This window comes from Candidatus Hydrogenedentota bacterium, assembly GCA_013359265.1.
GTDB lineage: Bacteria > Hydrogenedentota > Hydrogenedentia > Hydrogenedentales > SLHB01 > JABWCD01.
Genome location: JABWCD010000035.1, coordinates 57672 through 113695 on the forward strand (window position 1 = coordinate 57672; position 56024 = coordinate 113695).

The 56024-nt window shown below is 59.5% G+C and carries 40 protein-coding genes, 4 tRNA genes and 1 pseudogene (1 of these 45 only partly in view); 27 read left to right on the forward strand and 18 right to left on the reverse strand.

The annotated features are described in order from the left end of the window. Window positions 1-773, reverse strand: partial view of an MFS transporter gene (locus tag HUU46_23395; protein ID NUM56587.1) — the 5' portion only. Its footprint begins 709 nt before the window's first position; only the first 773 of its 1482 coding nucleotides appear in the window; its start codon is at window positions 771-773; the stop codon falls past the left edge of the window. A 63-nt stretch (window positions 774-836) separates the two neighbouring features. On the opposite strand from HUU46_23395, the gene HUU46_23400 reads away from it, so the two are divergent. Further along, window positions 837-2753 (forward strand): hypothetical protein, encoded by a 1917-nt coding sequence (locus HUU46_23400; protein NUM56588.1) that lies wholly within the window; start codon window positions 837-839, stop codon window positions 2751-2753. Window positions 2754-2886: 133 nt separating this feature from the next. On the opposite strand, the gene HUU46_23405 is transcribed toward HUU46_23400, so the two are convergent. Then, window positions 2887-3039 (reverse strand): hypothetical protein, encoded by a 153-nt coding sequence (locus HUU46_23405; protein NUM56589.1) that lies wholly within the window; start codon window positions 3037-3039, stop codon window positions 2887-2889. A 12-nt stretch (window positions 3040-3051) separates the two neighbouring features. Here HUU46_23405 and HUU46_23410 point away from each other — a divergent pair, with 12 nt between their 5' ends. After that, window positions 3052-3957 (forward strand): IS1595 family transposase, encoded by a 906-nt coding sequence (locus HUU46_23410; protein ID NUM56590.1) that lies wholly within the window; start codon window positions 3052-3054, stop codon window positions 3955-3957. 3 nt (window positions 3958-3960) lie between these two features. Here HUU46_23410 and HUU46_23415 read toward each other — a convergent pair whose 3' ends face one another. Together HUU46_23415 and HUU46_23420 are read right to left on the reverse strand one after the other, a co-directional pair. Then, complete coding sequence (locus HUU46_23415; GenBank protein ID NUM56591.1) at window positions 3961-4623, reverse strand: hypothetical protein; 663 nt, start codon at window positions 4621-4623, stop codon at window positions 3961-3963. Window positions 4624-5100: 477 nt separating this feature from the next. Continuing rightward, a complete protein-coding gene (locus HUU46_23420; protein ID NUM56592.1) occupies window positions 5101-6393 on the reverse strand; it encodes a DegT/DnrJ/EryC1/StrS family aminotransferase in 1293 nt (430 codons plus the stop codon). 207 nt (window positions 6394-6600) lie between these two features. Here HUU46_23420 and HUU46_23425 point away from each other — a divergent pair, with 207 nt between their 5' ends. The 4 genes and pseudogenes from HUU46_23425 (at window position 6601) to HUU46_23440 (ending at window position 16765) form a co-directional block, all read left to right on the forward strand. After that, window positions 6601-10173, forward strand: coding sequence for a DUF1553 domain-containing protein (locus HUU46_23425; GenBank protein NUM56593.1), 3573 nt, complete (start codon window positions 6601-6603; stop codon window positions 10171-10173). Between the two features lie 4 nt (window positions 10174-10177). Continuing rightward, window positions 10178-11629: a DUF1501 domain-containing protein gene (locus tag HUU46_23430; protein ID NUM56594.1), complete on the forward strand. Its 1452-nt coding sequence runs from the start codon at window positions 10178-10180 to the stop codon at window positions 11627-11629. Window positions 11630-12305: 676 nt separating this feature from the next. Beyond that, window positions 12306-12740, forward strand: a pseudogene (locus HUU46_23435) (hypothetical protein). Window positions 12741-16171: 3431 nt separating this feature from the next. Further along, the gene (locus HUU46_23440; protein ID NUM56595.1) at window positions 16172-16765 is read left to right on the forward strand and encodes a hypothetical protein; all 594 of its coding nucleotides are present in this window, start codon (window positions 16172-16174) and stop codon (window positions 16763-16765) included. Window positions 16766-16846: 81 nt separating this feature from the next. Here HUU46_23440 and HUU46_23445 read toward each other — a convergent pair whose 3' ends face one another. Next, window positions 16847-17458 carry a response regulator gene (locus HUU46_23445; protein NUM56596.1) on the reverse strand — a complete coding sequence of 204 codons (612 nt, stop codon included), beginning with the start codon at window positions 17456-17458 and terminating at the stop codon, window positions 16847-16849. A gap of 178 nt (window positions 17459-17636) precedes the next feature. Here HUU46_23445 and pckA point away from each other — a divergent pair, with 178 nt between their 5' ends. The 3 genes from pckA (at window position 17637) to HUU46_23460 (ending at window position 20101) form a co-directional block, all read left to right on the forward strand. Continuing rightward, entirely contained in the window at window positions 17637-19271 is a 1635-nt protein-coding gene (gene pckA, locus HUU46_23450) for a phosphoenolpyruvate carboxykinase (ATP) (GenBank protein ID NUM56597.1), read from the forward strand. Window positions 19272-19581: 310 nt separating this feature from the next. Next, window positions 19582-19803, forward strand: coding sequence for a hypothetical protein (locus HUU46_23455; protein NUM56598.1), 222 nt, complete (start codon window positions 19582-19584; stop codon window positions 19801-19803). A 61-nt stretch (window positions 19804-19864) separates the two neighbouring features. After that, entirely contained in the window at window positions 19865-20101 is a 237-nt protein-coding gene (locus tag HUU46_23460; GenBank protein NUM56599.1) for a hypothetical protein, read from the forward strand. Window positions 20102-20361: 260 nt separating this feature from the next. Here HUU46_23460 and HUU46_23465 read toward each other — a convergent pair whose 3' ends face one another. From HUU46_23465 to gatC, 5 genes are all read right to left on the reverse strand, one after another. Beyond that, the gene (locus HUU46_23465) at window positions 20362-21201 is read right to left on the reverse strand and encodes a serine/threonine protein kinase (protein NUM56600.1); all 840 of its coding nucleotides are present in this window, start codon (window positions 21199-21201) and stop codon (window positions 20362-20364) included. 33 nt (window positions 21202-21234) lie between these two features. Further along, on the reverse strand, window positions 21235-21615 hold the full coding sequence (gene rsfS, locus HUU46_23470; protein ID NUM56601.1) for a ribosome silencing factor: 381 nt from the start codon (window positions 21613-21615) through the stop codon (window positions 21235-21237). Between the two features lie 108 nt (window positions 21616-21723). Beyond that, the gene (gatB, locus tag HUU46_23475; GenBank protein ID NUM56602.1) at window positions 21724-23160 is read right to left on the reverse strand and encodes an Asp-tRNA(Asn)/Glu-tRNA(Gln) amidotransferase subunit GatB; all 1437 of its coding nucleotides are present in this window, start codon (window positions 23158-23160) and stop codon (window positions 21724-21726) included. Between the two features lie 397 nt (window positions 23161-23557). After that, window positions 23558-25030 (reverse strand): Asp-tRNA(Asn)/Glu-tRNA(Gln) amidotransferase subunit GatA, encoded by a 1473-nt coding sequence (gatA, locus tag HUU46_23480; GenBank protein NUM56603.1) that lies wholly within the window; start codon window positions 25028-25030, stop codon window positions 23558-23560. A 140-nt stretch (window positions 25031-25170) separates the two neighbouring features. Further along, window positions 25171-25473 (reverse strand): Asp-tRNA(Asn)/Glu-tRNA(Gln) amidotransferase subunit GatC, encoded by a 303-nt coding sequence (gene gatC / locus HUU46_23485; GenBank protein ID NUM56604.1) that lies wholly within the window; start codon window positions 25471-25473, stop codon window positions 25171-25173. 250 nt (window positions 25474-25723) lie between these two features. Between gatC and HUU46_23490 the strand changes: the two genes are divergently transcribed. The 4 genes from HUU46_23490 to HUU46_23505 all read left to right on the forward strand — a co-directional run bounded on the left by HUU46_23490 (window position 25724) and on the right by HUU46_23505 (window position 31592). Next, window positions 25724-27043 (forward strand): DegT/DnrJ/EryC1/StrS family aminotransferase, encoded by a 1320-nt coding sequence (locus HUU46_23490; protein NUM56605.1) that lies wholly within the window; start codon window positions 25724-25726, stop codon window positions 27041-27043. Between the two features lie 128 nt (window positions 27044-27171). Next, window positions 27172-29013 carry a hypothetical protein gene (locus HUU46_23495; GenBank protein ID NUM56606.1) on the forward strand — a complete coding sequence of 614 codons (1842 nt, stop codon included), beginning with the start codon at window positions 27172-27174 and terminating at the stop codon, window positions 29011-29013. Window positions 29014-29110: 97 nt separating this feature from the next. Further along, window positions 29111-30853 carry a methionine--tRNA ligase gene (gene metG, locus HUU46_23500; protein ID NUM56607.1) on the forward strand — a complete coding sequence of 581 codons (1743 nt, stop codon included), beginning with the start codon at window positions 29111-29113 and terminating at the stop codon, window positions 30851-30853. Window positions 30854-30926: 73 nt separating this feature from the next. Continuing rightward, window positions 30927-31592, forward strand: coding sequence for a DedA family protein (locus tag HUU46_23505; protein NUM56608.1), 666 nt, complete (start codon window positions 30927-30929; stop codon window positions 31590-31592). A gap of 8 nt (window positions 31593-31600) precedes the next feature. Here the strand turns inward: HUU46_23505 and HUU46_23510 are convergent, their stop codons facing one another. Beyond that, on the reverse strand, window positions 31601-32614 hold the full coding sequence (locus HUU46_23510) for an NADP-dependent oxidoreductase (GenBank protein ID NUM56609.1): 1014 nt from the start codon (window positions 32612-32614) through the stop codon (window positions 31601-31603). An 885-nt stretch (window positions 32615-33499) separates the two neighbouring features. Here HUU46_23510 and HUU46_23515 point away from each other — a divergent pair. Together HUU46_23515 and HUU46_23520 are read left to right on the forward strand one after the other, a co-directional pair. Continuing rightward, window positions 33500-34813, forward strand: a complete 1314-nt coding sequence (locus tag HUU46_23515; GenBank protein ID NUM56610.1) for an HDOD domain-containing protein — start codon at window positions 33500-33502, stop codon at window positions 34811-34813. Window positions 34814-35034: 221 nt separating this feature from the next. Further along, the gene (locus HUU46_23520; protein ID NUM56611.1) at window positions 35035-35295 is read left to right on the forward strand and encodes a hypothetical protein; all 261 of its coding nucleotides are present in this window, start codon (window positions 35035-35037) and stop codon (window positions 35293-35295) included. Between the two features lie 16 nt (window positions 35296-35311). Here the strand turns inward: HUU46_23520 and HUU46_23525 are convergent, their stop codons facing one another. The 5 genes from HUU46_23525 to HUU46_23545 all read right to left on the reverse strand — a co-directional run bounded on the left by HUU46_23525 (window position 35312) and on the right by HUU46_23545 (window position 44361). Beyond that, on the reverse strand, window positions 35312-35854 hold the full coding sequence (locus HUU46_23525) for a DUF1697 domain-containing protein (GenBank protein ID NUM56612.1): 543 nt from the start codon (window positions 35852-35854) through the stop codon (window positions 35312-35314). 24 nt (window positions 35855-35878) lie between these two features. After that, window positions 35879-37801 (reverse strand): hypothetical protein, encoded by a 1923-nt coding sequence (locus HUU46_23530; GenBank protein NUM56613.1) that lies wholly within the window; start codon window positions 37799-37801, stop codon window positions 35879-35881. A 153-nt stretch (window positions 37802-37954) separates the two neighbouring features. Continuing rightward, window positions 37955-38260: an RNA-binding protein gene (locus tag HUU46_23535; protein ID NUM56614.1), complete on the reverse strand. Its 306-nt coding sequence runs from the start codon at window positions 38258-38260 to the stop codon at window positions 37955-37957. A 249-nt stretch (window positions 38261-38509) separates the two neighbouring features. Further along, on the reverse strand, window positions 38510-40492 hold the full coding sequence (locus tag HUU46_23540) for a hypothetical protein (protein NUM56615.1): 1983 nt from the start codon (window positions 40490-40492) through the stop codon (window positions 38510-38512). Beyond that, window positions 40489-44361, reverse strand: coding sequence for a protein kinase (locus HUU46_23545; GenBank protein NUM56616.1), 3873 nt, complete (start codon window positions 44359-44361; stop codon window positions 40489-40491). The genes HUU46_23540 and HUU46_23545 overlap by 4 nt, the downstream gene beginning before the upstream one ends. 99 nt (window positions 44362-44460) lie before the next feature. Here HUU46_23545 and udk point away from each other — a divergent pair, with 99 nt between their 5' ends. Next, window positions 44461-45087 (forward strand): uridine kinase, encoded by a 627-nt coding sequence (udk, locus tag HUU46_23550; protein ID NUM56617.1) that lies wholly within the window; start codon window positions 44461-44463, stop codon window positions 45085-45087. Here udk and HUU46_23555 read toward each other — a convergent pair. Both HUU46_23555 and HUU46_23560 read right to left on the reverse strand, forming a co-directional pair. After that, on the reverse strand, window positions 45079-45975 hold the full coding sequence (locus HUU46_23555; GenBank protein NUM56618.1) for an alkaline phosphatase: 897 nt from the start codon (window positions 45973-45975) through the stop codon (window positions 45079-45081). The two genes, udk and HUU46_23555, sit on opposite strands and share 9 nt — an antisense overlap. Before the next feature lie 42 nt (window positions 45976-46017). Further along, a complete protein-coding gene (locus HUU46_23560; protein NUM56619.1) occupies window positions 46018-47292 on the reverse strand; it encodes a tyrosine--tRNA ligase in 1275 nt (424 codons plus the stop codon). A 217-nt stretch (window positions 47293-47509) separates the two neighbouring features. On the opposite strand from HUU46_23560, the gene HUU46_23565 reads away from it, so the two are divergent. From HUU46_23565 to tuf, 11 genes are all read left to right on the forward strand, one after another. Continuing rightward, entirely contained in the window at window positions 47510-47902 is a 393-nt protein-coding gene (locus tag HUU46_23565) for a hypothetical protein (GenBank protein ID NUM56620.1), read from the forward strand. A 65-nt stretch (window positions 47903-47967) separates the two neighbouring features. Beyond that, window positions 47968-48924, forward strand: coding sequence for a hypothetical protein (locus tag HUU46_23570; protein ID NUM56621.1), 957 nt, complete (start codon window positions 47968-47970; stop codon window positions 48922-48924). Then, window positions 48921-50252 carry an anaerobic sulfatase-maturation protein gene (locus tag HUU46_23575; GenBank protein NUM56622.1) on the forward strand — a complete coding sequence of 444 codons (1332 nt, stop codon included), beginning with the start codon at window positions 48921-48923 and terminating at the stop codon, window positions 50250-50252. Before HUU46_23570 ends, HUU46_23575 begins: the two co-directional genes overlap by 4 nt. A 156-nt stretch (window positions 50253-50408) precedes the next feature. Continuing rightward, window positions 50409-54428, forward strand: a complete 4020-nt coding sequence (locus HUU46_23580; protein NUM56623.1) for a S8 family serine peptidase — start codon at window positions 50409-50411, stop codon at window positions 54426-54428. 21 nt (window positions 54429-54449) lie between these two features. Then, a complete protein-coding gene (locus tag HUU46_23585) occupies window positions 54450-54905 on the forward strand; it encodes an MGMT family protein (protein ID NUM56624.1) in 456 nt (151 codons plus the stop codon). Between the two features lie 140 nt (window positions 54906-55045). Continuing rightward, window positions 55046-55121 (forward strand) — tRNA-Thr (locus HUU46_23590). Window positions 55122-55151: 30 nt separating this feature from the next. Then, a complete protein-coding gene (locus HUU46_23595) occupies window positions 55152-55412 on the forward strand; it encodes a hypothetical protein (protein ID NUM56625.1) in 261 nt (86 codons plus the stop codon). Between the two features lie 54 nt (window positions 55413-55466). Further along, window positions 55467-55552, forward strand: a tRNA-Tyr gene (locus tag HUU46_23600). 46 nt (window positions 55553-55598) lie between these two features. Next, a tRNA-Gly gene (locus HUU46_23605) sits at window positions 55599-55675 on the forward strand. Between the two features lie 86 nt (window positions 55676-55761). Further along, window positions 55762-55837: transfer RNA gene (locus HUU46_23610), tRNA-Thr, on the forward strand. Between the two features lie 22 nt (window positions 55838-55859). Beyond that, window positions 55860-56024 (forward strand): elongation factor Tu (gene tuf / locus HUU46_23615; protein NUM56626.1); only part of this gene is annotated, 165 nt, incomplete at its 3' end.

Sequence of the window (56024 nt, forward strand, 5' to 3'; positions counted from 1 at the left end):
ACGAAATTGGCGAGGAACAGCACGACGAATTGCCGGTCGCGCAAAGTGAACGAGAGGGAACGGGCAAGCCCCGCGACGTGCGTCGCCAGAAACGAACCTGCCGCCGCGCGGCGCGCGCGCATGCGCGCGATTTGTTCCGGCGAGAGCGCGGGTTCCTTGAGAAAGAGAACGAATACCCAGAGGCACGCCATCATGAGCACGCTGGCGAACACAGCGAATTCCTGAAAACCGCGAATGTCGTCGCCGCGCCACGTGGCGTAGGCGCGAATGAGTCCGCCCCAACTCGTGCCCACATACGTGCCGGCCTGCCGCCACGAGACGATTCGCGTCCGCGCCTCGTAATCCGTCGCCAACTCGGGAATGAGCGCGGCGTAGGGAATCGTAGTCATCGTGAAGCCGACCGTGTAGATCACCTGCATCGCGACGAGGTACGCGTAGAATTGCACGGGGGTCAGGCCCTTGGGGGCGTACCACATTCCGATAACGCCGACCGCGAAAAACAGTGACCCAATCGCGATGTACGGCATGCGCCTGCCGAACCGGCTGACGGTCCGGTCCGAAATATAGCCCATGAGCGGATCGGTGAGCGCATCGAGGATGATCGAAAATCCGCGCACGTTGCTGAGTATCGACGCGGGATAGCCGAGGTACTTCGTGAAGTACAACTGCAATTGGACGATAATGGTCTGCGGCGCCTCGATCCCCAAGGTTCCGAGGCCGAAGAGAATTTGTTGCGAAGTCGAGAGTCCGTCGCGTTTGTTGGTCAGCGGCATGCGTGTCTCCGGCGCGCGCCATGGTACTGAGTCTGACAGGTGGAAGGAAACGCAATTCCAACAATGAAGCTTCACATCGACGTCCAGAACTTGCCGGGAGTACTGGCGAGAAAAGTTGTCGTAGCCTTCGCGTTCCTATTCGTGGCATCGGCGTTTGCCAGCCCGAGCGGATGGATTGTCGAAGAAGTGGCGCGCGGTGACTCGTGGGTCAGCCCGTATTGGGGATACTGCGCGCCGAAGATCGCGTTCGATGGGAGCGCGTACTACACGGTGGGCCTCTGGGGCGACTCGCCGGAGACGAGCCATGGCGTCGTGTACAAGCGGCGAGACGGTGGTTGGGTGAAGGGCGCGGAGTTAGCGGGCGTGTACCAACCGCCCCTGGTGCTGCTCGATGCTTCCGGCCGCGTGATCGTCGTGTACAACCAATGGGAAAAGCCGATCATTATCTTGCGCGGGAAAACGCCGGGCGCGATCGACGACTTCGAGACGCTGCCGCCACACCCGGACATGACGAACGCGTTCTATCCCGGAGTCGCGATTCGCGGCGATACGCTGTACTTCGCATTCTGCAGCACGCCGAGCTACACGATGTACATCAGCAGTCTCGATCTCGCGACGCTCACGTGGTCGCCATTGGCAACGATGCAGGAAGGCCAGGTGGAGACGAAGCCGAAGACGGCGTGGACGTATCCAATCCTCGTGCCCGATGAACAGGGCGTACACGTCATCGCGACGAACTGTCCCGACGGCGGCGACGAAAACTCGTACAACATCGTTTGGTACTTGTACTACAGGATCGGAGAGGTTGCGCCTGCCCTTCGCGAGCGCGTTGCGGAATCGCCGGTCGGCAATATTGCGTACGCAACGGACATGACCGTGGATGCGTCCGGCCAGGTACACGTCATGCACATGTATAACGTGCACAAGTACGGCGACCCCTTGCCGGCGGATTCGGAACCGGCCGGGACCTACCATTCGTGGCGCGACGCGAACGGCGCGTGGAAACGCGAGTTCATCGCGCCATCGACGATCGCAGCGTTGTACCGGGGAGAAAATGAAGTCGGCACGGTGCTTACGATTGGCGGCGTGCTGTCAAAGCGATCGGTTACGCAGACAGCCAAACCAGGGGCGCTGATCGCGCCGGAGCAGTTGCCCGGCGCGCCGGGCTTCTTCGATGTGATTTCACCGTGCAGCGGGTCGAATCTGTCGAAAGGACTCGCCGTCGTGTTGGACTCGCTGCCGTCACCAACGGACAAGCCAACGTCGCGCGTATTGCTCGCGGCGTTGCCGCTGCGTCGCGTTGGCAGTAACGCAATGATCAACGGCGATTTCGCGCAGTGGGATTCGTACACGGGCGAGAGTGTCACGACAACGACGGTGGGCGTGCCGGCGGACTCGATTCCGAAGCACTGGTATGGCGGGCCGGGAGTAGGCGCGACTGCGACCTATGATGTGATTAAGCGCGGCACGAACGACGCAGATTCGCCCGAGCGGTTTCTTCGCGTGTCGTGGAGCGTCGCACCCGAGAACTGGGGCGAGGAACACCACAAGGGCGCCGTGCGCTATACATTTCTCGAATACTTCGGAATCCAGGACGTACATCGGTTCGCGGGCAAGACAGTCCTGCTGCGGTTCCGCGCGCGGTGCAGCGAGGCGGGAATCGATCTCGTGCCGATCATGTGGCACAGTTACGACGCGAAGACGCCGGGCATCGTCGCAGTAAAGGGTAAGGGATACGAGTTGTTCGAATCGTCCGGCGCGCCGGGGAAGGCCGCTGTCGCCGAGGGCGCGCCCAACCCGAATGCGGTCTGCAAACTCGAAACAGATTGGCAGACTTTCGAAAAGGTGCTGACGCTGCCTTCGACCGGTGGAAAGTCCATCACTGACGGACACTACACGGGTGTAGGCTTCGATCTCACTGTCGGGAAGCCGATCGCAGTCGACCTCGCGAACGTCGAACTATACGAACTCGCGCCCTAGAGTCCCGAGTTTGAAATCAGTTCTACAAGATCCGTTGGGGCACAATCACACATCCCCCTAAATCCCCCTTCAAAGGGGGATTATCTACTTGACACAAGGTGGGCAATCCTGTATGATGTGCGCATGGCAACGATTACTTATTGGAATGGTTACTCTTTCGCTTATCTGATTGCGCGTCATTCTCATGCGCAACGCGCTTTAGTTCCATGCGTACTTCTTTCGGAAACAGGCGCTTCATCACTTCGTCGGTCGTCAACTCGCGTGCCTTCTTTGGCTTGCGTGGCATAAGGATTACTCCATGTCTGACAATCGCTCAATCGACCTAATCACGATGATGGATACTTTCGGCTCCGAGGACAAGTGCCGTGATTATCTCACGGAACTACGCTGGCCGGACGGCGTTGTATGCCCGCGTTGCGGTTGCACTAACATATCCAAAATCATCAAACGTGACCAGTACGATTGCGACGGTTGCCGCTATCAGTTTTCGGCTACTGCCGGAACAATCTTTCACGATTCGCATCTTCCCTTGCGGAAGTGGTTCGCCGCAGTATACCTCATGTGCGAATCGCGCAAAGGCATTTCCGCGAATCAACTCAAGCGCACGCTGAAAGTGGCGTACAAAACCGCGTGGTATCTTTGCCATCGCATCCGCGCTGCCGTGAAGGACGTAAACGAAGCGCAATTGAGCGGGACGGTTGAGTGCGACGAAACGTATCTTGGTGGCCGTGCTCGCGGTCGAGGACGCGGTTTCACGGGCCATAAACAGATGGTGCTTGGCGCAATCGAACGCGGCGGCGATGTGCGCTTGAAAGTGGACAAACGCGCGGATCGCAAAACGCTTCATAAGTTTGTATTCGATACCGCGCATCCCGACACGGAAGCAATCTTCACGGACGGCCACGCGGGGTACAAAGGCATTACAGACGCCAACACGCGGCACGAGACGGTCAACCACGAAGCGGACGAATGGGTGCGCGGCGATGTGCATACGAATACGATTGAAGGCGTGTTCTCGCTTTTCAAGCGGTCTGTGGTTGGTTCGTATCATCAGATTAGCGCCAAACATCTACCGGCGTACTTGGATGAATTTGAGTTCCGGTTTAACAACCGAAAGAACCCGTACTTGTTTCGGGATACGTTGCTCAAGCTGATTGAGGCGGAAAAGTTGGGATATAGGACGTTGGTTGCAAGCGGTTCGTAAGAGTTAATTACGTGATCGCCGCACTGCGCCTTTGCGTGGCGCGCTCTTTCGCGGTGGCGTCAACTTTGGCTGTTGAGCCGGTTTAGAAAGTTCCGGCAATTCAATTGCCAATATCGCCCAAATGCTGCTGTAGCCAGCCTCAACATCGTATATTGCGTCGTGTAAAAGCTCGTCAAAATTTCTGACTAATTGTACGTCGCGCCATACGTGAAAGCCGGGTTTATTTTCTGGGTGCGTCGGGTCTAGTTCTGTCTTTATGACGTGGCGCAGTTTTCCCCTCGCTACCTCCAAGCGTATATGGGCAAAGAGCCTGAGTAATTGAGCGTTTGTTTGTTTTGCGAAAGCCCCTATCTCGAAGTCAGAAAATGCCCAACCGCAGCTTATCCGAACATAACTATCGTCGGCCTTGTAGCAATTTATGTAGTAATCAGTTTGAGAGTTAGAGGCATACTTAATTGTGTACTTGAACGTAAACTCGGTGTCAGAATATTCAGGCATTGACGAATCGAACAGGTGTTTGTCGAGAATTTGCCGGATGATTCGTTTTGCTTTACTCAAACTCAGACTGCGCCGTTGTATCTTTTCGATAAAATACGGCCCAACAATGAACGCAATCGCAATGGCACCAAAGAAGATTCGCCACTCAGTCGATGTGATGCTTGCCATTATATTTCCCCAAGGCTCCCAAGAGCCGGGGGCGCTAAAAATGGCGAAGCCAACCGCAAGAATCCAAGCGATTGGATGATCCTGTAGGTAGAATCGTATCCGCTTAATTGTATCGAGCATGGGCGAATGATACGCCGATTATTGCCTTGCTTCAAGTATATAATCCCCCTTCAAAGGGGGACTTTGAGCGCGATGCCCGTACGGGCAGTCTTCTGCAAAGAATTTCAAACTCATGACACGAGTGGTCTGCGTCATTTTAATTTGGCGGTCCCAGTCACGCGGAATACCGCCCGGCACGGAGACCGGGCGCTACAAACATCAACAAAATCGATTGACGGGAACCGCTAGCGTTATGAATCCCAAATTCGTTCGAAAAGTCGAATGCCCATAGAAGTTACGCGGGAGTTCGAAAGCTCGATTACGATTACGAGCACGAGCACGAGCACGACAAATGCTGCGCATTTTAAACTCACGACATTAGAGTGAGTCGATGTTGCCCATGACTTTCGTGAACGAGTCTGCCAATTCGCGCAGGTACGATTCCTCTACGTCGACGAACGCATACGTGCTCAGGAGGCGCGAGCAGACATCCTCCGTGACGGGCAACGCCACCGCCGATTGAGGGCCACGATACGATATCGGGTCGTAGAAGCAACCGCCAAGTGTCCTGCGATCGAACGTAGTGAACAGCGGCGCCTGGTGCAGCAGACCGTAGGTAAAATTCATGCTGCTGTAGCGGTCCTTTTGAAACGGTGCGCCTTCGGCAACGAGCGCGGCCTCGATTCGTTCGAGGGGTACCCGCTTCAACACGTCCCGCGCCACCTTGAACTTGAATTCGAGATACCCCGCGCGTACGCAGCCGCGGGCGGGATCCACAACTTCAATCCCTTCGACATTGCGCAGCAGATCGTTAAGGATTGCGTAGTTGTGCGTTCGCCGGCGATTGAGTTCCGGAAGCCGCTCCAATTGCGACGACGCCAGGGCGATTGCGAAGACGTGCGGGCGGTACTTCGCGCCCAGACTCATATCGCCGATGGAATCAAAAGTATGTTTTCCTTCGCCCTTGGGGCCACGTCCGAAATGCGCGAGCAACACCATTCGATCGAACAACTCGGGGCTGTTTGTTGTCGCGACGCCCGCCTCTCCCCCGCTCACGGCCTTCACGCCCTGCATACTGAAACACCCGATGTCGCCGATACTGCCAACGGGCCGTCCCTTGTACGACGCGCCGTGGGCGTGGGAGGCGTCCTCGATCACGGCGATGCCCCGCGCACGCGCGATGGACATAATGCGATCCATGTCGGCGACGTTACCCCACGTGTGCACCACACAGATGGCGCGGGTCCGATCGGTAATTTTGCGTTCGATATCCGCGGGGTCGATGACGAGCGTGGCCGGGTCGATATCGGCGAAGACGGGTGTGGCGGCGCAGTGCAGGATGGGCGTCACAGATGCGTGCCAGGTGTAACTCGGCACGATGACTTCGGTGCCGGGTCCTACCCCCGCGGCGAAGTACGCGCTGTGCAGCGTCGCCGTCCCGCTGTTCATGGTGAGGGCGTACTTCGTCCCCACCAGTTGCCTGTAGGCTGCCTCAAACTCCGCGACGATGCCGGTCCCGTCCGCAATCGTGATGATGCCGGCGTCGAGCAACGCACCAATGCGCCGGCTCACGTCTTCCTTTTCGATAAGCGGCCAGCGGTCCGTTCCGTCCGAACCTACCGCCTTCGGACCCCCGTGAATGGCCAGTATCGCACCTTGTTTCGTGCCCACGATTCGCCCCTATTTACTCGACGGCCGCGCGAAAACTCGTTCGTCGGTATGGTACGCGTGACTCGTGGGCACTTTCATCCGCAACACAGGCCCCGCTACGGACAATTGGCGGTTCCGGGTCCAAATTGATTCCTGACACGGTCTACGGTTATCGTTTTGGCCGCTGACGAGGGATTGATTGCTGCGGGGGAGCAGGAGTCTAGAGTGTTGCTCACGACCAGAAGTATGGTTCGGCTCGGGCGAATCGCAGTAGCCCTGGTCGCCACAGTCGCCGCGTCGCGGATGGCTGTTCGCGCGGAGGGAACGGTCCAATTCAGCCGCGACGTCGTCCCCATCTTATCTGTTAATTGTTACCCCTGCCACGGCCCGGACGCCAATACGCGCAAACGGGACATTCGGTTCGATACGAAGGAAGGTCTGTTCGGCAAGACCAAGGACGGTTTGGACCTCATTGTGCCGGGCAACCCGGATTCGAGCGAGATCATGAAGCGCCTGGGCCATCCCGATCTCGCGGAGGTGATGCCGCCGCCGGAATCGAAGCTGCATGTCAGCGAACGGGAGCTCGGGATCGTCAAGATGTGGATTTCGCAGGGCGCCGTGTGGCAGGGGCATTGGGCCTTTATTACGCCACAGAAGCCCGCGCTACCGAAGGTGTCGAATGAGGCGTGGTGCCGTAACGAGATAGACCGGTTCATCCTCGAACGCATCGAACGCGCCGGTTTGACCCCCGCGGAAGAAGCCGACAAGGAGACCTTGCTCCGCCGCGTTTCGCTTGATTTGACGGGGCTTCCGCCGTCACCGGCCGAGGTGGACGCGTTCCTGGCGGACACGAGCGACAGCGCGTACGAGAAGGTCGTCGATCGCTTGTTGGCGTCGCCGCATTACGGCGAGCGGATGTCGTTTATCTGGCTCGACGTATCCCGATACGCGGACACGAATGGCTACCAGCGCGACACCAAGCGCATTATGTGGCCGTGGCGCGATTGGGTGATCAAGGCGTACAACGACAACATGCCTTTCGATCAGTTTGCGACCGAGCAGCTTGCGGGCGATTTGCTGCCCGACGCGACACTCGAACAGCGCATCGCCACGGGTTTCAATCGCAACCACCGGATTAACGGCGAGGGCGGCATCATTCCGGAGGAATACGCCGTCGAGTATGTGGCCGATCGCGTGGTGACCACGAGCACTGCGTTCATGGGTCTGTCGATGGTTTGTGCGCGCTGCCACGATCACAAATTCGATCCGTTCAGCATGCGCGAGTTCTACCAACTCTACGCGTTCTTCAGCAACGTGCCCGAGGAAGGCAAGGGCCGCGAGCAGGGCAACGACAAACCGTTCGTCGAAGTGCCCACGCCGGAGCAGGCGGCAAAGAAGACCAGCCTTACCGCGAGCCTGGCGGCGCTCGAGGACCAACTGTCCGGGCCGGACACGCGCCTGGATTCGCTGCAATCAACGTGGGAAGAGGAACTCGGGCGTAAATTTGCCGAGTTGGATTGGCAGGCGGTGGACATCGCGAACGCCGTATCGCAAAGCGGCGCGGAGCTTGCCCCGCAGCAGGATAAGTCGTTTCTCGCCGGCGGAGCGGTCGCAGAAAAAGACGTGTACACCATAACATTCGTCGCGACGCGTCCGATTGGCGCGATCAAACTCGACGTCTTGACGGACCCGTCGCTTCCCCAAAACGGCCCTGGCCGCGGGGAAGACGGCAACGTCGTGTTGAGCGGTTTTGAAGTCGGGCGTTCGAGCGCGGACTCCCCCGACAAGATCGAACCGGTGCGGGTATCCGCCGCGTTCGCGGACTACGCGCAAACCGGCGGCGACTACTCCGTGCGCAACGCAATAGACGCGGACCCGGCCACCGGCTGGGCGACCGGGTCACCGCAGCAACGCGAAGACAGGGTGGCAGTGTTCGTGCTCGAAGACGCCACCGCCATAAAGCCGGGCGATCGCGTCACGGTCACCCTGCGCCACGAGTCGCCGCACGCGGGTCATAGCATCGGCAAGTTCCGACTCTCGCAATCGCCGTCACAGGCGATCGTTCGCTGGACGCAGCAGGAACTCGGTCCATGGCATTTTGTCGGCCCACTGAAGGCCGATGTTCCGACCAACACGTTGCTCGAGACGGCGTTCCCGCCGGAGGAAGGGTATGACCCGGCGCGCACGTATGGCGACGGCTCGCTGCGTTGGACTGAGAGACCCGACTGGACCGACGGCCAAGTGAATCGTTTCGACACGCGCGACCCGTCGGTCCATTACCTGCACCGCACCATCAAGGTCGACGTGTCGACGGCGATCACATTTGCGTTGGGCAGTAACGACGCCATCAAAGTATGGGTCGACGGCCAGGTGCGGCTGGCGAACAATGTCGGCCGTATCGCCGCGCCGGACCAGGAAAAGCTGACGCTGTTCCTGGAGGAGGGAACACACGACGTCCTTCTTAAGATTGCCAACTACGGCGGCGAAACCGGCTATTACTTCCGCCTTGTTCCCGATGATGGACAGGGTGTGCTCGCGATGATGGACCTGCTGGCGACGCCGACGGAAGAGCGCAACGCCGAGGACCAGCGGCGGCTCACGACGCTGTTTCGCGAACGCGACGAGGTTTGGCGGGCAAAACGCGCCGAAGCGGCAGGCGTGCGGTCGCAGCTCGATGTCTTGAACAAGTCCATCATTACGACGATGGTGATGGAAGAGATGGAGACGCCGCGCGAGGTGTACAAGTTGGCTCGCGGCGTCTACGACAAGCCCGACAAATCCGAGCGGCTGTACCCGGGCGTGCCCGCGTCGTTGGGCGCCATGGACGAGTCGTTGCCCAAGAACCGCCTCGGATTCGCGAAGTGGCTCGTCGATCCGAAACATCCGCTTACGGCGCGCGTTCGCGTAAACCACTATTGGCAGATGTACTTCGGCCACGGTATCGTGAAAACAAGCGAGGATTTTGGCACGCAGGGCACGCTTCCGACACATCCCGAACTGCTCGATTGGCTTGCGGTAACGTTCGTCGATTCGGGCTGGGACGTGAAGGCTATGCAGAAGCGGATCGTCATGAGCGCGACGTATCGTCAGAGCTCGAAGACAACCCAGGAGAAGCAGGAGAAGGACCCGGTAAACGTCCTGTTGAGTCACGCGCCGCGCACGCGTCTGCCGGCCGAGATCATTCGCGATCAGGCGCTCGCGGTCAGCGGGCTGCTCAATCCGGAAATTGGAGGGCCGCCCGTGAAGCCGTACCAGCCCGCAGACCTGTGGTCGGCGCTGACGTTCCAGAATATGGACGAGTACGACACAAACTTCTACGTACAGGACACGGGCGGCAAGTTGTACCGTCGCGGCTTGTACACGTATTGGAAGCGGACGATCCTTCCGCCGCACATGCAGATATTCAACGCGGCGGGCCGCGAGATGTGTTCAATGCGGCAGGAAAACACCAACACGCCGATGCAGGCGCTCGCGATTATGAACGACCCCACCTTCGTCGAGGCCGCGCGTTTCCTCGGGCAGCGCATGATCCTCGAGGGCGGCGAACGGTCGGGCGATCGGGTGCGTTTCGGGTTCAGGCTGCTCATGGCGCACGCACCGAACGCGAAGAAGGAACAAGTCCTGCTGGCGGCGCTGAACGACTACCAGTCCCACTTCATCCACGATCAAGAATCCGCGGCCAAATTGCTGGAGGTCGGCGACTCGAAGCCTAGCGTCGGCATTCCGGCCCCGGAATTGGCCGCGTACACGATGCTCGCTTCCGTCATGCTGAACATGGACGAAGCGATAACACGGGAATAACGACATGGACCCGATTCTCGAACACCGACTCCACATCAATCGCCGGCAGTTCTTTGGCCGCTGCGCAACGGGCATCGGCACCGCGGCGCTCGCATCGCTGTTGAACCCCGAACTCTTCGCGTTGGAGCGCGAAGACCCAATGGCGCCGAGAGCGCCGCACTTCGCGCCGAAGGCCAAGCGCGTGATCTACCTGCACCAGTCGGGCGCGCCATCGCAGTTGGACCTGTTCGACTACAAGCCGGTGATGAAGGACATGTTCGACAAGGACCTGCCCGATTCCGTCCGCATGGGGCAGCGCCTTACGGGGATGACCTCGGGGCAGGCGCGATTCCCGATCGCGCCGTCGATCTTCAAGTTCCAACAGTATGGCCAGGGCGGCGCGTGGATTTCGGAACTGCTTCCGCATATCGCGAATATTGCGGACGATATCTGCATCGTAAAGACCATTCATACCGATGCGATCAACCACGATCCGGCGATGACGTTCTTCCAGACCGGGTTTCAAATCGCGGGCCGTCCGAGCATGGGCGCGTGGGTGAGCTACGGACTCGGCTCCTCGAACCGCGACCTTCCCGCGTTCGTAGCGCTCAGTTCGCGCGGCAGCGGGCGCCCCAGTTGCCAGCCGCTGTACGACAGACTTTGGGGCAGCGGGTTTCTGCCGTCGGTGTATCAGGGCGTGAAGTTCCGCGGCACCGGAGACCCAGTGTTGTACCTGTCCGATCCGTCCGGTGTCGATCCGGTGTTACGCCGCAAAATGCTCGACGACGTCGCGGCGTTGAACCACGACACCCACGCGGAGTATCAGGACCCGGAAATCGTAACGCGCATCGAGCAATACGAACTTGCGTACCGCATGCAGACGTCGGTGCCCGAATTGACCGACCTGTCGCAAGAACCGGAGAGCACGTTCGAGATGTACGGCCCCGAATCGAAGACGCGCGGCACTTATGCGGCAAACTGCCTGCTTGCGCGGCGTCTGGCCGAACGCGGCGTGCGTTTCATCCAGCTTTACCACATGGGCTGGGACCAGCACACGACCTTGCCGAAGGAACTCCCCGGCCAGTGCAAGGACACGGACCAACCCACTGCCGCGCTCATTTCGGACCTGAAACAACGCGGCATGCTCGACGATACGCTCGTCATTTGGGGCGGGGAATTCGGCCGCACAATTTACAGCCAGGGAACCTTGACGGCCACGGACTATGGCCGTGATCACCACCCGAAGAATTTCGCGATATTCATGGCCGGTGGCGGCATCAAGCCCGGAATGGTCTACGGCGAGACCGACGACTTCTCGTACAACATCGTCGAGAACCCCGTGAACGTCCACGACCTCCACGCGACAATCCTGAACCAGCTCGGCCTCGATCACGAGAAACTGACGTACCCGTACCAAGGCAGGCGATTCCGACTCACGGACGTGGCGGGAATCGTTGTGAAAGATATCCTCGCCTAACCGCGAATTACTGCAGCCCCGTGATGACACTCGCAAGGCAAAATGCGAGGCAATTACTGCCGAAGCAGTCCAGTCGCGGCAGGGCCATAAGATTCCCATAGCCGCGACTTGTCCGTGACCTTCTTGATGATTCGTCTGTATTATTTGTATGCGTGAAAAGCATGTATGGCTCGCGTGGCACGCCCACATTTACCACTTGACAGATTGATGCATGCGTGCTAGTTTCTTCCCAAGTTCCGGAGAGGGCTTGCAACATTCCGCGGGGGTGGAGACGGTGTTGTGGGGGATGGGGCCGGAATGAATCTCGCCACAAGTTTAACTCGTAGCGCCATGCGCGAGAGCAGGGGGCAAAGCCTAAGTGGTGCCTTCTCTTGTCTGCACTCGCCTTCATGGTCGTTCGCACTTCTTCCGTTTTTCCGAGTAGTCAGCTATCAAATCGATTTTGCGGAATTGCAGTTGGATTGGATCCATCGCGAGTACTCGTCTCTGCAATTCCGGTAGCTCAAAACGTGATGTCGTGGGGTTAGTAGTACTGCAAGCACTGCAATTTCGCGGGCCGACCACGCGGCAGCACACGTTTCAACTATAGAAGTGCCGTTTCGTTCGACGGGGTTTGGGGAAGTGGTGAGGGGTGCAGTAAGGCAACGAGGCCGACTTGGCCGAGAGGGGAGGCTGTATGTCCGGACAATCTAGAAGGCAACCTCTAAATCGACGTGCATCGAGTATGCTGCATGTCGGAAGGTGCAGAACGATGTGCGGTCTTCGCTTCATCACCTTGGGTGTCCTGCTGTCTTGCGCGCTGATTCACGCGCTCCCCGCTAACGCGCAAGCCGGATCTGAATGGACTCAAGCCACAGCGGCAGCAGGCTGGTCAGCGAGATGGGGCCACACGATGGTTTCCCACAACGGAAAGCTCTGGGTAATGGGGGGTGTAAGTGGTAGTACCCACTACAATGATGTTTGGTCGTCTTCCGACGGTGCAACGTGGACACAAGTCACTGCAAGCGCGCCGTGGGGGGCGCGCCGGTCGCACGCGAGTGTCGTGTTTAGCGGCGCAATATGGGTAATCGGGGGCTACAATGGCGGAAGCTCCCTCAATGACGTGTGGTACTCGACGGACGGCCTTTCATGGACTGTGGCAACTGGCGCTGCGGCGTGGTCCGTACGCAGTGCTTTCGCAAGTTTTGTTTGCAGCGACAAGATATGGCTAGCTGGAGGAATTGGCAATGCAGGGAGTCTACCCTTAAATGACGTTTGGTACTCGTCAGATGGGACCAATTGGATTCAGGCGACTGCGGCGGCAAATTGGGCGGTTCGATACAACTTGGCGGGTGTGGCGTTCGATTCCAGGATGTGGATACTTGGCGGGACGCAATCGAATGCAGTCCCGAACCCGCAGAATTTCTTTGATGTCTGGTACTCGACGGACGGTGCGAACTGGACTCAAGCGGCTGCCACCGCGCCATATTTGGGATCTCATTCGCTTTCAGTCGTTGGTTACGCTGGTCACATGTATGTCATGGGTGGCGACGCCGATGTACTTGGGCGCAATAACGAAGTATGGAGATCGGTTGACGGTACTAATTGGACTGAGCTTCCACCCGCCGGTTCTCGCTGGGCAGCTCGTAGTCTACATGCTGCATCCATTCTCAATGGTCGAATTTGGCTAAGCGGAGGCACGATACCATCTGTCGTGAATGACGTGTGGTATACGCCTTCCACAGGTTGCGGATCCGCGATCATCTACGTGAATAAGGCAAACATCTCCTGCAACGAGGACGGTCTTTCGTGGGCAACAGCGTTCACGTCGATACAGGAAGGTATAGCTGCAGCAGAGGCTTGCGGGGCACAGGAAGTGTGGATTGCCGCGGGCGAGTACGATGTTAGCGGCACCGGCCTCATCCTTGCCGATAATGTGCATGTTTACGGCGGGTTCGCCGGAACGGAGTCGACGCGCGCAGCCCGCGACTTGACCGCGAACCACACTGTAACAATCAGCGGCGGATGCGAGGAGTGTGGCAATCCGCCCCCGCAAGATGACCCAGGCTACGCGGAGTATATCGCGTGCACGTCATCAGCAGCCGACCACGTGATAATAGCGGCGAGCAACGCCCTGCTCGACAGCTTGACGATATCGGGCGGCGTCGCAAATGGATCAGGTTCGGATTCCTTTGGTGGGGGTATCTTTGCCGACCATGTCACGGACTTTGTCGTAAGCAATTGCATAATTGAGAACAACTGCGCGCTCCAACGAGGTGCGGGCGCCTACTGCATGTATTCGGAAGTTACCTTTGTCAAGTGTGAGTTTGAGCGCAATCATGCGGGGGACGATGGAGGTGGAGCGTCAGTTAACTTCTGCCCCAGCGTCAAGTTTTACAATTGCATCTTGAATGGAAATACCGGTAAATCTGGTGCAGCGATTGATGTTTCGAATCTCACGAATGCATGGATTTGGAATTGTCTAATCTACGGCAACACCGCCAGACAAAAAGCAGGCGGGATTCATACGGATAATCTTCCTTCTCCTTATGTTTTCCAAATCGTCAACTGCACGATTGCGGACAATTTGATTGATGAGAGCTCGCCTGATGCCCAGCTTGTTGGCGTGGGTCTGTTTCACGAGATTTCGGGGCCGGGCACGGTGGCTAACACTATCTTCTTGGACAATGGTCCCGACAACATCGAACCGCGAAGCACAATACATATCACGGATTCCATCACGAAGGATGATGACTTCACGATGGGACCGCCGCATCATCGGGATGACACCCCGACTCTTATACCGGGGTCATATCGCCTCGATATTTCTTCGCCGGTGGGCGTTGACATGGGTGACGATATCGCCGTTCCGACTGATTTGGTCGACCTAGATGACGATGGGGACGTTGTCGAACAACTGCCGATAGACATTTACGGCCATCCCCGCTTCGTGGATATTGTGCCTTGTCCCCCGATAGAGCCTTGCCGGATAGTCGACATTGGTGCAAGCGAGGCGCAGGAGCCCGACTGCCCTGTGGAGATTACATGTCCTGGCAATCAGAACATTTCGGTCGGTTCCAATTGCGACGTGGCATTGCCCGATTATCGTGACTCGGCAACAGTGGTCGATCCATGCGGTATTGCGACCGTAACGCAGAACCCTGCTCCTGGCACTCTGGTGGGTCCGGGAGACTACACGATCACATTGACCGCGGATGACGGTGCGGGAAACAGCGTCAGCTGTAGTTTCACGGTGAGTATCGCCGATACTACTGATCCAACCATAACGTGCCCCGCCGATCAGAACCTTTCGGTGGGCGCTGACTGTCAGGCCTCACTGCCGGACTTCACGTCGCTGGCGAATGCATCGGATAACTGCGGCGTGGCGTCGGTGAGCCAGAGCCCGGCACCGGGTACTACCGTGGGCAAGGGAGACATACCGGTGACGCTTACCGCCACCGATACCTCCGGCAACACGAGCAGTTGCGGCTTCATGGTGCACGTGCTGGACACGACGGCACCGGAGATTAACTGTCCAGGTAACCAGGTCGTCGTCGCGGAATGCTTGGGACATGTATCGTTTGTTGAAGCTACGGCCACGGACAACTGCGACCCCGTCGTTGGCGTGACCTGCACACCGGCATCCGGTAGCGTGCTTGGGCCGGGCATACATTCGGTAACGTGCACAGCGGTGGACTCGAGCGGCAACACGAGCACATGCTCCTTCACCGTAACCGTGCTCTCGCCGTTGCGAATTGCCTTCCAGTCTCCCCTGGAGGATGACAACGCCGCCAACGACATAGAAACCGACCTCGACGCCATCAACAAATTCAAGGTGGGCCAGACGATTCCGGTGAAGGTTAAACTGTTCGACTGTGCCGGCAACGATGTGACAGGCGCGGTCGGCCCAGCTTTGACACTGCGAATTGATGTGACAGAGCGTGCCCAAGCCGGGTCGACATCAACACTGGTGAACGACCTTCCCGAGGACTTCAACGGTGTTGGCGACACGGAAAGCACGATGGCGTTGGTGGGTGGACATTTCCAGTTCAATCTGAAGACGAACGGGTTTGAGGCTGGCACAATAAACAATGCGACGCGTTTCTTCCGGATCGACGTGACTGCGGAGAACAACACCGAGCCGGGCGTTATCGTGGGACGGGAAGACGCCACGCTCGAAAGCAAGTAATTTTAGGTGGCAGGCACGACACGGACGGGCGCGACAACGGGTCGCGCCCGTCCCTAGGAAAGGAGGTGTGACCGGTGAGTGGGACATTCGCTGTGAATCGCGGGCGTCTTGCCATAGCTCTGGTTGTGCTGATAGGCGCTGCGGTTGTACTCCTGGCGTATCGCTCAGGCCCTCAGGGTCCAACGGATCAGGCGAAAGGGAGTTCCATATCCCAAGTTCAACAGGCCCGAGTGCGCGCGAGTGAAGGGGATGCGACCATAAGACCCGCGTCCGTTGGGTCAGCGACCGATCGTTTTGAGGTGGATTCGGGAAACCAGTCCGCTCGGCGTGACACAGAGAACACCTCTGCGGTCGGCGACGCCTCAGAATCCGGCGTGACCTTGTGCAAAACGCAGGTGCTCGCGCGGGTCAACGGCGTCGAGATTACTGCTACCGACGCCGCCCCCTCGTCATTCGGCTCTGAAACGACCGAGATATCGATTTCGCGGGAACAATTCCAATTCCTCCTCAATCGAGCTATTGAACAGCACCTCGTGATTTCCGAGGCGCGGCGGGCGGGTATCACACTATCTTCCGAGGATATGGCGAAGTTGGCGAAACTCCGCGAATCCCGCCGACACGACGACGACGTTGTAGACCCCATCGGGAATCAGCAGGCCATTATCGAAGCCGAAGCGGTCGAGGCCGAGACACAACTGATTGAAAAGCAACTGCTTCAGAGGAACGGGGTGCCATTGCCGTACGTTACCGAGGAGATGGTTCGCGAGTACTACGAGCAGCATACCGACGATTTTCCGGATCTGCCTCAGGACCCCGCGCAACACGGCGCCGTCTGGCAGCAGATCGATCTCGCAATACGCGAGGAATTGGCCCCGCAGGTAAGGCGAGACTACCTGAACGGCCGGAGTGCCTACATGGCCGAGTTGCGAGAGGCAGCGGGCGTGGAGATTCTCGCCGCTGAAGGATAGAGATAAAGCGCGATCGCAGGCCGAACCCGTTGATTAAGACGAGAAGGCCTGAAGAACTCGCCGTGGTCTTGGGGCCGAACGTCAGACTTGACTCTTTGGCCGCGCGATGCGCGAGGCGGGGAGCGCGAGCAGTTTTTCCACGCGATCGCCTAGTTCCGCCAGGCTGAAAGGCTTCTTCACGTAGTCGTCGAAGCCATAGTCCGTCAGCATCTTCGCTTCGTCGTCATCGATATACCCTGAAATCGCTAAGATGCGCGTATTGCGGGTTTCCGGACGGGACTTCACGCGCTCGCAGACCATGCGTCCGTCCATGTCGGAAAGGTGGATGTCGAGGATGATGAGGTGCGGGTTGTGCTCGGCGACCAGCGCGCCGCAGTCGAACCCAGTGGACGCCACAAATACTTGATAGTCGGACGCCTTGGTGAGCGCCGCGGGTATCACGTCCAAATAGTACGGGTCGTCGTCCACCACGAGGATTCGGCGTTCGCCTTCCTCGAGCCGGTCGAGCGGAATGCCGTGGTTCAGCATAAACTGGCGCAGGCTGTCGAACGGGATGCGCCGGTCCCCGCCGGGACCGAGCCGGTAGCCTTCGATCTGTCCCATATCGAACCAGCGCGAAACGGTGTCGGGCGAGACACCGCAAATCTGGGCTACTTCGCCGCTCGTGAAAACACGACTCTTGTTGTCGGCCATGATGCTCCTTCGCTTGCGCAGGTTGCGCCGTATGCGGGGTATCCAGCGCGAATGGTAATCGTTAACCTTCTACATTGCAAATGCCGATTCAAACGTTGGATGATCGCGGGCGAACTTGGTAGAATCATCTACCTTTGGCCGCAATTCCATCCGGGGGGACGAGGAAATCATGAGCGGAATGACTACCGCCAATCATCGCAATCTCGACATGTCCTCGACCGGCATATCGTCCTGGATGGAGATATTTCGCAACCCCACGTACGACGAGCTGTACGAACACGAGATTGACCCCGCGCTTGAAGGGCTGGAGCGCTGTTTCCAGACACGGTTCGGCGCCGTCTCGGTGGACACCGGCCGGTTTACGGGCCGCTCGCCGCAGGATAAATACGTCGTCGAAGAAGAGACGTCGCGCGATCACATCTGGTGGTCGGGGCCGGAAAATCCGGGCTCCAACAACCGGCGCTTGAGCGAGGAAGCGTGGGCGCACCTCAAGGAAATCGCCATTGACCAACTGAACGGGAAACGCCTCTACATCATCGACGGCTACTGTGGCGCGAACCCGGAGACACGCCTGTCTGTCCGCATTGTGACGGAGGTGGCGTGGCAGGCGCACTTCTGCAAGAACATGTTCATCCGCCCGGACGAGCACGAACTCGAAACGTTCGTACCGGATTGGACCATCCTGAACGCGTCGAAGGCCACGTGCCCGGACCCGGGAAAATGGGGCCTTCGTACCGAGGTGTTCGCGGCGTTCAACATTAAGGAGCGCATGACCGTTATCGGCGGGACGTGGTACGGCGGGGAGATGAAGAAAGGCATCTTCACGATTATGAATTACTTCCTGCCGCTGCGCGGCATCGGCGCGTTCCATTGTTCGGCGAACATGGGCAAGGCCGGCGATACCGCGCTGTTTTTCGGGCTCTCGGGTACGGGCAAGACGACGCTTTCGGCGGACCCGCACCGGCTGCTCATCGGCGACGACGAGCACGGCTGGGACGACCACGGGGTCTTCAACTTTGAAGGCGGATGCTACGCCAAGACGATAAACCTGAAAGAATCGAGCGAACCCGAAATCTACCACGCGATCAAGCGTGACGCGCTGCTCGAGAACGTCCGCGTGTTGGCGGATGGCACGGTGGATTTCGCCGACACCAGCAAGACGGAGAACGGCCGGGTATCCTATCCGCTCTACCACATCGACAAGATCGTCAAGCCCGTCTCCAAGGGCGGCCACCCGAACAAGATTATCTTCCTCGCGTGCGACGCGTTCGGCGTGCTCCCCCCCGTCGCCAAGCTGTCGCCGGACCAGGCCATGTACCAATACCTCAGCGGATACACCGCGAAAGTGGCCGGCACCGAACTCGGTGTCACCGAACCCAAGGCCACGTTCTCGACATGCTACGGCGCGGCGTTCCTCGCGCTGCATCCAACGGCGTACGCAAGCATCCTCGGCCGGAAGATGCACGATCACCACGCCGAAGCGTACCTCGTGAACACCGGCTGGACGGCGGGCGTATACGGAGTGGGACATCGCATGGGCCTGGTCGAGACGCGGCACATCATCGACGCGATTCTGGATGGGACCTTGTCCCGCGCGGAGTACACGGACATGCCGATCTTCGGGTTCCATGTGCCGAAGTTCGTCCACGACGTCGATTCGCACCTCTTGAACCCGCGCGAGACGTGGCACGACCGCGCCGCGTACGATGCGACCGCGCGAAAGCTGGCGCAGATGTTCATCGACAATTTCCGGCGCTTTGAAAACACGGCCGAGGGCGTTCGGCTGGCGCGCGAAGCGGGACCCCGGCTGTGATTCATGGGACCCATACGGCGCTGGCGTCGAAATGTGCAATCGGATAATTCTGCGGTTGACATAAATCGCCAGTTCCGGTGTATAGTATGTGGACTATCGGGCGAAGCGGCCTGCGCCCGAATGCGGTAGGGTCAATGATCCAACTGGCTTAGTGTGGGTTTGAGGGTCAGGGGCCACCGAACTCGTCATGTCGAGATCGAGTGACAACGGTTGACACCGGTGCGGCTTGTCTGCGTCCCGCTATTCGGGACCGCGCAGCGGAGCACCACGAAGGTACGGCCCAACCGGCCGTGTGGGAGGCAACACCAGAATGAAGCACACCAAGGCAGTTACGCGCAAGCCCGCACAGGCCCAGTCTGCGTACGCGTCGAAGCTGCTGTTCAAGCAGGAAGCCAGCACACTGCTGACGACAGGGATAGTCGGTACATTCGATTGGATTACCCTGCTCAGTAGTGCTGTCTTCGTCAATTCTCTCGGGCTCGGCGCGTGGATCGAGATCGTCTTCGAGGATATCGACGAAACGAATTCCTAGAACGTAACGCAAGCTTGGACACAACTAACAGATCGCGCGTTGGCGAAGGGTGGAGGAATTGATGCGAACCAACAGGCACATTTACGAAGTGACAAAATCGCCGCGGATGGCCCAGACCGTTCAACAGCTTAAGTACGATACGCTGCTAGTATATCTCACCAACGGTATAAATCTCGTATTCGGATCGTTCGCCAGCCTTGGCGAAGTTTCGAACTCGCTCCAAGGACTTATTACCGTACTGCCGTACAAGAACTTCTACGGCGGTGGCACCACATCCGGCGGCGGTGGAACTTCGTAAGTATTGGCGTTAGATGATGGCTGGGGCTTCCGCAGAGGCGGGTTAACTTAGAAGGAACTACAAATGCTGACGTTGTTCGTGCTGGCATATGTCCTACAGATTTCCGCGTTCCAGAGCTTCCTGTTTCTAGATTTGATCCCATCCGAATTCTTCCTCATCGATTTGTACTCGCAGTGGTGGCGCTAACCGCCCTTCGACATTCGATCATCGCCGCGCGCGCCGTATCGGTGTCGCGCGGCGACGCTTTTTTTTGGAAAGGCTTATATGCGCGGTTTGCAGACGTCGGAGAGGATGATGCGGAGCTGGTCGCAGCTCTCGTAGCGTTTTGCGGGGTCCTTATCGATCATCTTCATGATCACGTCGCCAAGCGCTTGAGGGCAGCGGCGGTTGATTTGGTGCGGATGGAACGGAATTTGGCGCAGGTGCATTTGATATAGGCGCTGCAGGCTGTCCACCTCGAAGGGCAACTTCCCGCTGAACATCAAGTACAGCGCGATGCCCAGCGAATAGATGTCGCTCCGGTGCGTGGCCCTCTTCCCCTCGATGATTTCCGGCGCGACGTACATGGGCGTGATCTGCTCGACCAATCCCGAATCGAGAAACGGCAAGGACCTCGCGCGGCAGAGCGAGTAGTCCGACAGCTTCGCGATTCCCTTTCGCGTAAATAGAATGTTGCCCGGTTTCAGGTCGTGGTGCGTGAACCCCTGATCGTGGATGTACTGCAACCCGTTGCAAATCTGCGCGACGATGACCAGGCGTTCTTCGAGGTTCCAGGGGCGGTTTTCGATGTACCACTTCAAGTCGGGCCCGTCGCAGTATTCCATCGTGAGGCAGAGGCCTTCCTCGCCCTCGATGAACTCCATGACGCGAACGACGTTGGTGTGATTGAATTTCTTGAAGGACTGGACGCTCTTTGCGAAGTCCTTCACTTGGCTGGCGTTGCGGAAAAAGTTGGCGTGAAACACCTTGATGGCGACGACCTCGCCCTTCTCGGTGTCAATTGCCCGGTACACGGTCCCGGTGCCGCCCCTCCCGAGGAGCCGGTCGCACTTGAACCGGTATATCCTTAGTCGATCGGGTAATTCTTCTTTTGTCGCCATGCCGGAGCTTTTATAGGGCGTATCGGCCCACGATTACAAGTCAAGCTTGATGCGCGGCGCGTCGCCCCACAGTCCGTCCAAATCGTAAAACTCCCGCTGTTCCTTGCGGAAGATATGGACAATGATGTTCCCGTAGTCCAGCACGAGCCATCCGTTGCGGTAGTTGCCCTCGGAGTGGCGGGCCTTCACGCCGATCTCGCGCATGCCCGAGAGAATTGCGCTCGACACCGCCTTCACGTGCGGTTCGCTGTTCGCAGTGCAAATAACGAAGCTGTCGGCAATGACGGTCAGCCCTCGCAGGTCGTAGGCGCGGATGTCGATGGCCTTGTGTTCGTCCGCCAGCGTGGCGATGCGCCGCGTGTCCGGCATGAAATCCGGCTCGGGGGCCGGCGCTTTTTTAACTACGTTCTTCAATAGTATCTTGTTTTCCGGCGTGTTTACTTCTCATAGCCTTCTTACATAGGACCTATACGACCTGTACGTCCCATAAGGGCCTTTCGTCCTTTGGGCCCAATTCCAAGCCTACTCCGTTTCCTTCAGCACGCGCCGCAACACCTCGTTCGCCAACTGCGGGTTGGCCTTGCCTTTCGTCGCCTTCATCAATTGGCCGACGAGGAAGCCAAATGTCTTTTCCTTGCCGCCGCGGAATTCCGCGACGGGACCGGGGTTCGCCGCGATGACCTCGCGCGCGGCGGCCTCGATCGCGGAGGTATCACTGATCTGGACTAGGCCCTTTTCTTCGACAATTGCCTTCGGGTCCTTGCCCGTCTCGAACATGTCGAGCAGCACGTCCTTCGCAATCTTACCACTGATGGTGCCGTCGTCGATCAGTTTCAGCATCGCCGCAAGGCGGCCGGCAGTGACTTTGCTCGCGGTCAGCTCCTGCTTGTGTTCGGTAAGGAGCGCCTGCAACTCGACCGATATCCAGTTCGCGGCCTGCTTCGGCGCGCAGCCCTGCTTCACCACAGCTTCGTAGTAGTCCGCCATCTCTTTCTCTGCCGTGAGCACACCGGCGTCGTACGCGGACAGGCCGTACTCCGACTCGAACCGCGCCCGCCGCGCCTGCGGCAACTCCGGCAGCGACGCGCGGATGCGCCCCTCCCACGCCTCGTCAACCACAATGGGCACGAGATCGGGATCGGGGAAGTAGCGGTAGTCGTGCGCGGATTCCTTCGCGCGCTGGGAGAACGTGATGCCGCGGTCCGCGTCCCAGCCGCGGGTCTCCTGTACGACCTTGCCGCCTTCGTCGAGCAACTTGGCCTGGCGGGCAATCTCGAATTCAATCGCTTTCTGAATGCCGCTGAACGACGCGACGTTTTTCACCTCGGTCTTGGTGCCAAACGCGTCCGTGCCCGCCGGTCGAATGCTAATGTTCGCCTCCGCGCGGAGCGACCCCTCTTCCATGTTGCAGTCGCTGACATCGAGATAGCGCAGGAGTTGCTTCAATTCGGTTAGATAGGCGAACGCTTCGTCCGCGCTGCGAATGTCGGGTTCCGTCACGATTTCGAGCAGCGTGACGCCGCAGCGGTTGAAGTCTACGCCGCTGTCGCCCCCGCCGATCGTGTGCGTGTTGCGCGCCGTGTCTTCTTCGAGGTGCGCGCGCGTAATGCCGATGCGCTTCGTGGAACCGTTCGACTTGATGCTGATGAATCCGTCATGGCACAACGGCAGGTCGTACTGGCTGATCTGGTAGTTCTTCGCAAGATCGGGATAGAAATAGTTCTTCCTGTCCATCTTCGACCAGCGCGAGATCGTGCAGTTCAGCGCGAGGCCGACCATCACGCTCATCTCGACGGCGCGTTTGTTAATCACCGGCAACACGCCGGGCATCCCCAAACACACTGGACACACGTTCGTGTTCGCGGGCGCATGAAAATTCGTGCTGCACCCGCAGAAGACCTTCGATTTTGTGCTCAACTCGACATGCACTTCCATGCCGATGACCGGTTCGTATTTCATTGCAACCTTCTAATTAGGGCCAACGAGTAATTCTCAACGTCTTGCGGCTAACATCATGTTGGCGCGCCCATGCCGTGCTGCAAAGTTGCCATCGGACAACACACCGCACTGCGAGCGCTTCAAATATGAGTAGGCTAATTAGCACGCACAGTAACCCCAAGGTTTCGAGAAAACTGCTTCTCACGGCCAATGGTTCTATTATCCAATGGAAAAAGAGAGCCATGGTCGTGCCAAACAACAATCCTGCAGCAGCACCCAATACCTGCATCTGCAAGATCTCGAATTTCGTAGCGTGCGACACAATCTCCTTCACTTCGGGCGTGTTCAATGGATTCCACGTCAGGGCTTCTCGCAATCGCATAAGCCTGTCCTCCGCTCTAATGCTTTGAGCAAAGACTTACCGCACGGCAGTTGGCGCACCCATTGTAAACCCACGCTTCTGCTCATAGGTATACGCAACGCGCAAAATTGTTTCCTCGTCGAAAGGCTTTGCCATGATCTGCAATCCCGCCGGCAATCCCGAACCGACCAAACCGCACGGCATACTCAACCCGGGGATTCCGGCAAGGTTTACGCTGATCGTGTAGATATCGCTCAAATACATTTCCAGCGGGTTCGCCGACTTCTCGCCGATCTTGAACGCGGGCGTCGGAGAAGTCGGTGTAAGCACGACATCGCACTGTTCGAACGCGTCCATGAAATCCTTGCGAATGAGCGAACGCACCTTCTGCGCTTTGAGGTAGTACGCGTCGTAGTATCCGCTCGACAACACATACGTGCCGAGCATGATGCGGCGCCGCACTTCCGGGCCGTACCCGTCGGTTTTTGTACGCGCGTACAGCTCCTGTGTAGAAGAGACACCTGGCGCGCGGTAGCCGTAACGGACGCCGTCGAACCGCGCGAGGTTTGCGCTGGCCTCCGCCGTGCAGATGATGTAGTAGACCGCGATCGCGTAGTCGGTGTGCGGCAGGGAAACTTCGACGACCTTCGCCCCTTCCTTCTCGAGAACGGCGACCGCCGCCATGATCTTCTCGCGCATCTCAGCGTTGAGCGCGTCGGTGTAGTATTCTTTCGGCAGTCCAATTCGCATGCCGGAAACATCGGCCTTCAGCGCCTTCGTAAAATCGGGGACTGGTATATCCGCCGATGTCGAGTCTTTCGGATCGCGTCCGCACATCACATTGAGCGCGATCGCCGCGTCTTCGACGTCCTTCGTGAACGGCCCAATCTGATCAAGTGACGAAGCAAACGCGACGAGTCCGTAGCGCGAGATGCGCCCGTACGTCGGCTTAATTCCCACGCACCCCACGCACGCCGCGGGCTGCCGAATCGACCCGCCGGTATCGCTGCCGAGGGTAATCGCGCATTCGTCCGCTGCGATCGCCGCCGCCGACCCGCCGCTTGACCCGCCCGGCACGCAATCAAGGTTCCACGGATTGCGCGTGATCTGTATCGACGAGTTCTCCGTCGACGACCCCATCGCAAACTCGTCCATGTTGAGCTTGCCGAGAAAGACCGCGCCAGCGTTCTGCAATCGTTCAACCGCAGTTGCGTCAAAGGGGCTACGATAGCCTTTTAAGATTTTCGAGCAGCAGGTCGTTGTCCCCAGTTTGGTGCAGAGCACGTCCTTCAGACCCACGGGAACGCCCGCGAGCGGACCGACGTCTTCGCCTTTCCTGATTCGCGCGTCGACGGATTGCGCCATCGCGCGCGCTGCGTCCGCCCAGACGTCGATGAACGCTTTCACCCTGCCGTCGACGGCGTCGATCCGCGCGAGATGGCTCTCGGTCACTTCGAGCGCCGACACCTTCCCGCCCCGCACTGCGTCGCGAATCTCATGCGCCGTCTTTTTGTACCAGTCGTTGCTCATTCCTATTCCTGTTTACATCCCCCTGAATCCCCCTTCAAAGGGGGACTTTAAGAACTGCAATGTGACGTCGTTGGCGTTGTATTAAGTCCCCCTTTGAAGGGGGATTTAGGGGGATGTGCCCCTCGCATATTCTCCGAAGGTTACTCGTCCCCTACATCCAAAATCTTCGGCACGAGAAAATACTCGCCGTCCGTCTTGGGCGCGTTGGCGAGCGCCGCGTCGCGGTCGAGCGAGGGCCGGACCTCGTCCTCACGAAACACGTTGCTCATCTGGAGCACGTGCATCGTCGGCTCGATGCCGTCGGTATTCAGCTCATTCAACTTGTCCATGTATGCGAGGATGTCGCCCATCTCGCCCACGAGCTTTTCCTTGGTCGCCTCGTCGAGCGTGAGTTGGGCCAGCCCAGCCACGTATTCCACGTCTGCCTTGGTGATCTTTGCCATTGTTAACCCCGGCAATCGAACACCCCCAAGCATACTCGGGGGTGGATTGCGCCGATTAGCCTCTACGCCGCGAAAGAACCGAGTTTACCACAGAAAAACGCCGTACTTCCAAAGGAGTATGCGCATTCATGTACCGGCGGTGGGGCGCAGCCCTACGGGAATTCCCGGTGCTCTGACCGATCGGGCGCGTCAGACGAATGCGCCCCGCCGTCAATTGCCCAGCGCCGAGCCTCTCTAGTATTCTCAGCCCATGCAAAACCCACACGAAATTCTACGACGCGATTTTCTGGCGGCGTCCGCGGCGGGCATGGCGCTCGCCGGCGGAGCGGCGCAGGCCGCCGAACAACCTGCCGCAAAACTGGCAGCCGAAGGCGGCGAGAAAGCAGTTAAGACCGCATTCACGCAGCCGCCGCGTTTCGGCGAACCCGAGCGCGAGCGCCTCGATCAAATGCTCGGCCAGGACACGCTGTTCTATTGGAAGGGCCCGCAGACGGGCATCTTTATCGAGCGGTTTCAACAGATATGCCCCGCGAAGTACGTGATGACCTGCACGTCAGGCACGGCCGCACTGCACATTGCCGTTGCGGCGGCGGGAATCGGACCGGGAGATGAAGTCATTACCGCGCCGGTGACCGATATCGGCACGGTGATCGGCGTCATTTACCAGATGGGCGTGCCCGTCTTCGCGGACTTGAATCCGTCTACCCTGAACCTCGATCCGGCGGATGTCGAGAAGCGCATCACGCCGAAGACGAAGGCGATTATCGCCGTCCACCTTGCCGGAAACCCGTGCGAGATGGACGCGCTGAAGGCGATCGCGGACAAACACAACCTCGTACTGATCGAAGACTGCGCGCAGGCCTGGGGCGCGAAGTACCGCGGCAAACCTATTGGCTCGATCGGACACATCGCGTGTTGGTCGCTCCAGAATTCAAAGCACATTACCACCGGCGATGGCGGGGTCGTCGCGTCCAACGACGAAACGTTTGGCCCGAAGTTGCAGCGGTACGGCGACAAGGGGTTCGACCGCATCAAGGGCGGTCAGTTCGAGTTTTTCTCAACGAACTACCGCATGAGCGAGCCTCAGGCCGCAGTGGGCGCAGGGCAGTTCACGCGGCTTGAAGCCATCATCGCGTCACGCTCGAAGCTCGGCAATCTTTTGAGCGAGAGAATAGCCGGCATCAACGGAATTACGCCGCACAACGTTCATCCCGAGGACCGGTGCTCGTATTGGTTCTACATGTTTCGCATGGACCCGAAAGCGTTCACCTGCGACCGCGCGACTTTCGTGAAGGCACTGGGCGCGGAGGGCGTGCAGTGCTCGGCGGGCTACATTCCGGTGACAATGCACCACAACCCGGTCTTCCTGCAGCACGGCTTTTTCGCGGGGAAATGGCCGGTGAAGGACCTCGGCCTGACGACCATGGACTACTCGAAACACGAAACGCCCGAAGCGGAAGCTATCCTGCAAACCGGCGTTCGAGTCACCATTCACGAGGCCATGCCCGAGCAGTACATCGAGGAGTCTGCCGCCGCAATTCGTAAAGTCGCCCAGCATTACGCGGCCTAGTGTCAATCTGATTGCCACGATCAGGACCGTCCTCCCGTCGGTCTGCGACCAAGCATCCGTCTACTTTCTTCCATCAGTGAAATCCGTGTAATCTGTGGTCTGCATTTGCCTTTCTATTGGGGGAATTTATGAAGCCGATCTACGTTTCACGCATCGCCGCGCTTGTACTGCTCGGTCTGTGCGCCGCAGACGCCGACCTTCTCGATAGCCCGTATAAGCCTGGGCCCGGTCTCTACCCGCGTTGGACGGCGAAGGACGCCGAGCCCGGACTTACGTACGGCCCGGACACCAGCGGCCAGTTGCCCAAGACGTTGCTCTACAGTGTGACCGTCGATGAACTTGCCGCGGAGGTCGAAGACTGGGTCGAGCACGGTTACGGTGGATTCTTCCTCACCGGCATTGCGGGCGAATGGTCAACCGATATCTGGGGCGTCGACGGCGCGCCGTGGACAATCGGGGAATCCGACGCGACGTTTCAGAAGGCGAGCGGCGCCGTCGCGAAGGCGCGCGCCCTTGGGGCCGACGTGTTCTTGACGACCGCATTCTCGCATCCCTTCGAGTGGTTTAACGACACGGCGTGGCAGCGCATCGAGCACCAGTTCCGCCAACTCGCGATCTTCGCGCGCGATTTGGGCTGCACGGGACTTGCCATCGACATCGAGTATGTCTGGCAGCAGTATCATTTCGTGTGGGAGGGCTACGACTACAACGGCTATACGCGCGCCGGCCTCGTGAAAAAAATTCGCGATCGCATGACGAACGTCGCGACAGCCATGTACGACGAGTTTCCCGGCATGGTGTTGCTCACGTTGCCGGAGAGTTCCATGTCGCTCGGCTCCCACATCCAGGCGGCTTGGATCGAAGTGGCGGCGCGGCGCGACGCGCCCGGCGGCGTACACCTTTGCACCGAGTACACCTATCGCCGCCCCAATGCCCGCTTCATGTTGGGACACGCCTGGATGAACACGGAACTTATGCACCGCCAACTCTCGGAGTCCGCGTTCGCGTACTGGCAACGCACGGGAAGCATTGCGGAAGGCATCTGGGTGTTCGGCGATGACCCCGAAGATTATCACGGCACGCCGCCCAGCTTGGCGGAATTCAGGCAGGCGTTTGCCGCATCGTTGATGGTGGGACGCAAGTACAACTGGATTTACAGCCACAATGTTCGTCCGTGGTTTCTTGGACGCGACAGGGAGAAGTACTCGAGTGCGGAGCCGTTGGATGGATATATCGACGTCGTCCGCAAACGCGAAGTAATCTCCGGCGCACAGTACACCGCCACCGCCGCATCGCTACGCACGCTGCAATTGCGCGATTACGGCCCAGACCTCGGCCTGGCCATCGTTCCCACGTTCGCGGGACCGCGGGAGGAGCTGGAAGTGAACCTTATGCCCGCGGACGTGTACCAACGCAGCCCGATTCACCGAAACCGCGACACACTGTTCGCGCTCGGGTTCGAGATTTACCAGGGCAAGGAAGTCGACGCGCGCGACGCGCTCCACACGCAGATGGACTGGCTCTTCGCGGGTCCGTTCCCTAACGCCGACGGTGAAGGACACGAAAAAGCGTACGCGCCGGAGGTTGACCCGGCCAAGGTCGAATGGCAGCGATTCGATGCACCCACCTCCCAAGCTACAGTGAATCTCGCCGGTATGTACCAGCCTTCCGACGACGTCTGCGCGTATGCCCTGTGTTATCTACGTTCCGACGCCAAGCGCGACATTCAGATTCGCCTGGGCGCGAATGACACGTGGAAACTGTGGCTCGGCAGTAAGCTCGTCGCGGACTGCCACGACGTAGGCCGCATCGTCTATGACCGCGAAATTCTCCCCCTCGGCATCGATCAGGGCGTCACCCCGCTGTTGCTGAAGGTCTGCAACCAGAAGAAGGATTGGGGGTTTGTCCTGAGAATCTGCGATACAGAGGGCAAGCCAATCGAGGGCCTTACCGTGTCCACACAGCCCTGATCCCTACGCTTCCCAGCTACGTCATGGACACGCCCCGCCGCCGTCCAATACAATCTTGCGCTCGTATGCATTTTGTTGGACGTATTGAGAGGATTTCATGACGGCCGAAAACTCGTTCGCTCGAACGCTCGTCACGAGCGCTCTGCCCTATGCCAACGGGCATATCCACCTGGGGCATATCGCGGGAGCGTATCTGCCCGCGGACATCTACGTACGGTTCAAGCGGCTGGCCGGCGCGCCCGTGCTTTACGTTGGCGGATCGGACGAATATGGCGTGCCGATTACGCTGACGGCATTGAAGGAAGGAATCTCGCCGAAGGAAGTGATCGACCGGTATCACGCGGCGAATGCCGAGGCGTTTGCGAGTCTTGGTATTTCGTACGACATCTACGGCCGTACGTCATGGGACCTGCACACCGACACGACGCAGGCCTTTTTCACGAAGTTGCTGGAAGGCGGACACATCGACCAGCAGTCGATGGAGCTGTGGTACTCCGAGCAATCCCAAAAGTTCCTGCCGGACCGGTATGTGAAGGGCGCCTGTCCAAAGTGCGGGTATGAGGACGCCACCGGCGACGAATGCGAGAACTGCGGCGCGCAGTACGCCGCCCACGACCTGATTAAACCGCGCGTGAACATTCCGGGCGATTCCTCGACACCGGTGCTGCGCGATTCGACCCATTGGTTCCTCCGGCTGCAGGACTTCTCCGGCGTACTGAAGGATTGGCTCGATAGCCATCCTGAGTGGCGCACGAACGTGAAGGGCATTGCGTACGGCTGGGTAAATGAACTGCGCGCGCGGTGCATCACGCGCGACACCGACTGGGGCGTCCCAATTCCGCTCGACGCGCAGGGCATCGAGGGGAAACGCATTTACGTCTGGTTCGACGCGCCTATCGGGTACGTGACGAATACGCGCCAGTGGGGCATAGACGCCAATGGGGACCCACGCGCGTGGGAATTGTGGTGGAAGGACAAGTCCACCCGGCTGGTCCACTTCATTGGCAAGGACAACGTGCCGTTCCACGCGGTCATCTTCCCGGCGATGCTCATGGGCCAGGGCGACTACGTCCTCCCCGACAACGTGATCGGCAACGAATATCTCAACGTCTACAACCGCGCGACCGGCAAAGCGGAGAAGGGATCGAAATCGAAAGGCAACATGATCAGCGTGCGCTGGTTCGTCGAGCGGTTCAGCCGCGACGCGATCCGTTACTACCTCTGCGCGATCATGCCGGAAGGGAAAGACGCCGCGTTCGACTGGGACGAATTCCTGAACCGGTACAATGGCGAATTATGCGATGTTGTCGGCAACTTCGTTCATCGCTCATTGACGATGACGGTGAAGAACTTCGACGGCAAGGTGCCGGCGCCGGGCGAACTGGATGTCGACGACCGCACACTGCTCGATTCCTTGCCGGCGCAACTCGACGGTATCGCGGATTCCATAGAGAACTTTCGGTTCCGGCAGGCATCGGAACGGCTCATCGACATGGGCCGCAGGGCGAACGTCTACTTCGATGCCAAGGCGCCGTGGACCACACGCAAGACCGACATCGAGCGCACGGCGACTACGCTGTACGTCTGCTGCCAGGTAGTGCGCGCGCTGTGCGCCGCGCTCGTTCCATTCGTGCCGGACGGCGCGGAGAAGCTCGCGGGCATACTCGGCGTCGCTTTGCCGTCGGGCGGACCCGGCGGCGGCCTCGACGGATGGAATGCCGCAAAGGCCGGCCTGCCCGCGGGCGCGGCGCTGCGGCAACCGGAAGTGCTGTTTCCGAAACTCGACCCTGATTTCGTGGAACGCCTCGCGATCGAACACGCCGAAGGCAAGGCGACCTGACCGATTAAGACCACGTATCGCGCGGACGCAAATTCACCGGCTACACCGCTGTAACGCGAAGTGAGGATATCTCGTGACCGACCTGATTAAGTACGCTTTCGATCTCTTCCTGCATTTGGACAAGCACCTGAACGAGATTATCTCGCAGTACGGCGCGTTCACTCACGTCATCCTGTTTGTAATCATCTTCTGCGAAACGGGACTCGTAGTCACTCCCTTTCTGCCGGGCGACTCGCTCCTTTTCGCGGCGGGCGTCTTCGCGGCGTCCGGGTCGTTGAACATCTGGGTGTTGCTCGTGTCTTTGTCTGTAGCCGCGATACTGGGTGACAGCGTGAACTACAAGCTGGGCCAGATTTTCGGTGAGAACGCGCGATTCATTAACCCGAAACACATCCAACGGACTCACGAGTTCTACGAACGGTACGGCCCGTCGACAATTATCATCGCACGGTTTGTTCCCATCGTGCGTACGTTTGCGCCGTTTGTCGCGGGCGTGGGCAGCATGAGCTACGCGAAGTTCCTCACATACAACGTCTTTGGCGGTCTGCTCTGGGTGTTTCTGTTGACCTTGGGCGGATACTTCTTCGCGAATGTACCCGTCGTGAAGGAGAATTTTTCGTTCGTCGTCGTCGCGATTATCGTCATATCGGTAATGCCCGCGGTCGTCGAATTTGCGCGGGCATGGTTGGGACGGCGCGCGGCCCCCCAGGGCGAAGGGCCCGGCAACAGGCAGGCGTGATTACCCCGCTATGCAATTTTGACGATTAACTTCCCCGTATTTGAACCATTGAACAACCGTAGGATCGCCGTTGGCGCGTGCTCCAGTCCGTCAACGATGTCTTCGCGGTAGCGCAGCCTACCCTCGGCAAGCCACTGCCCGAGTTGCATGATTCCTTCCATCGCGCGGTCCATGTAATCGATCACAACGAATCCCTCCATTCGCGATCGTTTGGTAAGGAGCGTAATGTAGTTCGACGGGCCAGGCGTTGGTTGTGTGGCGTTGTATTGCGTAATCGCGCCGCAGACGACAACGCGGGCATGAACATTGATCATGCCGAGGACCGTGTTGAGTATCTCGCCGCCCACGTTGTCGAAATACACGTCGATCTTCTTCGGGCAAGCCGTGCGCAACTCCGTGGCGACGTCCTGCGTCTTGTAGTTGATCGCTGCTTCAACGCCGAGCTCGTTCTTGATCCAAGCACATTTCTCGTCTGACCCCGCGATGCCTACAACGCGACAGCCTTGGATCTTCGCAATCTGGCAGACGATCGAGCCAACCGCCCCCGCCGCTGTCGAGACGACGACGGTCTCCCCCGCTTTCGGTTTGCCCACATCGAGCAATCCGAAATAGGCGGTCAGGCCCGTGATGCCGAGCACGCTGAGAAAGCTGGTGAGCGGAAACGGAACATCCGCGGGAAGCACGCGCGCCCCGCTCTTCGCGTGCACGAGATAGTAGTCCTGCCAACCGCCCATTCCGAATACTTTGTCGCCAACCGCAAAGGCCGGAGAGTTCGATGCCACAACTTCACCGATAGTGCCGCCGCGCATGACATCGCCGAGTTTCACCGGCTCGATGTATGAATCGCCTTCACGCATCCAGCCGCGCATCGCGGGATCGAGCGACAGGTACAGATTTCGGACCAATGCCTGATCGGGTCCGGGCACGGGAGGCGCCGATTCCACGTATTTGAAGTCGCTTGCCTTGATCGTTCCGGTCGGCCGGGCGGCCAGCAGGATTTGACGGTTCACCGGAGTGCTCATGAATAGGCCCCTTGTTGTCTTAAATCGTTGAAGTGGTCTGTGCCACGTAAGTTTACGAGTGAAGTGCTCCATGTCTCCACTAAGCACAGGACGGCCTCGCCCTCCGAAGCTCCATGCGAAGGAGGGACCCGTCCCCCGAACCTTGAAGCGCAGGAGTATGCAACACGTTGGGCTAATGAATAGGACAACACTGCATGAAAGTACGTCGCCCCGACTGGCCAACCACGGACTTCGCAAGTCACCCTCTTGCCGTGCAGCTTCCTCGCTTCCTCGCGACGTGTGCCGCCCCTGGCAATCCACACCCCAGCACACCTCCAAGGGGGTATCAGGCGGGCGGGCGACCATGAAATCAGGACTTACGACGATTTTGCCCCCGCGCCCCCCTTGAACCGTCAAAAAGCCATACGACACCCCCCTCTTATTACGTCAAAGAATTCATCGCCACCCCACCGGAGCGGCGCAAACAACTCCGCCCACGCCCCCCTCGATTCGACAAAAAAACTTCGCCACACCCCCTTCTGTCGCCCGCCAAGGCTTCGGAAGGTGCAACGCTCTGGGCTAATGAGTAGGAGCAGACACGGGCGCGCCGTAATGGTAGGCGCAATGAATTAAGGTGTCGGACGCATCTGCACGATGCCAGCCATGCCGCGCACTATATGTTCAGGGCTGACAAACTCTTTGCCATACTCGATACATTTCGGCGTCCTCTCGACGATAGAAGCATTGCGTGCAAATGGAATTGACTTGGCAAATCCTTGACATTACAGCAATTTGTGAGGTTCGCCAGCCAGGCCACATAGTTGGCCCGGTTGTTGCACTTCGCGCACCGAAGGCGCTCCACTGGGGAGGCGGTAAGAAGGGCCAATGGGCTTTGGGAGCCAGAGCATGCGAGGCACTCGAGTAGGTGCGCTGCTGTTGGAGGAGAATCTCATCGATTCCATCCAATTGCAGCGGGCGTTGGAGCACCAGCAACATCGCGGCGGCCGGACCGTCAGCATATTGGTCGAGCTTGGCATGCTCGAGCAGGACCAGATGTACAAGTTTCTGGCGCGGCGCGGGCTCCCGGCAATCAACCCCGTCCACTGCAACGTGCAACCGCACGTAGTGGGACTCTTGCCGCGCAGTTTTGTATTCCAGCACGAACTGATCCCGGTGGACAGGCTGGGGCGGTTACTAACCGTCGCGATGGTATACCCGTTCGATGTGGACGCTATCGCGCAGGCCGAACAGTCGACAGGACTTCGCGTAAAGCCGATGTTGTGCCGCGCAAAGGAATTCCACGAAGCCGCGCGGCGGCTGTATCCCGGTGACTACGAAACCTGCGGCGCAAGACACACGTCCGAATCCACCGCCTGGGTTTCCGCGAAGCACGTTCGCCGCACAAACGAACAACAGGCCCGGCACACCGTTGCGCGCATTCGCGAGATGCACAGCCTGCCGATGACAAAGCACACCCAGCGCCGGTTTACGATGCTCGACGCGGCCCGAGGGCTGAACGTCGAACGCGCTGCAAACATTCTCTCGCGCGATCCCATCGCGCTGGCGCGGGTGCTGTCCGAGGCGAACGCGCGCGAATGGACGCGGCGGCGCCCGATTCTCGACCGGCACGAGGCCATTCGCAGCCTGGGCATGCGCGGTGTACTTCACGCGCTCGAATCGCTGACCGTTTGGGAGGAACAACTGGGCCACGTAGACGCCGCGTTCACGCAGTGGCGGTCGACCGCCGTGGCCGTTGCGGAAACGGCGGCAAGCATCGCAAAGAACTATGCGAACGTGGCCACACCCGGGATTTACGAGGCTGCGCTACTGCACAATCTTGGCAGCCTCGCCCTGTTGCTGCTCGACACGGCGAACTATCCAGGCGTGTTCGCATTGAGGCCTATCGAGCGGCGGCACGAGCACGAGGCAAAGTTGTACGGCGTCACCGAATGCGAGGCGGGGGCGGAGCTGGCGCGCGTGTGGAACCTGCCGGAACCGATCGTCGTTACCATCCAACACCTGATGAACCCCGAAAGCGCGCCGTCGTCGCACGATACCGTGGCCGTCACTTCGCTGGCGCACCACATTGTGCAGATGGAGCGCAGTCTCGAATTGGATTGCACCGAGGCGCTGCGAATCCTGGGGCTCACCCAAACCACATTACGAACAACTATCCTCCGCCTGCACGCTTCCAGCCACGCCAGCGCGGTGGAAATTTGAGTTCGGGCCAGAAAGGTATCACTGCCTGCTCTCGCGCTTGCACGACTTGCCGGGAGCATACCCGGACTCAAATCAAGTTCGCTGCTCCCATTTAACGCAGCTTTCACAATTTAATGACTAAGCGAAGAGACCTGCCTGCGTTATCGAGACCGTTGGCGGACGCTGGGATTCCAAACGGAGCGGATTTGAGGTATCCTTTAAGGGAATGGAGCCAGTTCCCGATGCAGAAGTCGAACCATGAGTTGCCGATTTCCGACCGTGTGCGGTACATGGTAGAGCGTGCGGCATGGGACGCAGTCACACGCCTCGAACCGGGAGAGCCGCTGCGCCTGCCGGTCGAGTGGTGGCCGGTGTTTTACGACAAACAGAAGTCCACCGGAAAGCTTCCGCAGTGGGTCGTGCGCAACCTGCCGCCAGAGGGGCAAGTGTTCGCAGGTCACCCCATTGTCTGGGTGCCGCGCAGCGAAAACGGCAAAGCATAGGTCCGATCGCTTGAAGTCACCTCTTCTCCAATTTTGCGGCCAGTCTCTCGATCGTTTTCATCCCGCGGAATGTCGTGGACACTCCCACCTTCTTCTCAAACACGGCATTCGAGAATTTGGATTCGCTCTGCTTTACCCTACATAGCCAGTAGACTTCACGGGCGTTCGCGTGAAAGTCGTCGACATCGGACTTCAGGGCCGACAGCGCGCGCGAAGCCTGCGCTGCAAGGGGTAATTTTAAGAACCCAACGCAGAACGCGCCTGCCGACTTTATTGCTCTATCTGCGAATGTCTTGTACGATGCGATGGAAGCAACCTCGGCAGGTGTGCGCAGAAAGGTTTCGACATCGTAGCCGAGGGAAGCGGCGAGCCGATTTTCTATTTTGGCCTCGAGCGCGGATGCATTCGTCGACGTTGTCGAGAAGATGACGTTTCCGCTCGCGATGAAGGTCTCGACGTTCGAGAAACCAAGCGACTCGAACTCCCGCTGCAGCGCGTCCATTTTGACGGTGTGTCCGCCCACATTGATGGCGCGGAGGAATGCAATGTATTGGGGCACGATTGAAATGACCTCGAATTTGCGTCAGGGACCGGCGATCGCCGTCGCTTGCAGGACAAGCAACCCCAGCGAGCCGCCGAGTGCGACGATATTGTCCGGGAGGACCGCCACCCCGTGCGCGAATTCGCCCCGCAACACGTACTTGCCTTGCCTGCGCGGATTGCTCGGATCGGAGACGTCGAGTACGCGCAGTCCGCCCCCTGGAACGGTGGGGACCGTGAAATAGAGCGAATTCGCTGCAAGTGTCATATCGCTTATATTCGCATATTGGATATCGAACGTGCTCACAAATTGCGGATCGGTCGGATCGGACACGTCAGCCACCTCGATTCGCTTGTCCGCGTCGCCGGCGGCCAGGTACAGGTACGTTCCATCGATGTCGATATGGTGAATGGTTTCGCCCGTGAAGTAATAGCCAAGGACCATCGGCATTGCCGGGTCCGCGATATCGTAGATAATCAGCGACGCGCCGGGATACGGCGCCACATAAAGCACGTCGCCGGCGACTTTCATGTCGCTCACCGAGAAATTGCCCGCGATGGTTCCGACGACGCTTGGCAACATCGCGTCGCCCGCATCGACGATACTCAGGCCTCCAAACAATTCGCTCGCGAAGACGCGATCCCCATCGGACAACACGTCGTACGCTTCTATGTTGACGGTCGTCGTGCGTTCTGGTTGGTCTGGATTCGAAAGATCAACGATGTGAAGGCCGGCCGTCCCGCCTCCGACGAATGCGCGTTGACCCGCTACCGCAAGGCCGGTTAGCCGTCCTCGAAAGTAGGTATCGCGCGGAAGAGCAAGACTCCATGCAAAATGCGGATGCGCAGGATCGTTCAAGTCGAAGCGGCGCAAATGCGTGTCGATGGTATACACATCCGTGCCGTTCGCAACCATTGGCGGCTTGATTTCCGGCGGAACGGTAAACGCCCCCATTCGCGACGGATTGGCGGGATCGGTTACATCGACAATGTCGAGCGAACCGGTGTTCCGGTGTCGGCCGCGCGTGTAATCCGCGAGAATCGCACGATCGCCGCTGACCGCCACAGACCATATATCGCCCGTAACGCTCCCGAGTTCGGTTGGTTCTGCCGGGTCCGAAATGTCCACGATGCGCATACCGCCGCGCCGGTAGAGTTCGTCGCCGTCGGACACGGTGCGGTCGGAGACAAACGCGAGATCGCCGGAGAGCGTCACATCGAAGGCGTCTTCCGGGCCGGGTTTCTTGGAGAAACCGATTTCGTGCATATCGTTGATTTGCGAAACGTCCCACGCGCGCAGGCCCGCACTCCCACCCGCGATGAACGCGTAGCCGTCGCGAACGACAACTGAATTCCATACTTCGCCGGCTCGCTTCGACGGGTGGCCGATTGTGGGTCTTGTCCCCCCTCCAGCACTGCGCACAAACCCAGTTGGATAGAATGTCGCAATGAACTCGTCATCGAACGCATCCACGCTGAGAATAGGGAGATTCCCGCCGCCGACGTCGTCGATTTCCATGGGCGACTCGATGGATGAGATATCAATGATGCGCAAACCGGCACGGCGCGCCGCGACGTACACGGTCTCCCCGGCGACCGCAACATCGACTGCAAAACCCGGTGTATCCAGCATTGACACGAGCGACGGCGCGGTGGGCGTCGCGATGTCGTAAATGAAGAGGCCCGCCGTGCCTGCAATTACGAAGGCATGGTCATCTTTTAGTGCAATACCTTCAACGGGCCGCGGCAGTGCGTCACACTCGAAGACGAGTACCGGTTTCGACGCCGCAATATCAAACACCCAAAGTTGGTGCCCTACGCCGGCGTATGCGTAGCCGTCCCGCGCGACGACGGAGCGAGGCGGCCCGGCCGAACGCGAGATGAGCGTGTACTCGATGTCTGCGCCGCCCGCAGGAATGGCGCTTAGGCAGATAAGCGCAGGCATGGCCAGGATGCGCATTGGCATGGGCGGCCTCCGGGTCGACGGTACGATCAATTCTATGCCGGGATCAGCAGTGTACCACGCGGCGAAGGACCTCGCCCGAATTCACAGTGACAGAAAAAGGGCCGCGCAGTTTCCCGCGCGGCCCTGAAACGTCTCGCGATGAACCGGACCGGATTACCAGCGGCTGCCGCCGCCACGGTACCCGCCGCGGTCGCCGCCACGTCCGCCGCCGCCTTCGGTCTTCGGGCGCGCTTCGTTCACGTTGAGCGTGCGGCCGTCGAGTTCCTTGCCGTTGAGACCGCCGATCGCGGCCTGCGCTTCGGACTGGTTGCCCATCTCGACAAAGCCGAAGCCCTTCGAGCGCGAGGTCATCTTGTCCATGATGACACGGGCCGAATCGACCTTGCCGTACGCGCCGAACGCGTCGCGCAAATCGTCGTCGGTGGTGGTGTAGGACAGGTTGCCCACGTAGATGTTCATTGTTTCGGTTCCTTCTTTCTTGCAGTTCCTGATTGTGGTGCGATGGTCCAGGACGTCTCGGGTAGCAGGGACCAAGGAAACGCAAGCGTCTGGAAGGAACGCCACGCAGGACTTTGGTACAGGTAGCCTAAGAGCCGCGAACACAGGCGTCAACACGACGCCTCATCCAGAGAGTAGGATAGCAGGCCTGCTATCGAACAGGCAAGCCCTTTTTCCTGGGTGGGCAAGGCCGATTTGCGCGAGTATCCATCAGTGGTTGGCGGGGCGCAGCGTTGCCGCCCGGGGATTCAGGGTAAGATTCGCGTCATTCTTTGAGATGCCCAATACCTCATCAAGCCGCGTTTCAACCGGATCGGGCCCCGGCATGTTTAGCCGGGCGCGGACATTCTTGCGAAGCCAGTGATAGCCCGAGTTCCATGAATAGAGGTGATGGCCGTGGGGATGGCCGTCGACCGTGCTGATCGATTCATGGAACGCGGGCATGGCGGCCAGTTCTTTCTCGACGCGCCACACGAGGCGGTCATCGACCCATTTGGGGTCCATGCCGTGGATGAGACCGCAGAGGTAGTTTGCCGAATCGTTGAGGAACCACGAACCGCCGAACACGTAAACTCCGGAATGGCCGTCGACGAGGTCTCCGTTCGCTTTCGAGATCACGCGCATGCCATATGGCGACTGAATGCGCATGGTCGTTTCGAGATGTTTCCTCACAATGTCGTCCGGTAGCAGTTTTTCCCCGAACACCGCAAAAGTGAGCACTTCGCCGTAGAGCGAGTCCTGCCCGATCAATTCGGGTTTCATGAGACTCGTCTGCATGTAGCCGCCGTCAGCGTTGAACATACTGGCGTATCCGGCTTTCGCCTTTTCGACTTCTTCGCCGGTGATCGCATATCCCAGCTCACGTGCGGCGAGGAGCGCGCCGCAATGGAAGCCCTGGTTCGCGGAAGGCGTGTCGCCGTCGTCGTATTCGAGAAGGTCGTGGTAGGTGCGGAAGCCTTTGTGGTCCGGCTTCAGGCGCGGCGGTTGAAAAAGGCCGTCGCGCTCATTCGCGCGCATGAAGCGGTAGGCGCGATCGACGGTGCGCATGTCGATGTCGCCTCCCGCGCGCTTTACCAGCGCGGCCCAGATGAGATAATACTGCGCGTTATCCTCGTACGCGATGCGGTCGTAGAAAACGGCATTAAACGCGGCAGCATCGTACACGGGGTCGTCCAGTCCGCGCGACATATAGAAGCCGTCGGTCACCCACTGTTTCCATCCGTAACCAACGCCGGAGATGAAAATGTGGTCGCTCTCGGGGCGGAGCAGATTTCGACGCAGGAGCACATAGGAGGTGTTGCGCAGTATCGCTTCGAGCGCGGAACTGTTCCAACCTTTCGCGTTGGCGAGCGCGAGATGCGCGCCGAGTTGCACGTCGTAGAGCGTTTTTGCGGGCGACTTGAAAATCCACGTTGTGAACGATTGGGTTTCCCCCGCTTCGATGTGTTGCCATCCGTCGAACGTTGCGCGATAGACGGTCGTGGCATCCACCTCGCGCGGAATTGCGATAACACGCTTGGCGGACCCGTCGCCATTGGCGAGATGCAGTGCGCGGTTCTCGAGATCGAACCGCATGAAACAGCGGTTTTCCCAAAGACCGGGCGTGTCCGCAACGACACCGTACAGCGCACCGTCGTGGACGTAGCCCATGAACGGAAAGGTTTGATACGAGCCGCCGCCGAATTCGGGGCCGCTGCAACTCGGCGTGTAACTCGCGGATTTCGCCTCTTCGCCGGTGAAGGAATAGAGGGGACCGGCCTGAACAACCTTCCATCCGAAGTCAATGTAGTAACGCATGTCGACGGTTGCGGAGGCGGAGACTTCGCGCGCAATCAAATCTGAACTGATTCTTCGAAAGGTTTGCTCCAATTTCAACGTGTCCGCGGCGATCCCCGAGAGTTGCATGCTGGCGGTACCGCTATCGACCGACATCGCGACCGGCGCTGCGCCCGAAGGGGTCAGTACATGGAGTGGAGTGTCCGTGACCGATGCGAAGACGGGGGTGTCGTTGTCGTTTACGGTAATAGCGCCCTGGTGTGCGGCAATGTTCAGGTCGGCACGAGCGCATGCGGCGAGCGCGACGATAAGAGCAATGGGCGTCACGCGGGTAATGAGACTCGCGAGACGGGTTGATACAATTTTTCGTGGCACCGGCGCGATCATGCGATCGGCTTCGCATATGTGATGCTTCATCGGCTGAAGAAGCGTTTCATGATGGTTTGGGCCATGCCGCCTTCCACGCCGGGGCGCTCGGGAAGGCCTTTGGGCAGGTGCCAACTCGAGGCCATTTGTTCGACAACTTTCATGACGCCTTTCGGGTGGAGCCAGCCGTAGCCGCCACAACCGAGCGCAAATGCCAAGCGGTTCAAGTCCGCTTCACCGTACTTCGGATAACCCCTGCGCGTGAGCGCCTGCATGATCTTCTTCTCGCTGGCTTCCTTGTTTGGATCGAGTTCGGCAGCGTAGGGCGTGCAACTCACGAGGAAGTTCCGTACGATGGGTTCGGCGCCCGCGTCCCATGGCGCGGGCGGATGGTCCTCGACTGCCCAGTCCAGCGCCCACACGCGAATGGTCTGGTCCTTTCCGCCCGAGACCATATAGCGGCCGTCCATGGTGAACGAACAAGTCTCGACGCCGTCGCCGTGGCCCTCGAAGGTATACACGTGCCTGCCGGTGATCATGTCCCACATTTTGACCGTTTTGTCACGGCTGCCTGAGAGCACGTAGCGGCTGTCCGCGGTAATGTCGACGGAGGTGACGGAATCGGAATGCCCCTCGAAGGTGTGCACGCATTGGCCGGTTGTCAGGTCCCAGACCTTCACTTCGCCGGGACGTTGCCAGATGGAGCCGCCGCCGGTGACGGCGAAGAGGCCATCGAAACTAAAGCAGCATGACAGCACGGGTTGCTGGTGGCCGTCCAATGCGAGCAGGCATTTGCCGGTGGCGATTTCCCACACGAGGATGCGCTTGTCTTCGCCGCCCGTGAGCGCAAGGCGTCCGTCGCTGCTCCATGCGACGGCGTTCACGTCGGCCATGTGACCCTGCAACTCGCCCATGGCGCGGCCCGTCGCGGTTTCCCACAGGCGCACGGATCGCGCTTGCGCGGAGATCGCGAACTTTCCGTCCGGCCCGATCGCGAGCGCGTTGACAATGTCGGACTGTCGATCGAAGGTGCGGACGTGCGCGCCGGTCAGCGCATCCCACAACTTGATTTCCCACGCGCCGGTGAGTATCCACTTGCCGTCGAAGCTCATACTCGCGGATTCGATCGAGCCGGTGTCCTTTTCGAACGCCTGAATCTGGTTGACGCGGATGAGGTCCCACGTCGCCATGGTGTTCTTGCCGGAAACGACAAGACCGATGCGCCCGCCGGTTGTCAGGCAGATTTCTGAGATCGGCTCCTGAATCTCGCTGATCGCCGCGTGTTCCCACGCGCCATTGAACGAGGTGCGCGGTAGGCGCGTGTACAATTCGCGCCAGAGCGACATGGCCTCGGGCGCGCGGCGGCGCCCAGGCTGCGAGCGGGCGTGGCGCACATAGTTCGCGGCGGCGAGCGCGTCGCCGGATTCCAGCGCTTTTCGCGCGGATGCGAGCGCTTGTTCGAACGCCTTGTCCATTGACTGCGCGGCTTCGGAAGATACGGCCTGGCAAATCATCGTCGGGGCGACGTGTCCGTCCTTGGTGATTCCAAGGCACCACGCGGCGGCCTTCTTGTCGCGGCTGGCCGAGAAGAGTTGTTTGAGATCGCGCGGGAAGCACACGCCGGTGGTTTCAAGCGCATGGCCGGTGAGCGTATTGAGGCAGCGGCCGGTGGCTACTTCCCAAAGGCGGACGGTCTTGTCGAGTCCGCACGATGCGGCAAAGTGACCGTCGTGACTAATGGCAACATCGCGAACGGGGGCCTGGTGGCCTTGGAACACGGCGATGAGCTTTCCGGATCCCGGGTGCCAAACGCGCAGCGCCCGGTCCTCGCCGGCGGAAATTGCGAGGCGCGTATCGTCGGTCATTTGAATCGAATGCACGGGGCCTTCGTGCCCTTGGATGGCGTGGGTGCAGCGGCGGGCGCGCACGTCCCACACCTTCACGGTCCCGTCCTGCCCGGCCGACACCGCGGCGAGCGCGGGCGGGTCCATGGCAACGGAGAGCACGCCGCCGTGGTGGCCTTCGATCACCTGATCGCAGCGGCGCTCGCGCACGTCCCATACGCGCAGGGTGCCGTCGAGACTCGCGGAAAGGGCGAGGTGCCCGTCCTCGCTGAAGGCGACGTCCTGCACGGCGGCGGTATGGCCTTCGAGCGTGCGCAGACACGACCCGTTGCTTGCGTTCCACAGTTTGATGGTGCGGTCTTCCGAACTCGACATGACGATCTGCGCGTCGAACGTAAAATGGACGGACGTAATCGAATTGGTATGTCCTTCGAACGCGCGTACGCAGACGCCTGTGGCGCGGTCCCACATACGAATCGTATTGTCTTCGCTTCCGGTAAGTATGAATTTTCCATCGCGGCTGCACGCGATCGCCGTGAGCGCGTCCTGATGCGCTTCGTAGTTCAGTTCCATGCGGCGCGTGGCCTGCATGTTCAGCTCGGAAGTGCGCAGTGCGTCCTGAATATCGCGGCGTTCGGGCATGGCCTGTGCGAGTTCGCGAAGCAGGCGCGCGGCCTGGCGAAATTCGCTCTGCTCCATGTATACCTGCGCGAGCAGCCACATGGGCATGCGTTCCTTCGGGTGAAATTTCGCAATGTCGTTCAACCGCGCGAGCAGCACGTCGTCCGAGAGGCGTCCGGTGCGCCAGCGGTGGAGTCCCCAATTATACGTCGTCTCCGGGTGTTGCGGGTCGGTCTTGAGCGCGGTCGCCCAGGTTTGTTCGGCGTGTTGACCGCGGCCAAGGTCGAGCAAAGACAGCGCGCGGTTGTTCAGACTGTTCGCGAGCGCTTCGGTGGCGCGCGGCTGCGTGCGCTGATACGGCTGGCCCGTCACCACTTTATACGCTTCGGCGGTGTAGCCCGCGATTTCGTTCATCGATTCGGGGCGCTTGTCCTGATCGACGTCGAGGCAGCGTTTCATTACTTCCGCGAGCGGGGCGGGAATCGGCAGCATGCGTGGATTGTTCACGGACTGTTCGAGAAACTTGGCGAGGATGGCCGGGCCTTCGGTGCCGCGATACCAGACGACCTTGACGGTGAAGGCCTCGAGCATGGACATCGCCCAGCTCCACATGTCCGTCTTCTTCGAGAGCTTTTCCCGGTTGGCCTGTTCGGGGGAGCAGTAAAAGCGCGTCATGCCGACGTTCGTCACATCGCCGGACACGTTCGCGACGTCGGCCTCGGGATCGACGAGGGCGCGCGCGCGGGCAAGGCCGAAGTCCGTGACCTTGGCGAGTTCGCCGCCCGCGATGAGCACGTTTGCGTTTTTGACATCCTGGTGGACGAGGCCGCGATCGTGCGCGTGTTGCAGGCCCCAGCACGTTTGAACGCCGAAGTCGCAGATGCGCGCGAGCGCTTTCGCCGGGCCGCCTTTATACAATCGCCCGCTTTGAATCCATTCCCAGAGCGTTCCGTCGTCAACGTATTCCGCGAAGACGCGCGGAATCCCGCCGAGCCGGCGCACGTAGTGGCAGCTCACGATGTGCGGATGGAGCCCGAGGTGGAGCCCGAGGTTCACCCAGGTTTCGCATTCCTGCTCGAAGTTAGCGGCGCCGTCGCCCCGGAGCACGATGCGCGCTTTGGGACTCTTCACGGCGAGCGGCATGTTCCACCCGCGGTGGATCACCTTATACACCTTACCCATGCCGCCTTCGCCAAGGAGCCCGGCCACCTCATAGAGTTCGAGGATGACATCGCCCTGCTTCCACTCGACGGGAACACCGTCGTTGGACATGCCGGCGAGAATGCGTTTTTCTTCTTCGGTGGGGCCCTCTTCGGAATACGGTACGGCGAGCTTCGGATCGACATTGATCGGCGAACCGCAGTGGGCGCATTTGCCGGCCTTGCCGAGCATGGACTGATCGACAACCAATCGTTTGCCACATGTGCAGGCAATAGCGTACAAACGGGATGGCATACTTAACCCCGGACCGTACCTTGAAGCAACCGTGTAAGATTATACCAGAAAGACTTATCGCTGCCACACTACAGTTCATCTGTCCGAAGCGAACGCGAAATGAAGCCAATACTTGTCCTGCTCGCGGGACCTAGCTGCGGAGGAAAGACCTCGATCGTGCGCGAAGTCCGGCGCCGCTTGCCTGAGGGTGCGTGCAGCGTTGTTGCCGTCGACGCGTACTACCGCGATCTCGCGCATCTGCAACCGGCCGAACGCGCCACGTCAAACTTCGATCATCCCGACTCGCTCGACTGGCCACTGTTGAAGGAACACGTCGCGCGTCTGCTCGATGGCGAATCGATTCTCGCGCCGACGTACGACTTTGCCAACCATACGCGCCGCCGCGAAGTGCTTGACATACCGAGCGCGCCGGTGATCGTCGTTGAGGGAATACTGGCGCTGTACGACGAGGAATTGAACGCGCTGGCGTCCGTCCGCGCGTACGTGGATGCGCCGGACCAATCGTGCCTCGATCGGCGCATTGGACGGGACACGACGGAACGGGGCCGCACGGCGGAGTCCGTTCGCGCTCAATTTGAGGCGACTGTTCTGCCGATGGCGGAGCAATTCGTCAAGTGCACAAGGGACCGCGCCGGCTTGATTTTGGATGGGACGCAACCAATCGACGGCTTGGCGCAACGCGTGCTCGAACTGGTCGAGGCCCGCCGACGGCGAGGACTACTTTGAGGCGAATGCCTCCAGCACCGGCCGGGCAATCCATGCGTCGGGCTGTTTAATTCCGAAGATGTACGCAATGGTGGCCGCCGTTTGATACGTGTCGACGGGCGCGGAAATCTCTTTGCCTGCCGCGATTCCTGGCCCGGCAATAATCCACGGAATCTCAATTTCGTCCATCGTGCTGCCGCCGTGACTCTTGTTTTTTCCGCCGTGGTCGGAAACGACAAGCACAATGGTCCGATCCGCAATGCTTGAGTTGTCCACAGCTTTGAGGATTTGGCCGATGAGGCGGTCTGCCTTCTCTACGGCGACGTTGTACTCCGTCGAACGCCAACCCGTTTCGTGGCCGGCGTGATCGACGTGATCGAGGTGAACGAACAGGAACGCCGGTTTGTGTTCGAGAATGTATTCGGACGCGCGCTGCGCGGTCAGGTCTTCAGTTTTCGGGTTCGCAATGAAATCGACCAGGTCTCTTTCCAATAAACGGCCAAAACCATCCCAATGGTGCAATACCGCGATGTGCGCGTCGGGCCTCTGCTCGCGCATAGCGGAAAAAATCGTGGGGAAAATACCGCCCGGGCCTTTGGCAACCGGCTCGATCTCGTGCTTGTCCGGCTGCCAGTCGTTCGATGTGACCCCATGCTGCTCCGGGCCCGCGCCCATGATCATGGACGCCCAATTCGAGCTGCTGCTCGTTGGCATCACCGCGCGCGCATGCATCGTATAGGCGCCGCGCCGCATCAGTGAGTCCAGGACAGGGGTTTCCGCCGCCTCGATACCGAACGGCGCCAACCCATCGACGCCAACGACAACTACGTGTTCGACACAGGCAACCTGAGCGCGAGCACTGCACGCCGCGAGCAGGAGGATTAGGTACGCGCGTGACATGAACTTCATCAGGGACCGCTCCATTCGGTTGACCAACCTGGCATTGGACTGTTAGGCCAATGTGAATTTCAGGAGATGGTAGTTCTTCTTTCCCGTTCGGACGACGGCGATGCGCGTTCCAACGAGCGCCGCATCCGTCAGCTTCGCGTCGTCCGCGGCGACCCGTTCGTTGTTGAGATACACCCCCCCACTCTGCACCAGCCGCCGAGCTTCGCCCTTACTCTTGAAGACGCCACATTCCACGAGCACCTCGACAAGAAGGCGATCGCCGGCCAGCGACGCGCGGGGAAGTTCCGTCGAGGGCACTTCGCTGAAAACGTCTTCGAGCGTCGCGTCGTCGAGTCCCGCAAGCGATCCGCCGAACATGGCCTGCGACGCATGAATCGCGTTCTCCAGTGCTTGCCGGCCGTGGACCATGTGCGTCACCTCTTCGGCGAGCCGTTTTTGGGCCGCGCGTTGATCGGGCCGATCGCGCAATTCCGTTTCCAGCGCAACGACTTCCTCTTGCGTAAGGAACGTGAATGAGCGCAGCCAGCGGGGCATGTCCGCGTCGGCCTGATTGATCCAGAACTGATAGAACTTGTAGGGCGACGTGCGGCGCGCGTCCAGCCACACCGTGCCCGACTCGGTCTTTCCGAATTTTTCTCCGTCGGCTTTCTCGACAAGTGGGAACGTCAGGCCAAACGTCTCGGCCTGTTCGAGCCGTCGCGTCAGGTCCATACCGGCGACAATATTCCCCCATTGATCGCTGCCGCCGATCTGGAGGCGACAGCCGTGTGTGCGGTAGAGATGAAGGAAGTCGTAGGCCTGCAACAACACGTACGAAAACTCGGTGTACGAAATGCCGTGGTCGCGGCCTTCGAGGCGTTGCTTCACGGCGTCGCGCATGAGCATTTGATTCACGGAGAAATGCTTGCCGATGTCGCGGAGAAACGGAATGTAGCCAATGGCGCGGAACCAGTCGGCGTTGTTGAGCACGGCCGCGGCGTTGCTTCCGGAAAAGTCGAGGAAGCGCTCAAGTTGCGCGCGGATTCCGGCAAGGTTCCGTTCGATATCGTCGTCACTTAGCAGCGCGCGCTCTTCGGTCTTTTTCGGATCGCCAATCATGCCGGTTGCCCCGCCGACTACGGCAATGGGTTTGTGGCCGGCGCGCTGGAATCGCATTAGGCCGAGTATCGGCAGCAGGCTTCCGATATGGAGACTGTCCGCAGTGGGATCGAACCCGCAATACACGGTAAAGCGATCCCGATCGATCTTCTCCGCCAACTCGGGATGCGTCATCTGATGGATGAGATTGCGCCAGGTCAGTTCTTCGTACAGGGACAAATCGGTACCTACTTTCTACGTGGAAACGGCGGCCAGTGTTGCCGCGGGAACAGGCACGGACGTACACGGACGCAATACCATGGAAACTGTAAAAATGGTAGCACCGCGTTGGCTTTGTTGCAAAGAACGGTTGTGCAATTCGAACGCATTTGCTAGCGTTGTTGTGGGCCTGTGAAGACGTGCAAGGGACGAGTCTCAACCAATCGGGAGTAGCACCATGAAACGCATGCATCTGTTCCGCACCGTCATTGCAGCCGTGGCCGTCTGTTTGCTGGCTTCGGGATGTCCCGACGGCGCACTCGGTACCTTCGATCTGTACATCATCAACGCAACGAACAATCGAACTATTGGGCTGGTAGGTCTAGACAATCATGAGGACCCAGCAAAGGAACTGGTGGACGTGTTGGACGAAAACATCCCACCGGACACCATGCGAAAGTTGACGCCGTCGGTGCTTGTTTACGGTGACGAGAGCGGTTCCGTTCAAATTGGCATCGTGAACGTCGGGTTCGAGAGCATCGGCGATGTCCCTCTCGGCCCGGAAGCGGTAGCGATTCTGGTCGAAGACGATGGCGAAGACGTTTCGCTGCGGCTAATCGAAGTGCAGTGACGATACGTCGTCACACGCCATCGAACCTGGTGAGACGTCGGCGACCGCTACTTCAAGGTGCGGCCGTGTGCGCAATAACGGCCGCGCTTTTCGTACTCGGCGCGGAGATTCTGCTGCGCCTCGCATTTCCACAAGTTGTCATGTTTCCTCGGTGGGAATCGTCGCGCGAATACGGGGTCGTCCTTCCAAGAAGCGCAACGATGGTGCACAAGCGGCCGGGACGCTGGGAGTTTCGATACACCATCAACGAGGACCGGTGCCGTGGACCGCGCGTTCCCCGAAAGGTAAATGCCGCCGTGCAAACGGTTGTCACACTCGGCGACTCGTACACGATGGGCATGGGTGTGAACGATGGCGAGGAGTACCCGGCCGTGTTGGCCCGGGAATTGGGCGAAACCTATCGCGTCCTCAATTGTGGTTCACCCGGATGGGGGCTGACGCAGGAGATTCGCCGATTCTATGAATTCGCGCTCGATTATTCGCCTAACGTCGTCATTCTCCAATTTTGCGCCAACGACCCGGACGACGGCCAGCGCGACAAAGTGACGCGTTTCACGCAAGGCAGTTTCGTATTCGAACCGACGCGGCACAGGCCAAACACCGTGTTTAATGCGTTGTCAAGCTGCCGGGTGGTGCAGTCGAGTCAATTGTACGCGCTGGTGCGGGGCTGGTACGAGTCGCGGCGCGAAAGCGGGCGTGTGCGCGCAGAATTGGTATCGAGGGCCGAAGCGGACTACACAACACTACTCGAGGCCTTCGCGCGAAACCTGAATTCGCGTGGGATACGCCTGTTCCTGATCAGCGTGAATGGCCAACTCGACGAATTTCAGGCGATTCGTGCGGCGGTGCATGACTTGCACGGCGGCGGCGCGTTGCAGTACGTCGAGGCCGCCGATTGGTTGAAAGGCGCCGCCGATCGCGAATCGCCCGAGGGCCATCGCTGGGGCGCCGCCGCGCATGCTACACTGGGCCGCGAGTTGGCAAAGGTTGTCCGCGATTCGGACACGGCGCATACACAATGAGCACGATCAGTCTTACACGAAACAGCACCGCGGTGCGGCGCGGCTTTCACGTCATGACCAAGGCCACGGGGCCGATCTGCAACCTCGAGTGCAAGTACTGCTACTACCTTGAAAAGGAAAAGCTCTACCCCGACACGAAAGTCTGGGGCATGACTAACGAGACGCTCGAGTCGTACGTGCGGCAGTACATCGAATCGCAGGACGTGCCGGACATTAATTTTGCGTGGCAGGGCGGCGAGCCAACGATCTTGGGCGTCGATTTTTTCCGCAAGGCCGTCGAACTTCAAAAGAAGTACGCGAACGGAAAAACGATTACAAACGCTTTGCAGACGAACGGCACATTGTTGGATGACGAATGGTGCGCGTTTCTCGCGGAGAACCAGTTTTTGATCGGGCTGTCGATCGATGGTCCACGCGCCATTCACGACGAGTACCGCGTGGACAAGGGCGGCCGCTCGTCGTTCGATCGGGTGATGCGCGGACTCGAGTTCTTGAAGAAGCATAAGGTCGAGTTCAATACACTGACTTGCGTGCACCGCGCGAACCAGAACAAGCCAATCGAAGTCTATCGCTTTCTGAAGGACATCGGCAGCCGGTACATGCAGTTCATCCCGATTGTCGAGCGCACCGCCGACGCGCCGGAAACGCTGAAACTTGTTCAGCCCGATTACGAGGGGGATGCACGCCTATCGTATTGGTCGGTGCGCCCGCTTGCCTATGGAAAGTTTCTGTCCGCGATCTTTGACGAATGGGTCCGAAAAGACGTTGGCCGTTACTTTGTGCAGATATTCGACGTGGCACTGCAAGCCTGGGTCGGCATGGAGCCCGGCCTATGCGTGTTCGCGGAGACTTGCGGCAACGCGCTCGTCATGGAACACAACGGCGATCTGTATTCATGCGACCACTACGTGTACCCCGACTTCAAAGTCGGCAACATCAATGACGCGCCCCTTGGCGAATTGGTCCATTCAGCTCCGCAGGCGGCGTTCGGCGAGGCGAAGAAATCGACGTTGCCGAAATATTGCATCGAGTGCGAGGTGCGGTTTGCGTGCAACGGCGAATGCCCGAAGCACCGTTTCATCGAGACACCCGACGGCGAACCGGGATTGAACTACCTCTGCGCGGGATACAAGCACTTCTTCAACCACATCGACCCGTACATGAAATTCATGGCGGGTGAACTGCGGGCGCAACGCCCCGCGGCTAACGTAATGCGGTATGTCGCGGTCGATTCCGGATTGACCGCCACCGCGCAAACCGTCTCGCCCAACGCGGCGTGTCCCTGCGGGAGCGGGAAGAAATACAAGAGGTGCTGCGGCGCGGCGTAAACCATGCTGCGTTGGCACGATTCTCGTCCTGTCCTACACACGCCCACATGCATTACCCGTTTGACTCGCCGGTCGCGCCGTGCCAGTATAGTGGTCCGCCGCAAATTGCAGTACGCAGTGTTGCGCGCCCGGGAATCTGCGTTGGGGAGCGCCCTCATGACTCATCTCGCCCGTCAAGCAAGCCGTTCTCTCCTGTTCCACGTACTCCTAATTGCGTCGGCAATACCCTCGTTCGCGCAGCCGGAGCGCGTCGTCAACGGCGGGTTCGAACAAGACAGCGCGGGCTGGTTTTTCTCCGGCGGATCGATTCAGACCGGCTCCGTTCACTCGGGCGCTAAGTGCGCCGTCCTCGGCGGCGCCAACAATAACTTCGACTACTTCTATCAGGACATTACGATCCCCAGCGATGCGAGCGCCGCCACCCTCACATATTGGTGGAACGTCACCACGAACGAATCAGGGGCGACCGTATACGACCGGCTGCACGCGTCTGTGCGGACCATCAAGAACGAGGAACTGCTGACGGTCGGGCTATTGACGAACGTCAATGCGGGCGCGGTTTTTCAACAAAGCGCTGCGTTCAGTCTGATCGCATACAAGGGGCAGACGGTCCGCGTCACGTTTCGATCGGAAACAGACTTCACATTGCCGACCACGTTTCGTCTCGATGACATTAGCTTGCAGGTCACGATCCCGAGTCCGGCGCCGGACATTCGCATCGCGCCCGGCACGATTTATCCGATCAGCGCATCGCAGAAGGCCGCACCCGCGCCCACGGCAAGCAACGTCATCAAACCAACGCGTACGGTCCTGGGTCCGAGTTCCGACCCGAACACAATCGCGGTCAAATTCCGTGACGGTCAAACGATCCGTGCGCGGAACGGCCGCCTCACCGATTTGGGGACCAATTCGTTGGCTTCCGCGACGCAAACGCTCGCGAAGTTCGGCTCGGGCACGTGGTCGCGCGTAGATGCATTGCCGGAGGAAACGATCGACGACATGCGGGCGGCTGCCGAACGCCGGTTGGGCAAAAGGCTGCCCGACCTGAATCTGCAGTTCGACCTTCACCTGCCGCCGGGCGTCGACGCCGCGGCCGCAATCGATGCGCTTAACGCACTCGATATCGTCGAGCTGGCGCAGCCGGTGCCCTTGCCGCAAGAACTGCCCTCGACCACGTCCCGCAAAGGGATAGCGCCCGAGCCGCCGCCGGTGCCCGGCGACTTCACGGCCAACCAGGGCTATCTCAATTCCGCGCCGGACGGCGTTTCCGCAAAAGACGTTTGGCAACAGGTGGGTACCCGCGGCGCCGGCGTAAAGGTCGTCGATATCGAGTACGTGTTCAACGAAAACCATCAGGACCTGCCAGTAATTCAAATCGTCGGCGTCACGCCAGTCGATCCGGGATATGGCACGGACCATGCCACCGCAGTGTTGGGCGAAATCTGCTCGGAAGACAACGGCTTCGGCACAACCGGCATCGCGCCCGAAGCCCAGGTGATGTTCTGCGGCGCGTTCGACGGATCGTACACGTTGAGCCGCGCGCTGACCGACGCGACCAACGCATTAAGTCCCGGCGACATCATTCTCATCGAGCAGCAGATCGACGGCCCGGGATCGAGTGGCAGCGACTATGTTCCGGTGGAATGGTATAAGCCGTATTATGATCGCATCGTCACGGCGGTGGGATTGGGCATCATTGTCGTCGAAGCAGGCGCGAATGGTTACCACAATTTGGACGATCCCATCTTCAGCACCGGGAACAACGGGCACTGGCCGTTCCTGCCGCAGAACAATTCGGGCGCCATCCTGGTGGGAGCGGGCGCCGCGCCGCCGGCGTTTGGGGGCGATACGAGTCCGCGCTCACGTCTCGACTATTCGAGCTACGGCTCGCGTGTGGATGTGCAGGGCTGGGGCTATAACGTGATGACAACCGGCTACGGCGGCTACTACAGCGCGGAAGGCGTGAACCTGTATTACACGGCCGGGTTCAGCGGCACCTCGAGCGCGTCGCCGATTGTCACTGGCGCGGTCGCTTTGGTCCAGTCCGCATATAAGGCGGACATGGGGACCGTCCTGTCGCCGGGGCAGATGCGGCAGTTGTTGAAGGACACGGGCACGCCGCAACAAAGCGGCGAGTTCCCCTTCACCCAACACATCGGTCCCCTTCCCAATGCGCTTGCGGCGATCGAGGCCGCACTGGCCGAGCCCGAGCGGGATGAGTTTGTGATCTACAACGACGGCAGCGTTCCGCTGTCCATTACTGGAATTGCTCCCGATTCTGCGGCGCCCTGGATTCAATGGTCGCCACAGGCGCCGTTCGATGTGCCACCAACGGACAACGTCATGGTCACCGTCACGATTGACTGGGGCCTCGCACCGTCGGGTGAAACTACGAGGCGCTTGCTGGTATCGAGTAACGACACCGGCGCGAGCCCGTATCCCGGAGCGGTCTTCGTGACCGCCACCAACACTGGTGAGAGCGTTTCGAAACCGGGAACGCCCGCGGGTGAATCCGCGCCAACAGTGAATACGAACTACATGTACACGACGACCGGCGCGGTCTCGAGCCACGGGCATACCGTCGAATACGAGTTTGATTGGGGCGATGGCACCACATCTGGTTGGTCAACGCAAACGTCGGCGTCGCATGCATGGTCCACGTTGGGCCAGAAGTCCGTAACGGTGACGGCGCGGTGCCAACAACACACAAACATCTCGAACGAATCCGATATCAAGACCGTCACCGTTGAACCGGTCGAGACAATCTCGCAGCCCGGCGCGCCGACCGGTACGCTGGTTCCCGCGCCGAACGTGAACTACGCCTATACAACGACGGGCTCGACATCCAATCTTGGGCACGAGATCGAGTATCAATTCAGTTGGGGCGACGGCAGCACATCCGATTGGAGCGCGTCGAAGAGCGCTTCTCACGCGTGGACCACGCTCGGCCAGAAGTCAATTACCGTGACCGCACGCTGCAAACCGCACCCGGACAAATCGAACACGTCTGCGGCGACCATCGTCGAAGTGACGCCGCCGGAGACTATCTCGGTGCCGGGCGCCCCGGCGGGAGAACTTGCGCCGTCCATCAATTGGAACTACACGTACACGACGACGGGCGCGACGTCCGGTTTCGGGCACGAGCTCGAATACCAGTTCGCATGGGGAGACGGCACAACGTCCGCGTGGTCCACGAGCAAAAGCGCGTCACATGCGTGGGCATCGATCGGTTCGAAATCCGTCTCCGTGACCGCGCGTTGCAAGCAGCACACCGAACGTTCGAATACATCGGATATGACCGTTGTGCAAGTAAACGCGAATGAGCGGGTCACGCAACCGGGACCGCCTCAGGGAATGACGGAAACGCCCACGGGCGTTTCCCAAGCCTATTCAACGACGGGTGCGGTGTCGAACCTCGGGCACGAACTTGAATACCAATTCTACTGGAGCGACGGATCGGTGTCGCCGTGGTCGCCGGCCACCAACGCGTCTCACGCGTGGAACACACCCGGCACGAAGAACGTCGCTGTGACGGCGCGCTGCATGCTGCACACGGACAAGACCGAGAGTTCCGACCTTCTGCAGGTATCGGTCGTGCAGGGCGAAAGCGTATCGCAGCCCGGTACGCCATCGGGCCAAAGTTCGCCATTGCGAAACCAGCTCTACACGTACACGACCACGGCATCGACGTCGAGCCTTGGGCACGCGGTCGAGTACCGGTTCAATTGGGGCGACGGGTCTTCGTCTGAATGGTCGACTTCGCTTTCCGCGTCTCACGCGTGGTCGTCCGTCGGGGAAAAGCTCGTGACCGTCGATGCGCGCTGCCAACAACACCCTGAGATTACATCGACGTCCCCGCCGAAGGAGATCAGCGTGCAATCCGGGTCGTTACGTGTTGTCTGGCCGAACGGCGGCGAATCGTGGCCGATGGGGACCAAGAAAAGAGTGAAATGGAAGACCGGTGAAGCCGGGTGCGCCAAAGTACAAATCGAACTATGGCGCGACGGGGCATTCTTCGCGCTGATCAAGACCAAGACCGATAACGACGGAAAGCAGAAATGCGAACTACCGGCGGCCGCAACGCCGGGACCGAATTACACCGTCCGCATTGTCTGCCGATCCGATTCGGACAATTGGGACATGAGCAACGCGCCGTTCACCGTGCAGGCGAAGTAACGGCGGTCGAGCGCCAGTCCAATGGGTATGAAACAAAGCCGCGTGCCGTGGGCAAACAAGCTGCGCCCGGATATGAAGCCAGTTGTGGGTGACGACCCCAAAGGGCGCGGCAGGATGCTCATACCTACGCCCATGCTCGTGGCGAACGAAATGAAGCGTGTACGCAAAGGCAGGACGATAACCGTGTCCGAATTGCGCGACCGGTTGGCGCGCCAGTTCGGCGCGGATTTCACCTGCCCGCTGGTCACCGGCATCTTCTACAACATCATCGCCGGCGCCGCGGAGGAGTCCATCGCGGCAGGCAAGAAACCACTCGCGCCGTACTGGCGCATCATTCGCGACGACGGATCGCTGAGTCCCAAAACTCCGTTCGGGCCGGAGCGGCAGGCAGAGCATCTGCGCAACGAAGGTCATTGCATCGCTGACGAAGCCGACAAATTCATAGTCGCGTTAAGACAGGCCCACGACGCAGATTAGTCGGATGATCGCGAGCGGGAAGTCGAACTGGGGGAATAGGACCCGGACTGTCCACGCTGGTTTGCGGTCTTGACACCCCCTTCCCCCTTTGCTATAGTTGACTTAGCCCCGCCGGAAGGCGGGGTTTGTTTTGTTAGGCCGCTGGCGTAGCTCAGTTGGTAGAGCAGCTGATTTGTAATCAGCAGGTCGGGGGTTCGAAGCCCTTCGCCAGCTCCATACTGAACTCGCAAGGGTAGACTGAAAGCGATGCGCGCCGGGTCGCGGATAAAGTCGAGATGCGACGCCCACGCCGTAGCTGCGTTTGACTACTCCGCGCTCAGCGACGACTTTGCGCGGCTCGCGAAACCGGCCAAACGGGCGTTGATCAAAAATGACGTCCTGACGGTAAGAGATCTCGCGCGAAGAACGGTCGACGAAGTTGCGGCGTTTCATGGCATTGGCCCTTCGGCCATACCGGTGCTGCGAGAAGCGCTTCAACGGAGCGGATTGTCCTTCAAGAAGCAGTAGCGCCAAATCGGTGCCGGGCGTGCGGCGAACGACGAAAGTTTAATCGGGATTCACGGTGGGATGCCCGAGTGGCTAAAGGGGACGGGCTGTAAACCCGTTGGCTAGCGCCTACGTAGGTTCGAATCCTACTCCCACCACCATTTTAGAAATTTGAGATTTCAAATTTGAGATTTGAGATTTTCCGGCGCGGGAGTAGCTCAGTTGGCTAGAGCGTCAGCCTTCCAAGCTGAGGGTCGCGGGTTCGAGCCCCGTCTCCCGCTCCATTTTCAAACTTGAGATTTGAGATTTGAGATCTCAAATACAAGACGTAGTAGCGCCCGGTCTCCGTGCCGGGCGGAATTGAAGAAACGCCCGCGTAGCTCAGTTGGTAGAGCACCTCCATGGTAAGGAGGGGGTCAGCAGTTCGATTCTGCTCGTGGGCTCCACTTTTTTGGTGTGGGAGGACACATGGCGAAGGAAAAATTTGAGCGCAAGAAGCCGCACGTGAACATCGGGACGATTGGTCACGTGGATCACGGCAAGACGACGCTCACGAGCGCGATCACGACGGTGTTGGCCGAGCAGGGGCGCGCCAAGCTGATGGCCTACGGCGAGATCGACAAGGCGCCGGAA

Bases quoted from the DNA above. Each gene is read 5' to 3' on its own strand.
- HUU46_23410 (NUM56590.1), top strand. From the start codon at position 3,052: ATGTCTGACAATCGCTCAATCGACCTAATCACGATGATGGATACTTTC.
- HUU46_23595 (NUM56625.1), top strand. From the start codon at position 55,152: ATGCGCGCCGGGTCGCGGATAAAGTCGAGATGCGACGCCCACGCCGTA.
- HUU46_23540 (NUM56615.1), bottom strand. From the start codon at position 40,492: ATGAAGCATCACATATGCGAAGCCGATCGCATGATCGCGCCGGTGCCA.
- HUU46_23455 (NUM56598.1), top strand. From the start codon at position 19,582: ATGAAGCACACCAAGGCAGTTACGCGCAAGCCCGCACAGGCCCAGTCT.
- HUU46_23520 (NUM56611.1), top strand. From the start codon at position 35,035: ATGCAGAAGTCGAACCATGAGTTGCCGATTTCCGACCGTGTGCGGTAC.
- HUU46_23430 (NUM56594.1), top strand. From the start codon at position 10,178: ATGGACCCGATTCTCGAACACCGACTCCACATCAATCGCCGGCAGTTC.
- HUU46_23535 (NUM56614.1), bottom strand. From the start codon at position 38,260: ATGAACATCTACGTGGGCAACCTGTCCTACACCACCACCGACGACGAT.
- gatC (NUM56604.1), bottom strand. From the start codon at position 25,473: ATGGCAAAGATCACCAAGGCAGACGTGGAATACGTGGCTGGGCTGGCC.
- HUU46_23575 (NUM56622.1), top strand. From the start codon at position 48,921: ATGAGCACGATCAGTCTTACACGAAACAGCACCGCGGTGCGGCGCGGC.
- HUU46_23530 (NUM56613.1), bottom strand. From the start codon at position 37,801: ATGCCAATGCGCATCCTGGCCATGCCTGCGCTTATCTGCCTAAGCGCC.
- HUU46_23545 (NUM56616.1), bottom strand. From the start codon at position 44,361: ATGCCATCCCGTTTGTACGCTATTGCCTGCACATGTGGCAAACGATTG.
- gatB (NUM56602.1), bottom strand. From the start codon at position 23,160: ATGAAATACGAACCGGTCATCGGCATGGAAGTGCATGTCGAGTTGAGC.
- gatA (NUM56603.1), bottom strand. From the start codon at position 25,030: ATGAGCAACGACTGGTACAAAAAGACGGCGCATGAGATTCGCGACGCA.
- metG (NUM56607.1), top strand. From the start codon at position 29,111: ATGACGGCCGAAAACTCGTTCGCTCGAACGCTCGTCACGAGCGCTCTG.
- HUU46_23510 (NUM56609.1), bottom strand. From the start codon at position 32,614: ATGAGCACTCCGGTGAACCGTCAAATCCTGCTGGCCGCCCGGCCGACC.
- HUU46_23465 (NUM56600.1), bottom strand. From the start codon at position 21,201: ATGGCGACAAAAGAAGAATTACCCGATCGACTAAGGATATACCGGTTC.
- HUU46_23400 (NUM56588.1), top strand. From the start codon at position 837: ATGAAGCTTCACATCGACGTCCAGAACTTGCCGGGAGTACTGGCGAGA.
- HUU46_23445 (NUM56596.1), bottom strand. From the start codon at position 17,458: ATGGCCGACAACAAGAGTCGTGTTTTCACGAGCGGCGAAGTAGCCCAG.
- HUU46_23565 (NUM56620.1), top strand. From the start codon at position 47,510: ATGAAACGCATGCATCTGTTCCGCACCGTCATTGCAGCCGTGGCCGTC.
- pckA (NUM56597.1), top strand. From the start codon at position 17,637: ATGACTACCGCCAATCATCGCAATCTCGACATGTCCTCGACCGGCATA.
- HUU46_23515 (NUM56610.1), top strand. From the start codon at position 33,500: ATGCGAGGCACTCGAGTAGGTGCGCTGCTGTTGGAGGAGAATCTCATC.
- HUU46_23585 (NUM56624.1), top strand. From the start codon at position 54,450: ATGGGTATGAAACAAAGCCGCGTGCCGTGGGCAAACAAGCTGCGCCCG.
- HUU46_23495 (NUM56606.1), top strand. From the start codon at position 27,172: ATGAAGCCGATCTACGTTTCACGCATCGCCGCGCTTGTACTGCTCGGT.
- HUU46_23580 (NUM56623.1), top strand. From the start codon at position 50,409: ATGACTCATCTCGCCCGTCAAGCAAGCCGTTCTCTCCTGTTCCACGTA.
- udk (NUM56617.1), top strand. From the start codon at position 44,461: ATGAAGCCAATACTTGTCCTGCTCGCGGGACCTAGCTGCGGAGGAAAG.
- HUU46_23490 (NUM56605.1), top strand. From the start codon at position 25,724: ATGCAAAACCCACACGAAATTCTACGACGCGATTTTCTGGCGGCGTCC.
- HUU46_23405 (NUM56589.1), bottom strand. From the start codon at position 3,039: ATGCCACGCAAGCCAAAGAAGGCACGCGAGTTGACGACCGACGAAGTG.
- HUU46_23460 (NUM56599.1), top strand. From the start codon at position 19,865: ATGCGAACCAACAGGCACATTTACGAAGTGACAAAATCGCCGCGGATG.
- HUU46_23415 (NUM56591.1), bottom strand. From the start codon at position 4,623: ATGGCAAGCATCACATCGACTGAGTGGCGAATCTTCTTTGGTGCCATT.
- HUU46_23555 (NUM56618.1), bottom strand. From the start codon at position 45,975: ATGAAGTTCATGTCACGCGCGTACCTAATCCTCCTGCTCGCGGCGTGC.